At 45.6% G+C, this 57,671-nt stretch carries 59 protein-coding genes and 1 tRNA gene (1 of these 60 running past the window's edge); 34 read left to right on the forward strand and 26 right to left on the reverse strand.

Annotation, left to right across the window (positions count from 1 at the left end; all coding sequences use genetic code 11):
* Positions 1–133: 133 nt before the first annotated feature.
* Both ASN18_RS17730 and ASN18_RS00670 read left to right on the forward strand, forming a co-directional pair.
* A complete protein-coding gene (locus ASN18_RS17730) occupies positions 134–268 on the forward strand; it encodes a hypothetical protein (protein ID WP_306688465.1) in 135 nt (44 codons plus the stop codon).
* Positions 269–779: 511 nt separating this feature from the next.
* Positions 780–1,556 carry a hypothetical protein gene (locus ASN18_RS00670; protein WP_085050673.1) on the forward strand — a complete coding sequence of 259 codons (777 nt, stop codon included), beginning with the start codon at positions 780–782 and terminating at the stop codon, positions 1,554–1,556.
* 150 nt (positions 1,557–1,706) lie between these two features.
* On the opposite strand, the gene ASN18_RS00675 is transcribed toward ASN18_RS00670, so the two are convergent.
* The 4 genes from ASN18_RS00675 to ASN18_RS00685 all read right to left on the reverse strand — a co-directional run bounded on the left by ASN18_RS00675 (position 1,707) and on the right by ASN18_RS00685 (position 2,877).
* Positions 1,707–1,943: a DUF2442 domain-containing protein gene (locus tag ASN18_RS00675; RefSeq protein ID WP_085050674.1), complete on the reverse strand. Its 237-nt coding sequence runs from the start codon at positions 1,941–1,943 to the stop codon at positions 1,707–1,709.
* A 33-nt stretch (positions 1,944–1,976) separates the two neighbouring features.
* Complete coding sequence (locus ASN18_RS17870; RefSeq protein WP_353740357.1) at positions 1,977–2,120, reverse strand: hypothetical protein; 144 nt, start codon at positions 2,118–2,120, stop codon at positions 1,977–1,979.
* 66 nt (positions 2,121–2,186) lie between these two features.
* Entirely contained in the window at positions 2,187–2,387 is a 201-nt protein-coding gene (locus ASN18_RS00680) for a hypothetical protein (protein ID WP_085050675.1), read from the reverse strand.
* Complete coding sequence (locus tag ASN18_RS00685; RefSeq protein WP_085050676.1) at positions 2,365–2,877, reverse strand: Uma2 family endonuclease; 513 nt, start codon at positions 2,875–2,877, stop codon at positions 2,365–2,367. The genes ASN18_RS00680 and ASN18_RS00685 overlap by 23 nt, the downstream gene beginning before the upstream one ends.
* On the opposite strand from ASN18_RS00685, the gene ASN18_RS00690 reads away from it, so the two are divergent.
* From ASN18_RS00690 to ASN18_RS00720, 8 genes are all read left to right on the forward strand, one after another.
* Complete coding sequence (locus ASN18_RS00690; RefSeq protein WP_085050677.1) at positions 2,868–3,059, forward strand: hypothetical protein; 192 nt, start codon at positions 2,868–2,870, stop codon at positions 3,057–3,059. The genes ASN18_RS00685 and ASN18_RS00690 overlap by 10 nt on opposite strands.
* Positions 3,060–3,343: 284 nt before the next feature.
* The gene (locus ASN18_RS00695) at positions 3,344–3,649 is read left to right on the forward strand and encodes an AbrB/MazE/SpoVT family DNA-binding domain-containing protein (RefSeq protein ID WP_085050678.1); all 306 of its coding nucleotides are present in this window, start codon (positions 3,344–3,346) and stop codon (positions 3,647–3,649) included.
* Between the two features lie 9 nt (positions 3,650–3,658).
* Entirely contained in the window at positions 3,659–4,060 is a 402-nt protein-coding gene (locus ASN18_RS00700; protein WP_085050679.1) for a putative toxin-antitoxin system toxin component, PIN family, read from the forward strand.
* 320 nt (positions 4,061–4,380) lie between these two features.
* Entirely contained in the window at positions 4,381–4,821 is a 441-nt protein-coding gene (locus ASN18_RS00705) for a hypothetical protein (RefSeq protein WP_085050680.1), read from the forward strand.
* A gap of 137 nt (positions 4,822–4,958) precedes the next feature.
* Positions 4,959–6,488, forward strand: coding sequence for an ATP-binding protein (locus tag ASN18_RS00710; RefSeq protein WP_085050681.1), 1,530 nt, complete (start codon positions 4,959–4,961; stop codon positions 6,486–6,488).
* 263 nt (positions 6,489–6,751) lie between these two features.
* Positions 6,752–6,922, forward strand: a complete 171-nt coding sequence (locus ASN18_RS16965) for a hypothetical protein (RefSeq protein ID WP_157072751.1) — start codon at positions 6,752–6,754, stop codon at positions 6,920–6,922.
* A gap of 26 nt (positions 6,923–6,948) precedes the next feature.
* Positions 6,949–8,148, forward strand: coding sequence for a sulfite exporter TauE/SafE family protein (locus ASN18_RS00715; RefSeq protein WP_085050682.1), 1,200 nt, complete (start codon positions 6,949–6,951; stop codon positions 8,146–8,148).
* A gap of 51 nt (positions 8,149–8,199) precedes the next feature.
* Entirely contained in the window at positions 8,200–8,676 is a 477-nt protein-coding gene (locus ASN18_RS00720; RefSeq protein WP_085050683.1) for a hypothetical protein, read from the forward strand.
* Between the two features lie 85 nt (positions 8,677–8,761).
* Here the strand turns inward: ASN18_RS00720 and ASN18_RS00725 are convergent, their stop codons facing one another.
* The 7 genes from ASN18_RS00725 to rsxC form a co-directional block, all read right to left on the reverse strand.
* The gene (locus tag ASN18_RS00725) at positions 8,762–10,348 is read right to left on the reverse strand and encodes an ArnT family glycosyltransferase (protein ID WP_085050684.1); all 1,587 of its coding nucleotides are present in this window, start codon (positions 10,346–10,348) and stop codon (positions 8,762–8,764) included.
* A 178-nt stretch (positions 10,349–10,526) separates the two neighbouring features.
* Entirely contained in the window at positions 10,527–11,684 is a 1,158-nt protein-coding gene (locus tag ASN18_RS00730; protein WP_085050685.1) for a 4Fe-4S binding protein, read from the reverse strand.
* A gap of 30 nt (positions 11,685–11,714) precedes the next feature.
* Complete coding sequence (locus ASN18_RS00735; protein ID WP_236861404.1) at positions 11,715–12,308, reverse strand: electron transport complex protein RnfA; 594 nt, start codon at positions 12,306–12,308, stop codon at positions 11,715–11,717.
* 30 nt (positions 12,309–12,338) lie between these two features.
* The gene (gene rsxE / locus ASN18_RS00740) at positions 12,339–12,983 is read right to left on the reverse strand and encodes an electron transport complex subunit RsxE (RefSeq protein ID WP_085050686.1); all 645 of its coding nucleotides are present in this window, start codon (positions 12,981–12,983) and stop codon (positions 12,339–12,341) included.
* Positions 12,970–13,590, reverse strand: a complete 621-nt coding sequence (locus ASN18_RS00745) for an RnfABCDGE type electron transport complex subunit G (protein ID WP_085050687.1) — start codon at positions 13,588–13,590, stop codon at positions 12,970–12,972. The genes rsxE and ASN18_RS00745 overlap by 14 nt, the downstream gene beginning before the upstream one ends.
* Complete coding sequence (locus ASN18_RS00750; RefSeq protein ID WP_085050688.1) at positions 13,587–14,588, reverse strand: RnfABCDGE type electron transport complex subunit D; 1,002 nt, start codon at positions 14,586–14,588, stop codon at positions 13,587–13,589. The genes ASN18_RS00745 and ASN18_RS00750 overlap by 4 nt, the downstream gene beginning before the upstream one ends.
* A 33-nt stretch (positions 14,589–14,621) precedes the next feature.
* Complete coding sequence (gene rsxC, locus ASN18_RS00755) at positions 14,622–15,926, reverse strand: electron transport complex subunit RsxC (protein WP_236861405.1); 1,305 nt, start codon at positions 15,924–15,926, stop codon at positions 14,622–14,624.
* 203 nt (positions 15,927–16,129) lie between these two features.
* Between rsxC and ASN18_RS00760 the strand changes: the two genes are divergently transcribed.
* From ASN18_RS00760 to ASN18_RS16970, 16 genes are all read left to right on the forward strand, one after another.
* Positions 16,130–16,201, forward strand: a tRNA-Lys gene (locus ASN18_RS00760).
* 212 nt (positions 16,202–16,413) lie between these two features.
* The gene (locus tag ASN18_RS00765; protein ID WP_085050690.1) at positions 16,414–18,033 is read left to right on the forward strand and encodes a glycosyltransferase family 39 protein; all 1,620 of its coding nucleotides are present in this window, start codon (positions 16,414–16,416) and stop codon (positions 18,031–18,033) included.
* Positions 18,034–18,096: 63 nt separating this feature from the next.
* Positions 18,097–19,068: an ABC transporter permease gene (locus ASN18_RS00770; RefSeq protein ID WP_085050691.1), complete on the forward strand. Its 972-nt coding sequence runs from the start codon at positions 18,097–18,099 to the stop codon at positions 19,066–19,068.
* Positions 19,069–19,073: 5 nt separating this feature from the next.
* Complete coding sequence (locus ASN18_RS00775) at positions 19,074–19,919, forward strand: ABC transporter permease (RefSeq protein WP_157072752.1); 846 nt, start codon at positions 19,074–19,076, stop codon at positions 19,917–19,919.
* Positions 19,864–22,665, forward strand: coding sequence for a bifunctional [glutamate--ammonia ligase]-adenylyl-L-tyrosine phosphorylase/[glutamate--ammonia-ligase] adenylyltransferase (gene glnE, locus ASN18_RS00780; protein ID WP_157072753.1), 2,802 nt, complete (start codon positions 19,864–19,866; stop codon positions 22,663–22,665). Before ASN18_RS00775 ends, glnE begins: the two co-directional genes overlap by 56 nt.
* 88 nt (positions 22,666–22,753) lie before the next feature.
* Positions 22,754–24,334 (forward strand): precorrin-6A reductase, encoded by a 1,581-nt coding sequence (cobK, locus tag ASN18_RS00785; protein ID WP_085050694.1) that lies wholly within the window; start codon positions 22,754–22,756, stop codon positions 24,332–24,334.
* Positions 24,331–25,089: a precorrin-4 C(11)-methyltransferase gene (gene cobM, locus ASN18_RS00790; protein ID WP_085050695.1), complete on the forward strand. Its 759-nt coding sequence runs from the start codon at positions 24,331–24,333 to the stop codon at positions 25,087–25,089. The genes cobK and cobM overlap by 4 nt, the downstream gene beginning before the upstream one ends.
* On the forward strand, positions 25,073–25,909 hold the full coding sequence (gene cobJ / locus ASN18_RS00795) for a precorrin-3B C(17)-methyltransferase (protein ID WP_085050696.1): 837 nt from the start codon (positions 25,073–25,075) through the stop codon (positions 25,907–25,909). The genes cobM and cobJ overlap by 17 nt, the downstream gene beginning before the upstream one ends.
* 4 nt (positions 25,910–25,913) lie before the next feature.
* Complete coding sequence (gene cobU, locus ASN18_RS00800; RefSeq protein WP_085050697.1) at positions 25,914–26,462, forward strand: bifunctional adenosylcobinamide kinase/adenosylcobinamide-phosphate guanylyltransferase; 549 nt, start codon at positions 25,914–25,916, stop codon at positions 26,460–26,462.
* A 13-nt stretch (positions 26,463–26,475) separates the two neighbouring features.
* On the forward strand, positions 26,476–27,531 hold the full coding sequence (gene cobT / locus ASN18_RS00805; RefSeq protein ID WP_085050698.1) for a nicotinate-nucleotide--dimethylbenzimidazole phosphoribosyltransferase: 1,056 nt from the start codon (positions 26,476–26,478) through the stop codon (positions 27,529–27,531).
* Between the two features lie 56 nt (positions 27,532–27,587).
* The gene (locus ASN18_RS00810; protein WP_236861406.1) at positions 27,588–28,892 is read left to right on the forward strand and encodes a DNA methyltransferase; all 1,305 of its coding nucleotides are present in this window, start codon (positions 27,588–27,590) and stop codon (positions 28,890–28,892) included.
* A gap of 17 nt (positions 28,893–28,909) precedes the next feature.
* Positions 28,910–29,959 (forward strand): recombinase RecA, encoded by a 1,050-nt coding sequence (recA, locus tag ASN18_RS00815; RefSeq protein WP_085050699.1) that lies wholly within the window; start codon positions 28,910–28,912, stop codon positions 29,957–29,959.
* Between the two features lie 10 nt (positions 29,960–29,969).
* On the forward strand, positions 29,970–30,470 hold the full coding sequence (locus ASN18_RS00820) for a regulatory protein RecX (protein ID WP_236861407.1): 501 nt from the start codon (positions 29,970–29,972) through the stop codon (positions 30,468–30,470).
* Positions 30,467–33,109, forward strand: coding sequence for an alanine--tRNA ligase (gene alaS, locus ASN18_RS00825; RefSeq protein WP_085050701.1), 2,643 nt, complete (start codon positions 30,467–30,469; stop codon positions 33,107–33,109). Before ASN18_RS00820 ends, alaS begins: the two co-directional genes overlap by 4 nt.
* 116 nt (positions 33,110–33,225) lie before the next feature.
* Positions 33,226–34,077, forward strand: coding sequence for an RpnC/YadD family protein (locus ASN18_RS00830; protein WP_085050702.1), 852 nt, complete (start codon positions 33,226–33,228; stop codon positions 34,075–34,077).
* A gap of 147 nt (positions 34,078–34,224) precedes the next feature.
* Positions 34,225–34,863, forward strand: a complete 639-nt coding sequence (locus ASN18_RS16970) for a hypothetical protein (protein WP_157072754.1) — start codon at positions 34,225–34,227, stop codon at positions 34,861–34,863.
* Here ASN18_RS16970 and ASN18_RS00840 read toward each other — a convergent pair.
* The gene (locus tag ASN18_RS00840; protein ID WP_085050704.1) at positions 34,816–35,262 is read right to left on the reverse strand and encodes a hypothetical protein; all 447 of its coding nucleotides are present in this window, start codon (positions 35,260–35,262) and stop codon (positions 34,816–34,818) included. The two genes, ASN18_RS16970 and ASN18_RS00840, sit on opposite strands and share 48 nt — an antisense overlap.
* Before the next feature lie 2 nt (positions 35,263–35,264).
* On the reverse strand, positions 35,265–36,089 hold the full coding sequence (locus ASN18_RS00845; RefSeq protein WP_085050705.1) for a hypothetical protein: 825 nt from the start codon (positions 36,087–36,089) through the stop codon (positions 35,265–35,267).
* A gap of 155 nt (positions 36,090–36,244) precedes the next feature.
* Here ASN18_RS00845 and ASN18_RS00850 point away from each other — a divergent pair, with 155 nt between their 5' ends.
* Positions 36,245–36,760, forward strand: a complete 516-nt coding sequence (locus tag ASN18_RS00850) for a Uma2 family endonuclease (RefSeq protein ID WP_085050706.1) — start codon at positions 36,245–36,247, stop codon at positions 36,758–36,760.
* A gap of 86 nt (positions 36,761–36,846) precedes the next feature.
* On the opposite strand, the gene ASN18_RS00855 is transcribed toward ASN18_RS00850, so the two are convergent.
* The 7 genes from ASN18_RS00855 to ASN18_RS00880 form a co-directional block, all read right to left on the reverse strand.
* Positions 36,847–37,599: a hypothetical protein gene (locus ASN18_RS00855; protein ID WP_085050707.1), complete on the reverse strand. Its 753-nt coding sequence runs from the start codon at positions 37,597–37,599 to the stop codon at positions 36,847–36,849.
* A 90-nt stretch (positions 37,600–37,689) separates the two neighbouring features.
* On the reverse strand, positions 37,690–38,562 hold the full coding sequence (dapA, locus tag ASN18_RS00860; RefSeq protein ID WP_085050708.1) for a 4-hydroxy-tetrahydrodipicolinate synthase: 873 nt from the start codon (positions 38,560–38,562) through the stop codon (positions 37,690–37,692).
* Between the two features lie 23 nt (positions 38,563–38,585).
* The gene (gene dapF, locus ASN18_RS00865) at positions 38,586–39,422 is read right to left on the reverse strand and encodes a diaminopimelate epimerase (protein WP_236861408.1); all 837 of its coding nucleotides are present in this window, start codon (positions 39,420–39,422) and stop codon (positions 38,586–38,588) included.
* Positions 39,419–40,675, reverse strand: a complete 1,257-nt coding sequence (gene lysA, locus ASN18_RS00870) for a diaminopimelate decarboxylase (protein WP_085050709.1) — start codon at positions 40,673–40,675, stop codon at positions 39,419–39,421. The genes dapF and lysA overlap by 4 nt, the downstream gene beginning before the upstream one ends.
* A gap of 113 nt (positions 40,676–40,788) precedes the next feature.
* Positions 40,789–41,166, reverse strand: a complete 378-nt coding sequence (locus ASN18_RS17385) for an SxtJ family membrane protein (protein WP_085050710.1) — start codon at positions 41,164–41,166, stop codon at positions 40,789–40,791.
* Positions 41,167–41,180: 14 nt separating this feature from the next.
* Entirely contained in the window at positions 41,181–41,330 is a 150-nt protein-coding gene (locus tag ASN18_RS17390; RefSeq protein WP_236861410.1) for a DUF5989 family protein, read from the reverse strand.
* Between the two features lie 42 nt (positions 41,331–41,372).
* Positions 41,373–43,247: a carbamoyltransferase family protein gene (locus ASN18_RS00880; RefSeq protein WP_085050711.1), complete on the reverse strand. Its 1,875-nt coding sequence runs from the start codon at positions 43,245–43,247 to the stop codon at positions 41,373–41,375.
* Positions 43,248–43,379: 132 nt separating this feature from the next.
* Between ASN18_RS00880 and ASN18_RS00885 the strand changes: the two genes are divergently transcribed.
* Entirely contained in the window at positions 43,380–43,652 is a 273-nt protein-coding gene (locus ASN18_RS00885; RefSeq protein ID WP_157072757.1) for a DUF4258 domain-containing protein, read from the forward strand.
* Complete coding sequence (locus ASN18_RS00890) at positions 43,649–43,864, forward strand: DUF2283 domain-containing protein (protein ID WP_085050713.1); 216 nt, start codon at positions 43,649–43,651, stop codon at positions 43,862–43,864. The genes ASN18_RS00885 and ASN18_RS00890 overlap by 4 nt, the downstream gene beginning before the upstream one ends.
* 60 nt (positions 43,865–43,924) lie before the next feature.
* Here ASN18_RS00890 and ASN18_RS00895 read toward each other — a convergent pair whose 3' ends face one another.
* Together ASN18_RS00895 and ASN18_RS17395 are read right to left on the reverse strand one after the other, a co-directional pair.
* Positions 43,925–46,267 carry a S8 family serine peptidase gene (locus ASN18_RS00895; protein ID WP_085050714.1) on the reverse strand — a complete coding sequence of 781 codons (2,343 nt, stop codon included), beginning with the start codon at positions 46,265–46,267 and terminating at the stop codon, positions 43,925–43,927.
* A 214-nt stretch (positions 46,268–46,481) separates the two neighbouring features.
* Positions 46,482–46,970 carry a BrnT family toxin gene (locus ASN18_RS17395; RefSeq protein ID WP_085050715.1) on the reverse strand — a complete coding sequence of 163 codons (489 nt, stop codon included), beginning with the start codon at positions 46,968–46,970 and terminating at the stop codon, positions 46,482–46,484.
* Between the two features lie 174 nt (positions 46,971–47,144).
* Between ASN18_RS17395 and ASN18_RS00905 the strand changes: the two genes are divergently transcribed.
* From ASN18_RS00905 to ASN18_RS00925, 5 genes are all read left to right on the forward strand, one after another.
* On the forward strand, positions 47,145–48,842 hold the full coding sequence (locus ASN18_RS00905) for a chemotaxis protein CheA (RefSeq protein ID WP_085050716.1): 1,698 nt from the start codon (positions 47,145–47,147) through the stop codon (positions 48,840–48,842).
* A gap of 28 nt (positions 48,843–48,870) precedes the next feature.
* Positions 48,871–49,236: a response regulator transcription factor gene (locus ASN18_RS00910; protein ID WP_085050717.1), complete on the forward strand. Its 366-nt coding sequence runs from the start codon at positions 48,871–48,873 to the stop codon at positions 49,234–49,236.
* Between the two features lie 3 nt (positions 49,237–49,239).
* Positions 49,240–49,887, forward strand: a complete 648-nt coding sequence (locus tag ASN18_RS00915; RefSeq protein ID WP_085050718.1) for a chemotaxis protein CheC — start codon at positions 49,240–49,242, stop codon at positions 49,885–49,887.
* A 17-nt stretch (positions 49,888–49,904) separates the two neighbouring features.
* The gene (locus ASN18_RS00920) at positions 49,905–52,607 is read left to right on the forward strand and encodes a response regulator (protein ID WP_085050719.1); all 2,703 of its coding nucleotides are present in this window, start codon (positions 49,905–49,907) and stop codon (positions 52,605–52,607) included.
* 66 nt (positions 52,608–52,673) lie between these two features.
* On the forward strand, positions 52,674–52,871 hold the full coding sequence (locus tag ASN18_RS00925) for a hypothetical protein (RefSeq protein WP_085050720.1): 198 nt from the start codon (positions 52,674–52,676) through the stop codon (positions 52,869–52,871).
* A 98-nt stretch (positions 52,872–52,969) separates the two neighbouring features.
* Here the strand turns inward: ASN18_RS00925 and ASN18_RS00930 are convergent, their stop codons facing one another.
* The 4 genes in view from ASN18_RS00930 to ASN18_RS00945 are tightly spaced (at most 11 nt apart) and all read right to left on the reverse strand, a layout consistent with a single transcriptional unit that may run on beyond the window.
* Positions 52,970–54,859: a glycosyltransferase gene (locus tag ASN18_RS00930; RefSeq protein WP_085050721.1), complete on the reverse strand. Its 1,890-nt coding sequence runs from the start codon at positions 54,857–54,859 to the stop codon at positions 52,970–52,972.
* Between the two features lie 11 nt (positions 54,860–54,870).
* The gene (locus ASN18_RS00935; protein WP_085050722.1) at positions 54,871–56,127 is read right to left on the reverse strand and encodes a YcaO-like family protein; all 1,257 of its coding nucleotides are present in this window, start codon (positions 56,125–56,127) and stop codon (positions 54,871–54,873) included.
* Positions 56,120–57,514, reverse strand: coding sequence for a TfuA-like protein (locus ASN18_RS00940; RefSeq protein WP_085050723.1), 1,395 nt, complete (start codon positions 57,512–57,514; stop codon positions 56,120–56,122). Before ASN18_RS00940 ends, ASN18_RS00935 begins: the two co-directional genes overlap by 8 nt.
* Positions 57,511–57,671 carry the 3' portion of a YcaO-like family protein gene (locus ASN18_RS00945; RefSeq protein WP_085050724.1) on the reverse strand. Its footprint extends 1,111 nt past the window's final position, so only the last 161 of its 1,272 coding nucleotides appear in the window; its start codon lies beyond the right edge, outside the window; the stop codon is at positions 57,511–57,513. The genes ASN18_RS00940 and ASN18_RS00945 overlap by 4 nt, the downstream gene beginning before the upstream one ends.

The following is a 57,671-nucleotide window of genomic DNA, read 5'->3' on the forward strand; positions in this document are numbered from 1 at the left end:
AGACATCACCCGTTAGGTTACATTAAAATCTCGATATCCCTCATTGCCGCGTATTATTCCGCCAAGCAATTTCTATACCGGACAGTATTGTCGCTGTCCCTGTTTTTCCTGTTAAATGCCGTTTTATTTGTTATTGTACTCGCTTAATACTGGTATCAACCCGGCAGACCTCAACGGCGTATTCATCCAACTGGGGCGCACCTACATAGATGAAAAGGCAGAGATACCGCTGAAGAAGGCCAGAGATTTGAGCCGCTCCTCGATGTAATAAATGGCATACTCGACGAAATCCACGACCCTGATATACCGTTTAATCCGACGTCAAATTCAAAGGATACATGCCCGCTGTGTACGTATAAGTATATGTGCGGGACGTAAATTTTAGAGTTGGTTTAGCTGCACGCCCCAGTCTATTCCGAATAGCAATGAAGCTTTCAGCCGCAAACAGCATGGCATCTAAACTATAAGTTATGTCGGGGATACAACCCAAGAGATTTAATGGAATCCAATTCCATATAAATGGGTATAAATTCCTATCTACCATGTTACTCTGAAAATAAATATTGTGTATAAACAGGTACTTGCAGACAATAAATACTGGCATGAAAATTGCTTTAATAGCTGTACTATAGTTAGTTTATAACATGGAGGAGAAGCTAAATGGGTGGGCTGTCTGATGGACATGTACATCACCAAAACCTGCAAAGCAGCATGCCCCCTGTGTTGTACTCCCGGTGAACCGAGACACATATAGCAAATAAACTATAAGGGGAATATAGATGGAACAACACATGTCTTATACAGATTCGCTGGAGGCTGCTCTTCGCTTCACAATGTGGAATAAATGTAAATTTGATGTATTTGAAAAAGATGTTCGTGAGTTTGTATCCGTTCTTGGCCTAAACTGGGAACACATAACCACGCTCAACTCAGACGATATACATAAGCATGTAAATGAAGCATTAAAGTCATTTGGATCACAGGTATTTGCATGGTTTGAGCTGGGGTGCTATACAACCTTACTTTCAAATATGGTTGCTGATGGTCAAATAAGAAAAATACCTGGGGGTCTTAGGGGTGCAATAAACGGATATAAAAAATGCCTTATTAAAGCTAATTTTCATGATGGGACAACTCGTAGAATATTGGCTTCTCTTGTTAACGAATTGGATAATGCCTCGGCTACTACTATGAAAAATAACTTTGAACAGATTATTGATATACTGAGAGAGGAAGCACTACTTCAGGATACGCTATTAAAACAACATAATGAAATAGAGAAAATAATTAAAGATAAAATAGGCAACAATCCTTGGTTATCCGGGTCGTTTTATCTTTTTGCTTTCGTCATAATTTCAACTGTTATGCTGTCTTTTGCGAAATTCATATCGCCATTTATGGTTCCAGTAGTCATAATCGGCACCATCTTATCGATAACTATCGTCGGTGCATTACAGTTAAGGAATGATGAAAGACTCAAGGATGAGTCATTCACTAAGATTGTGGAACTGTTGCTCAAGCATCTGATGCGAATTCGTCGCAATAAAGATGACTGACACCAATTGGCCCCAAAAACTGGGACACTTCCAATGATGGTTTTCTTTGCATTACCGGCCTTCTCGTCCAGTATTGTAACGGATTCCACTCAATTAATTTGGACAATTCTATTTCTTATCTCACTTTACGAAGGTCATATTTAATCTAATCTATTGCTTTTTACTTTCTAAATATATTGTATCCGGGCAAAAATCCAAACCATTGGCCCATTGGACAGTTCCTAAAAAAACTTTAGCGGAATTGAATATACTACGGTCTCTCAACTGTGTGAAAATTCCTTTATCCAAATAAGGTGTGACGTCAAATATTCCCATCTCATCGTTGTCAAATATGATTATTAATGTATAATCATTATTTGAGTAAACTTCTTTGACTCTTGGATTCATATAAATTACCTTAAAGGCTCTATTTCGAATATTTCATGACCCGTAGAGGCAAGTTCCCAGTCTGCCAGTAGTTCCTCTTTGTGTATCTCTTATCCACGCCTGTACCAGACGCGTCTTACCTAACGGTAATTGCCCTTCCGTCAATGCTCCCAATGCCCCGTCCGATATTGAAAACACTGCTTCATACCCCTGATAGCGAACAGTTTGATTAATACTATAGCCAAAACAAACTTGAATGCTATCTTATATGCCTAACTTAGTTTTTAAATCCTTATGATTTACCCACTCCTTGTTCTTTAACTTAGTTTCAACTGCGGAATAATAGTCATCTCTGTCATCTTCGATTTCTTTATATTTTAGGTATTCATTATAGTCCATTATTACGGCAACAGGCTTACCGTCTTCTTCTATTACCTGTATTCTACGCGAATATATCACTGACATTGAGTTGAAACCCTTCTATCACTTTAGATGTAGCAGCTCCATCAAGTGTCGCAAAGGAATGCAGCTTGTACTTGTCGGCTTCGATGGTTAGAATCTCGACGGTCATAGATTCAGGCTTGATTATCCAATACTCCGGTACTCTGTATCTCTCATAGATTGCCCTCTTGACGGCAGTATCCATTTCATAAGTGCTTTGAGAAATTATCTCACACACCATGTCCGGCACACCCCTAATCCAGTCCTGCTCTATGTCTGCGTTGTCATTTCTCACAAAAAATATATCTGGTTGGAGCCTGTTTTCCCCCTCTTCAAATATAATATCAAGTGGAGAAAAATATGCAAATCCAAGTTGATTTTGTTCAACAAATCTATCTAATTGCCTGAAAATTTTCACCGCGATTCGCTGGTGTTTTCTAAATGGACTAGGCCCCATCACTTTCTCTCCATTGATGATCTCAGTTAAGTCAAAATCTCTTTCTAATGTTTCCATACTGTATAGTATATCATATCCTTAAAGGGCAAAAACAGGACACTTCCTATATATTATTCACGTTTGAAAAAGACCAGAGATTTGAGCCGCTCTTCGATGTAATAAATGGCATATTCGACGAAGTCCACGACCCTGACATGCCGTTCAATCCGGCGTCAAATTTCCCAAATGATTTTTTCTGACATACTGACGCATTATATCAACCAAGTTAGCTGCAGCGTCCTGCTGCCTTCCAAATGGACTTGGCCCCATAATTTCCTCTCCGTTAATGATTTCCGTTAAATCTAAATCAGTTATGGTAGTTTCCATGACTAAGTTGTATCACCATCCTTGTGTCAACATTGTGAGTTGCCCAATGTCACATAAGCAATTGTACATGGTGCTTTGATGTTCTTTGTCTTTTTAGTATACCATCTGCTATACTATTATTGTATTTTAAAATATTACTATAGAATAGGAGGTCTCCGTGCTACGGAAAGTAAACAGAAACTTCCAAATAACCCTGCCTGTAAAGTTTAGAAAGAGGTTTGATGTACACGAGGGAGATTTATTAGAGGTTGTTGAAAGCGAGGGAGGCTTTATCTTCCGGCCTGTAGAACTTAAAAGAAAACAAGTTCTTAAGGAGCTGTACGTAATTTATGAGAAGCTCTCCGATAATCCTTATGCTGATTTGCCGGAAGATGAAGTCATGGAAATCGTCAATAGAAAAATTAGAGAAGTCAGAGAAGAAAGAAGGAAAGAAGCTGAAGAAAAGATTCCATCCACTTCTTAAATATCTTCAATGAGGGTTATTCTTGATTGCAATATTCTTATTTCCGCTGGGCTTAACGCCGGTACTTGCCGTGATTTAATTGATGAGGTTCTTTTAAAACACAGTCTGTTTCTTTCTCATAAAATTATTACAGAATACTATAGAATAATTTCACGGTTTGAGCTAAATGTAAAAGCCACAGAGAAATTTAATGAAATTATTCCCATCTTTTTAAAAGTGGCTACTATAGTTGAACCACTGGAACAATCTTTTAATCTGATAGACATGGATGATGAAATTTACCTCGCCACAGCTCTGTCGGCTAAAGCCGATGTAATTATTACAGGAAATAAAAAACATTTTCCTTTCGATGAATACAAGGGGGTTAGGATTGTAAGCCCAAGAGAATTTTTAGACTTAATGGTTTTATAAAAAACAGGGACTTCCTGTATATTACTCACTTTCGTCAAATTCAAAAGATACATGCCCGCCTTCCCCATTCTTATCTGCAAGAAACCATTGCATGCAAGGAAAACAGCAAATATCGGGGAGTCTCCTAAAGACACGCCTGCTGTCGCGGGGTTTGTGGTCTCTGGTGCAATAAACGGCTACATAGAGCAATAAATCATTGCACCGCATTGCTCGGCCAGGTGGTCATGTTTTAAGGTTTTAAGCCGTTTAATCATTTGGCATGGTTTTTGATTTATATAAACCAAGAGATGAAAACAATCAATATCCACAGGGAGGACGTTATGAGTAAAGAAATAGCAGCTATCGTATATCCAGGACTCAACTACAAGGAATCTATCGCATACGCCAGTAAAAGGGCAAGCGAAACCGGCTCGACACTGTCATTAATTGGAATCATCCCCGAATTCAGTACATCTGAAATGACCGCCATCAGCATGTACGAATTCGGCCCGCTAAACAGCCTGACAGATAGCGTTGAAAGAGACTCGAGAAAGTTCTTCGATGTGGTAAAAGACTATTGCATAACTAAGGAAATCACCTCCGGATTCAGCGTTTACAGGGGCACCATCGAGGATGTCATCGACCATGTCAGGCAGAACAACCATAACGTAGAGCTTATAGTAGTGCCGACACCGTCAAAGACGCTCACAAAGGTAGTCTCATCGGGAAAGAAAGCCTTAGCTCCTGCCTCAGAGTGCGCGGTGGTGTTAGTGCTGGATTAATTCAGCAAGGATAGAGCGCTGCCGGACTTCTCTGCTTCTCTGCTTCTTTACCGGCAGCGCCGCCTCACCCCATTTTCACACACGGCTTTACTGCATTTGACATAATCGGCCAAAGTAAGTTATTTTGTACAATCGGTATGGGATTAAAACTTTGGCAGAGAATTATTATCAACATGATTTTCCCCATAGCCATCTCTTTGGCTCTGATTTATGTTGAGCTCAGAAACGTCAATAAGATATACCAACGGTTCAGTGTTATCGAGTGGGTCGATGACATAAACCTGCTCTTGCTTGAGCTTAGGCGATATGAAAAAAATATCCTCTTATTAATCGAAGAAAAAGAAAATCTTAAACTATTTCACGACACTATCAGTACTCTTAGGTCTAAAGTCAAATCCATAGAAAACGAAATCGTCCTTAGAACGAATACAGGCTACTATTTTAATCTTATGAAAAACATCGACCTCTATGAGGAAATTTTTGAAACGCTCGTCGCAGCGATAGACAAAAGACAACAGCTCATCGAGGAGATTCGGCCTTTTGGCAGAGCAATTGAAAATAAATCATCCAATAAATATATGGCGCTTATACTCAGGAAATACGAAAAAAACTATTTACTATACAAGGAAAAAAAGGCTATAGATGAAGTCTATGATATTTCTAAATTATTAATCGATTCAGCACCAGAGATTAAACAAGATGCCGGTTTATACATAGTGACTTTTAAAGAAATCGTCAATAATGACACCGTGTTAACCAATACGCTGCAACTAATGAGAAACTACGCCAGAGAAATTGAAAAATATACTATAGGGTTTTCTGTCAAAGAACGCTCCTACGTCAACACCATCATGATAAACGGCGAGAGGGCATTCCTCTACGCCGCCCTGTTTATCATCTTCAGCACTATTGCAATCGCCTACATGGTCTCACAGAACATGATACGGGTAATGAGGGAAATGGAACACGCCTTTGACAAGATAAGCGATAGCTCTTTCACCCATATCGTAAAGACCGATGCCCCAAATGAGGTTAAGTCCTTCATCGGCGCCTATAACCGTATTGTCTCCAAACTCAACTTTAACCTGAAGGAGAAGACCAAAAAAATCACACTTGCTGAGCAGACACTCTTGCAAAAACAATCTGAAATCACCGCGAAAAACTCCACCCTTCGGGCTATGTCAATAGAAATCCTCGACATGATAAAAAATAAGCCGTTAAATATAACACAAACCCCCATTAAGTATCTGATCCTGGAGTCGATAAGCTCTGCTGCATCGAATACCTCACCCGGTGTGTCTATCTCGTCAAACATTGTGGAGCTTCCAGATAAACTCCCTACTGACACCCTGCTTATCCGCCTTTCAATCATCAATGTCATTGTTAATGCCTTGCGCTTTACCCCTTATGGTGGAAAAGTTACAGTAACCGGCACTGTCGAGGACACTAACGCTGCCATATATATCTCTGACACCGGGCCAGGTATCTCTGAGGACATCATCGGGAAGATTTTCGACCCATTCTTTACAACAGTCGAAGAGGCAGCCGGACTTGGCCTTACTATCGCTATGACCGCAATAGAACGCCATAATGGTACAATCACCGTGGTGAGCGATTCCCGTCCTGAAGGGGGCACTACTGTGAAAATCCTTCTTCCAGTGCAGTAATTTATTGCATGCAATCAAACCGTTTCTTTCACTACTAAATAACCGCCAGCATCAGCCATTCCATAGTATATTGGTGATATGAATATAATTGTCACAGTTCTATCTGCAATAAATCATTGCACCTTATACGATGAGACTATGATAACTACGTGATATATATAGATATTATGGCTGGCATAGTTCTTGAGATATATACCTGCATAAAGCGATACGCTCAGTAGCATACAACAAATAAAACTGGAAAGACAAAAGGAGGTGACACAATGGAAAACTTATTTGCATGGATAACCGAGCTAAACAAGACAGACCACACAGCATTTGCAATCCTAACAGTAGTAACGATGTCAGGCATAGGCTTAGTGATAGGTTCAACAATCGAGTTATTTTTCAAGCTACTCGGCATTAAGACAAACAAGATAGAAATACACCACTAAACAGGGGCTGAAGGAGGAGTAAACAGATGGAGCTATACTTACCAATCGCAGGTGTAGAGATAATGGCATGGCAGTTGGTGCTGTTAGGGTTGACAGTAGGCGTTATAGGTGGTTTTTTTGGAGTAGGCGGGGCATTTATGGTAACACCGGCATTGAACGTATTCGGATTTCCAATGGCATATGCAATAGGCACGGACATGGCCCACATAGCAGGGAAGTCTATAGTGGCCACAATGAAGCACCGGAAGCTGGGTAATGTTGACCTTAAGCTGGGCTTGATTATGGTGGTATTTACGGCAATAGGGATAGAACTCGGGGCAACACTGATTATGTACCTGGAGAAAATCGGACGGGTTGGACCTATTGTCAGGATAACATATATGGTACTGCTGTTTGGTCTCGGTGCTTATATGTTGCAGGAGTATTTCAAACTTAACAGTAAAAGCAAATCTCAAGGCGGCGAAATAAAAGACGCCGGAGTGTCATCACTTGCTAAGAAGATGCACAGTCTTCAACTATGGCCGATGGTACATCTGAAGACGTCAGGCATAACCGTATCGTTATGGGTAATAGGCGGCGTGGCAGGGTTTACAGGATTTCTGGCCGGATTTTTAGGCGTAGGTGGTGGTTTCATCAGAATGCCTTCGTTGATATATCTTATCGGCTGCTCAACAACAGTGGCGGTTGGCACAGACCTTTTTGAGGTAATGATCTCAGGTGCATACGGCGCATTCACCTATGCAATGAAGGCAAGAGTAGAGCTGGTAGCGGCGGTTGTAATGCTCGTCGGAGCGGCAGTTGGCGCACAGTTTGGAACAACGGCAACCAAATACGTAAAGGGTCTTATAATCAGGCTGTACTTCTCAGTAACAATGCTGCTTGCCGGTGTGTCAGTTATTTTCAAGCATGTTGCCGCCAGCTATAAGAACGACTATGAGCCTATGCTCATGAAATGGGTAAGTTCAACGACTGGTTTACAGGCGAAAGTCGAGATAAAAGACTGGATAGTGTTAAACAAGGCAGCAGTAAAGACATGGATAGCTACACAGTCTGATGCGATGCAGGCGGCATTTGCCCTTGAGAGGTCATGGAACAGCTACTCAGGATACCTGATGCTGGGTTCAGCATGTGCGTTAAGCCTGATAATCATAGTTCAGATGGTACAAGGTATAGCTATGGAAAGGAAACTTGCCCAAGAGAGCAAGGCAATCGGGCAGGAAGTATAAGGCTGCTCAGAGATTAATGTGAAACCTGAGAGATTGAATGAGGATTATGAAATGAGCGAAAATCAGAGCAAAGGCAAGGTAACAGTGATAGTATATCCGGGTTTCACTTACAAAGAGTCAATAACATATGGAAGTGACGCAGCAAAGATGCTGGACTCAGTTCTCAACATAAAGGCGGTAGTGCCAGAGTTCGGCATCTCTGAAAGGACAGCCCTCTCTATGTATGAATTCGGCGTACACGGCAAAATACAGGCACAGGCAGAGAGAGAAGCGGAGGCATTTTTCGATAGTGTAAAAGGGTTTTGTAAAACCAGTGCAATAGAGGCAGTGTTTGACAAAGGCATCGGAGCAATAGATGACGTCATAGAGGAAATAAAGGCTGAAGCACATGGCATTAATACGATAATAGTGGTACCGATGCCAACTAATAACATGACCCATATTGCATATAACGATGAAAATGACTATAGAATCGAAAAGACCAACAACAACCCACTCAAAAGCTGTAACGTGGTGCTGGTAATATAAGTCAAGCCGCCAGAATATCTGCTTAACGGGCCGCCGATGAGAATAGACAGATTCTTAGTCGGCGGCCCGTTTATTAATAAGAAGATCAACTGCCTGCAGAGCTGCCATCATCAACCCCAAGCCGCGATTGACAGGCAACCCCGTAGAGCCACGAGACAACACTGAAGACTGCCTGCATTGCCATCAGGATAAATATAAAATCTATGACCTTGACATGTCTTGGATGTCCGTAGAAGATTATAGTTATCAGGAAGAAATTCAGAAACAATATTGCAAATGACGCAGGGACCTCGATGTTTACACTTTTGGTAAATGCGTAAGACACGCAGAAATATACGATAAAAATATATATAAGAAGTGTGGCACTAGGCATGAGTTTAATAATGTTCGCAAACACCATTGCTGCCACTGGGGGTAAATTCAACTTAAACACTACCACGCAGACAGTAAACACCGTCCATACCAGATAGAGTGCCATGATAACTGATAAAATATATTTAACAAGATTAAGTTTGTTTTCACTGTCAAAGAAATTAAGGGTATTAATAGTCATCGTATAAAGGAGAAACAGCACGGCAGTTTTGAAAAATAAGAAGCCGTTAAAGCCAGCGTTTATCTTATTGATAAATATTGATGGCAGGAGTTCCCTGTGGTTCAGATAATACATGATAACTTTAACCGGTCCTGATAATTGTTTAATTTCCGGCCTTTCATAAAACGTGTCAAGGGGCTTGGCGTGCCATGTGCCGTCCTTTGAGACAGCGCTGTTGGACTCAAGCAGGAGCTGCCCGCCTTCGGTGGAGATAAAGATTGGCCTTCCCTCTTTTACGCTGGCAAATATCGACCACGAGAGTATAACAAACGCCACACCCAATACGAAGGCCACAACCCGGGAAGGGTCGATCCGTTTACGCATAGTCAAGTACAAGAAATAAAGACCTGTCAAAAACGGCGTGAAAATAAGGGAACCCTTAACCAGAATTCCTGCCCCCATAACAACGCCAAGTGTGGCAGAGGCAGCAGCAGTCTTTTTCCTTTCCCATAAAATAAACATAAGTACGCAGAGAAAGGCTGAGAACATAATAAGCGGTTCAGTTAAAAGCTCGTCCTGCATATTGTGAATATACACATACGTACTCATCAAGATACTACCTGAGACGACCCCTGCGGCAAAACCTTTGAGCCGCCAGTAGACAAATCCAACATAAGGCAAAAATGCAGCAATCACAATCACAAGAAATACCTGTGAAACCCTTGCAACCTTGGGCGATACACCAAATATCTTATACAGTATGCCGAGGAATACCGGATAACCCGGTGTCCTGTAGAAATTATAACTACCGCCGCGGCTTCCGAGTTCAAGAAAACTTTCATAGCCCTTTAATCCGGCATCGCCAAAGACCTGATCCCCAGTCTGAGTGAATTTATAAAAACCAAACTCCTCAATACCACCGAATTTCAGGCCATGTCCGGCGGCAAAATTAGCGGCCATCGACTGGTATTCCCATGTATCCCAGCCAAATCGTGCGCTATCGCTTAACTCAATCCCTGCCGTCTTAAAATAAATATAGCTGCCTAAAGAATAAGCACCCGTCAAAAGCACACAAAGCAACAACACAACTGTGCCTTCTTTGAGTTTAGCTAACCCTGATGGTTTAATTGAACCTGTCATATCAGAGAATCCTGGTAGTTCAGCCACGAATAAATATTATGACTTTGTTGGTGGTTTTGTCAAATTCTCAGGCTAAAGCATTAGGGCATAACTTGTGGTGAACGGAGAGACAGGGTAGCATTTGATGTGTACAGGTTTACCTTAACTTACTTGTTGTGACAATTGCACAGGTGTGAGATCAGGCTGACTGCTTTTTCTGCGCGGCTTTCTCGAATACTTCCTGGGCGTTGAATGTACCGTCTATGGCCTGTTTGGGGCATTTTGCTACACAGATTCCACAGCCTATACACCTTGCTGCATCTATGGTGTGCGGCTTTTTCAGCTCCCCTGATGCTGCATTTACAGGGCACACCTTCATGCACATATTACAGCCTATACACTTACTCTCTGTTATGACGGCCTTCCCCCTTGGAAGGAGCATGTCAACTATGGCGTGTGTCGGGCACTTCGTCGCACATAGTCCACACATACGGCATTTGTCGAGGTTTATTTTTGATACGTTATCAGTAATTGACGGGGCCTCAAACGGGCATACCTTGACGCACATTCCGCAGGCTATGCACCCTACCTGACAGTTCTTTCGTGTTGCAGCTCCCTTATCCTTAGAATGACATGCAACAAGCACACCCTTTGAGCCTGGCAATATCTCTATCACCTTCTTCGGACACGCCTCTGCACACTTCCTGCACCCTGTGCATTTCTTTATATCCACCACCGGAAGGTCAAACTCGTTCATATGAATGGCATCAAATGGACATACTGATGCGCATGTCCCATACCCCAGACACCCATACGCACAGGATTTGTCCCCGCCACCGGCCAGCACCGCAGCGCGGCAGTCTCTTACGCCTTCGTATTTAAACTTCTTTATTGATTTTTTACAGTCCCCCTGACACATTATCCTTGAGTATACTGGTTCCATCGCCACAGCCTTCTTACCGGTTAGCGCAGATATGATTTCAGCGGCGTGTTTCCCTGCCGGTGTGCAAAGTGAGGGTTTCACCTCTGCATTAGCCACCACCGCCTCGGCATACTGCTGACATCCTGCAAATCCACATGCACCGCACTGCGCCCCTGCCAGAACATCTCGCACCTGCTCTATACGTGGGTCCATCTGTACAGAAAACTTCTTCGCCGCAAACGCCAGCCCAAATCCAAATATCGCCCCTACACCTGCGATAAACACCAGCGTGAACTTTATTGTCGCAGCTATATCAACTGACTCTTTTGCCTCTATCCCGCCCCCTACGCCTGCTAGTGGCAGCGGTATATGACCAACTAAGCCTATTAGCCAGTTTAATATCTCGTGCGCTATGTTTATATCTAAGTTATACATTATTATTACTATATCCTTATGACGTTATTATCATGATGTTATTATTCCGGCAAATCCCGTAAAGGCAAGCGCTATAAGCCCCGTTGTAACAAAGGATATTGGAAGCCCTTTGAATGGCAGCGGCACGTCTGCAATCTCTATCTTCTCTCTTATACTTGCCATTATCACCAGTGCCAGCGCAAACCCAAGCCCCGAACCCAGTCCCAGTGTAATTCCCTCAAGAAACGTATAGTGCTCACCGGCGTTTATAAGCGGCACGGCCAGTATTATGCAGTTTGTCGATATCAGGGCCAAATACACCCCTAACTTATAGTAAAGCCCTGGGCTTACCTTTCTCATTATCGTATCCGAACTCTGCACAAACGCTGCTATTACACCTATGAATATCACTATCTTCAGAAACGTCAGGTCAAGCGGTACCATTATAAAATTAAATATCACCCAGCTCAGGGCAGCAGATATCATCATAACCGCCGTAAAAGTTATGCTCATCCCAACAGCAGTCTCAACCTTCTTTGTAACACCGAAAAATATGCAAAGCCCCAAAAACCTGGTAAATACAAAATTATTTATCAGCGAAGACGCAATAAAAATCTCAAATAGTTTTGTCAGCTCTTTTTCCATATCATCTCCTCCTTAACATAAGGCCACACGTTAATGACCAGATGCCCCGCCAGCACCTTTGCCGCCGTAAAATCTTATGTCTATCCAGTTAAAGAATCCCATCAATATGCCGGTTGCTATAAATCCACCGGTTGGCAGAAGCATTATCAAAAGCGGCTTCGCCCCTATTATGGAAACACCCCATAACGCACCCTTTCCCAGTAGCTCCCTAAAGAAACTAATCACTATAAGGGCAAACATAAACCCTACGCCCATCCCTATGCCGTCAAAAAACGACGGTACTATCTTATTTTTACTTGCAAATATCTCAGCCCTTGTAAATATCGACGCAAACGCCACTATCAGTTGTATATAGAGGCCCATCTGCTTATATGCCTCTCGCGCAAATGCCGCCATCGATAAATCAGCAACAGTCACCCAGCCGGATATTATCAGCATAAATATCGGCATCCTTATTCTCGGATGTATGAACGCCCTTATTGCCGACACAGTTATGTTTACCATCACATTTACAAACACGACAGCAACACCCATCAACACACCCGTTCTCAGACCAGTCGTTACGGCTATAGCAGGACACAAACTGATGGCCAGGCGGAATATTGCGTTTTCCTTGAATATACCGCTTAGGGTAACTTTCCAGTAATCTATTTTTTGTGGATTATCGGCTTCCATGCGGTTTCTCTCCTTCTTGTTTCTCCCCATTATTCGAGGGTGAACTGCCCCCTTTGAGGGCCTTATCTAAGAATATAATGCCGTTTTTTATCCCGTCCTCTGTAACTGCCCTCGAGGATATAGTTGCACCGGTTATTGACTGTACATACTCCTTTGTCTCCTCTTTCTTTACCTTCAGGTGTTCGGTGTCCTTGCCCACAAACTGCCCGGTAAACGACGGTGCGGTTATCTCATCACCAAGCCCAGGGGTCTCGGCCTGGCTTAATATATCAACCTTCTGTACAATCAGTTCCTTATTTACGGCAAACAGTATATTTATGTAACTGGAGTAGCCCTTGCCAAAGACCTGCACTATATAGCCCAGAACCTGACCGTCTTTTTTTGCTGCAAAGTACTCAGCATGTTTTTCATGTGGGTGCCAGTCACCAAGTTTCTCTATTTTATCAGCCTCTGGTATCATTTTCTGCAACGCCTCTTTCTTTTCCTTTTCGCTCTCCTTGAATATTATTGGAGACGTATAGGCGTATATGGATGCAAGCAACACCCCGCCAGCTACATATATCACGAGTAGATTGACAGTTATCTTTATGATTTCTTTTGTAGTCATTTCTTCTCTTTCTTAGCCCCAAAGACCGATGTCCTGCAGTTTCTGTCGATAAGCGGTGCGAAACAGTTCATTATTAATATAGCAAACATCACGCCTTCCGGGTAACCAGCTTTTAATCTTATTAGTATAGTTAAAAACCCGCACCCAATTCCAAACAATATCTGACCTGACTTCACTGTTGGGCAAGTTACATAATCCGTCGCCATGTAAAACGCCCCAAGCATCAGACCGCCGCTCAGGAGGTGTATAATAGGGTCCCCTGTGAAGTACCCTGTCTTACCGCCAAAAATCCATGCGCCCACTGCCACAGTTGCAAGAAATGACAGAGGAATCCGCAGAGATATGTACCGGCGATATACCAAAAACGCCGCCCCTATCAGTATGGCTATCATGGAAGTCTCACCAAGTGAGCCTGCCCTGTGCCCTATGAGAAGTTCCTTATATAAACTTAACTTATCTCCAAATACCTCAAGCAGTTTCCCCATACCTTCTTCTTTGAGAATTCCAAGAGGTGTCGCTGTTGTCTTTGCATTTATTGCCACAAACGCCGCATCAGGAACCGCCCATGTAGTCATGGCACGAGTCCATGTTATCAGGGCAAAGGCGCGCCCAATCAAGGCCGGATTAAATATATTATAACCAAGACCGCCAAAGAGCTGCTTCGTTATTCCTACAGCTACAAACGCCGACACCAGAGGTATATAAAAAGGCACTGTCGAAGGCATGTTAAGTCCCAGCAGGATGCCTGTGAGAAACGCGCTTCCATCGGCTAAGGTTATCTCCTTCCCAGCAAGTTTCTGCACAAACCACTCGCTTGCCATCGAGCCGATTATACACAGGGCGGTAACATAAACTGCCTTTGGGCCGAAATAATATATCCCCATCACAAGGGCAGGCAGCAGGCTGATACTCACCGTCCACATTATCCTCGGTACAGTCTCCTCACTGCTTATGTGAGGGCTTACCGAAACTATTAATCCCTGCTTGTTCTGTTCCATTATATTTTCTCTTATATCTCTCTTAATATTTTTCTAGGGTTTTACCATTGTCTTAGCCAGCCTTATCTGCTGGACTATCGGTCTCTTTGACGGACATACATATGTGCAGGAGCCGCACTCAAAGCAATCGAACAGGTGATAGTCTTTTGCATCAGTATATAGGCCCTTCTCCGAATAAACACTGAGCATAAGAGGCATCAGCCCCATCGGACACGCCTCAACACATCGACCACACCTGATGCAGTGGTTGAACTTTGTGCGATGTACAATATCTTTATCTTCCAGGGCTACGATTCCTGATGTACCTTTCGTTACTGGTGTGTCGAGGTCATAGATGGCAAAGCCCATCATTGGGCCACCTGAGATTACCTTAACAGCACCGCTTTTCAGACCACCGCACGTCTCTATAAGCTGTGAGACAGGTGTGCCGATTCTCGCCCTCAGATTCTTCGGAGACGTTATCCCCGGGCCGGTCACGCTGACTACCCGTTCCATGAGCGGCTTACCCAGACAGCACGCCTCGTATATGGCATACGCCGTGCCGCAGTTTTGAACTACCACGCCGACATCCATGGGCAGTCCCCCGGCTGGAACTTCACGATTGAGGATAGATTTAATCAGCATCTTCTCTGCGCCCTGCGGGTATTTTGTGACCAACGTCCATACTTCAATATTTTTATCGCCTGATGCGGCATCTTTCATTTTCTCTATGGCGTCAGGTTTGTTCTCTTCAATTCCGATATAGCCCTTGTTCAGCTCAAGCACCTTCATCAGGATTTTAAGGCCCTCGACTATCTCTTTGGGGTTTTCAAGCATGAGCCTGTGGTCTGCCGTCAGGTATGGCTCGCACTCTGCGCCGTTGATTATGACGGCGTCAATCTTCTTCTCTTTTGGTGGGGATAGTTTTACAACGGTTGGGAACGTTGCCCCGCCCATGCCCACAATACCGCTGGCCTTAATACGGCCTTTAAGTACATCGGCAGAGCGCTCCATATAGTTTGGGTCGCCCTCAAGAGGTGTCCATTCGTCTGATTTGTCGTTTTCTATAACTATAGAAGGGACCATTCTACCCATAGGGGAAGGAAATGCCTCAATACCGGTTACCTTTCCAGCGATGCTGGCATGTACGGGGGCTGAGATAAACCCTTCGGGGTTTCCGATTAACTGCCCGGCAAGTACCCGCTGACCGACCTCAATCAGCGATTTACACGGCGCACCGATATGCTGGCTTAAAGGGACCACAGCCCTCTGAGGTAATTTACACACCTCAATTGCCGCATTGCAAGCCAACTCTTTATGCTCAGGCGGATGTATGCCACCAAGTGTAAACGTACTCACCTTACCCTCCAATCGATGCCATATGTGATAACATGAAACTACAGCCTATGTCAATAGGGGGGTAATCCTAAATCAGAAATACTTTATAAACAGAGAAGAAATTGCTGGAGTGTCCTTGCAGCTTGCAATAAGGTCAGAATAAATTTATCATGCGTAGCTGACAGGTTGACAAACGTATGCTTAAACTTATAATATGTACCGTTGCGCCACTAGCTCAACGGTAGAGCAGCGGACTCTTAATCCGTTGGTTGAAGGTTCAAATCCTTCGTGGCGCACTTAATAATATAACTTACAAGCATTTGATAATCTTAAGATTTCTACAAGGGTGCCTGAAAAGGTAAGGGTGGAGTTGGCACTCGAAATATAACTACCTGTCCTCTGTATACCTATAAAAACTAATGCAAAGGAGGGCTATAGATAGATGGCGTTGCGGCAAGTGTGTTGACATGGAATAAGTGGTTTTCTAATTAAGAGAGTGTAGGCATAAATGGCAATAGACAGAAAAACAGTAATTATTTTATGTTTAAGCATAATAGTTTGTGCGTTTTTTTATTTGTATAAACTAGATAACAGGATATTATGGGAGGATGAGTGCGTAACAGCTAATCTTGCAGTAAATATTCTTAAATATGGAATACCGCTGGGTTACGACGGTAAAAATCGGCTGATATTTACTACTAATAATGACCTCAATAAAAATAATGTATGGATATTCTCACCATGGCTTAATGAATATATAACGGCTATATCATTCGCAATATTGGGAAAGAATGAGTTTTCTGCACGATTACCGTTTGCCGTGTTAGGTTTTTTATCAGTAATATTTTTAACTTACCTGGCATGGGATATTTTCAAAGACAAACAGATTGCACTAATGACTCTATTATTGGTCATGACATCCGAAGTATTGATTCTACACTCACGGCAATGCAGATACTATGCAACTGTCACGTTTATGCAGATATTATTTATATATGCCTTTTACCTGTTATTACACAGAAGAAGGCGTCCCGGCATTGTCCTGATGGTTATAGCCCTTACGTGCCAGTTTTACAGCAATTATCTTTTTATCCCCGGCAACATTATATTGTTACTGTGTGCCGGATTTGCTTTCAGGAAAAAATATCATGGGATATTCCGTGATTCGATAATTACCACAGGAATAGTTTCTATACTTGCCATTATATGGGTAATATATGCGCAATTATGGATGCAGTCAATGTATGTCAGGAGTGGTTCATATTATACATCGTTTATTTTTTATCTTCTTGAAATCAACATGTCCATGTTTCCCCTATTAATGCTTCTGCTAATTATTTTTTTTCATACAAGTGATTATAGATTTAGCAATGGTATCTCTAAAGACATGATTTTCTTTATTCTTGGTATGATACCGCTCCAATTAGTATTTGCATTAAGTTATAGTTCAACTTTCCTGCGATACATCATCGTACTTGCTCCTGTATTCATAATACTGCAGGCACTAATTCTTAGAAAAACTCCCGGACTTATACGATATGCTGTTCTGACCATACTTTGTTTTACAAACTTTGCCGGATATTTTGGATTACCATTGTTTAATCCAGTCAGGGCAACAACGCCATACTTTCAAATCCAGAAGCCAAGACTTACCCTAAAAGAAATGTTTCTTGAGAGAATCACTCCATATGTCAACCGGTCAAAGGATTTGATTGATTTTCTGAGTGAAAATACAAAACCGGGGCAAACTTTATTTCTGCCCACTGCAGGAGCCGATTTCCCTGTAATATTTTACACGCAATTAAAGGTTGTTAATGGGGCATATGATAATCCGATGTCGATGGAAAAGCCGGATTGGATTTTTCCCCTGAGTGTCTCCGGTATTGACGACCCTTTTCTTAAATCAAAGAAGTATAGCAATACCGACAAGTCTATTATCTCAGACACAAAGACATTTAGTATGGATATGCCGGGCTTGGCAGACTTCCTGAAGCAAAATTATGATATGGTTGAGATAGAAGTACATGATACACGGGGAATAGGAAGCGTCCCTCAGCCGGACTTATATGAATATTTTACTGCTTCAGGTAAGATGTTATTTACTGCGTACAGAAAAAAGCTGCTATGATGCGGCGTGGTGTACAGCCGTCAACCTTGAAACTCCTTTGCGTTTAATTGTAAACTTACCAGTATGTTTACATATCTGACAAAGAAAACCCTTGAGATGCTTATCACCTTCGTGGGGATAACTGTTATAAGTTTTGCAATCATTCACCTGGCCCCCGGCAAACCCACCGATGTTTTAACTGATCTCAATCCTAAGATTACACCGGAGGCGCGCGCTAAACTGGAGAAATACTACGGGCTTGATAAACCCGTCACCACTCAGTATGCCCTGTGGATTAAGCGGGTTGTTATGCTGGATTTTGGTGAGTCCTTCTCCAGCGACCATCGGCCTGTCTGGACTAAGATAAAAGAGCGGCTCCCTATAACTCTATACATAAATATCGCATCGCTGCTTATTATACTTGTCATTGCTATACCTGTGGGGATTTCCTCGGCTGTGCGCCGCCATTCGCTGTATGACAAGGTTACCACTGTAGGGGTTTTTATAGGGTTTGCGATGCCGGGGTTTTGGCTTGCCCTTCTTCTTATGATGTTCTTTGGCGTACATCTTCACATCCTGCCGGTTGCCGGACTGAAGTCTGCCGGTTTTGCTGACTTTACGTTCTCTCAAAAGGTGATTGATATATTGCGGCACCTCATTCTTCCCATATTTGTTTCGGCGTTTGGCGGTGTTGCCGGGCTTTCGCGTTATATGCGGGGGTCTATGCTTGAAGTAATCAGGCAGGACTATATGACTACGGCAAGGTCAAAGGGCTTGACATCGAACAGAATTATCTATGTACATGGGCTTAGAAATGCCCTGCTTCCAATTGTTACAATACTGGGGCTTTCCATCCCAGGGCTGATTGGGGGCAGCGTAATATTTGAACAGGTATTTTCAATCCCCGGCATGGGGCAGCTCTTTTATATGTCGGTTATGTCACGCGATTACCCGCTCGTTATGGGAATCCTGACTATCGGGGCGGTGCTGACGCTTGCGGGGAATCTGCTTGCCGACTTAGGCTATGCTGCCGTTGACCCGCGTACCAGAAGATGACTGATATGAAAACATACGCAATCATAAGCAGACTTAAGGCAAACAAGATGACCGTCACGGGCGGGATAATCGTCCTGTGTCTGTTTCTTGCCGCGGCACTGGCACCGCTTATCGCCCCATACGACCCTGAGGCTGTCAACAGGCACAGCGTTCTCTCAGCGCCAAGCCGCGCTCACCTGCTTGGCACTGATGACCTCGGCAGGGATGTCTTAAGCCGAATGCTCTACGGGGCAGGGATTTCCCTTTCTGTGGGGTTTGTCTCAGTCGGTATAGCAACGGCCGTTGGAATTGCTATCGGGGCAGCGGCAGGCTACTACGGCAGGGCAGTTGATGCGGCAGTTATGAGATTTGTTGATATTATGCTGTCGATTCCTACGTTTTTTCTGATACTTGCCGTTATTGCATTTCTCGATTCCAGCATCTGGAATATCATGGCCGTCATAGGGTTGACTTCGTGGATGGGGGTATCGCGCCTTGTGAGGGCGGAGTTTCTGTCGCTTAAAAACAGGGAATATGTCCTTGCAGCAAAGGCCTCCGGCGCCTCTGACCTGAGAATAATCCTCTTACACATGCTGCCAAACAGTCTTGCGCCTGTGATAATCTCTGCCGTCCTTGGAATTGCGGCGGCAGTACTTGTTGAATCGGCGCTGAGTTTTCTGGGCATTGGGGTTCAGCCGCCAACGCCAAGCTGGGGCAATATACTTTCAGCCGGTAAGGACAATCTTGAGATAGCATGGTGGCTTTCAGTATTTCCCGGACTAGCAATACTTATAACCGTTATGGGATATAATTTGCTTGGCGAGGGGCTTCGGGATATTTTTGACCCGCGTCTGTGGGATGAGCGCTCCTAAGAAACTAATCAAAGACTATGCTGCAGACACCCCTGACCCTGCACGCTCTGTCAATAGTCTTGATGCGTTTGCCAGGTCATGCCCGGGGCATTTTAGCGCCCTCACACACAAAGAACTCCAAGGTGCGGCCTTCCTGTTTGCCTACACGCAGTTTCTTCTGGCATATGTAATTAAGCATCCGGACGTGTTCCTTGAAATCCTGAAAAACGTGGACTCACCTATGAATAAGTCACTCTTAAGAGATGAGCTTAACGTCAGCGCCAGTGATTCCATTGGTGCATATCTGCGTAAGTTCAAGAAAAAATACCTGTTAAAAATAAGCCTGCGCTTTGCTGAGGGCAGGGCTGACATTAAAGAAAGCATGTCGCAACTCAGTCTGCTTGCCGATGTGATATCTGAGGCAGCCCTGAGGCATACCGTCACCGGCTTATGCGCCATATATGGCAGCCCCCAAAGCGATAAACTCTCGGTCATTGCCCTTGGGAAACTAGGCGCCTCTGAACTGAATTACAGCTCCGACATTGACCTGATGTTTGTCTATGATTGCCCTGAAGGGCAGACCACCGGTGTGGTAAGCCCAAACGGTATGAGGATTAACCGTATTACAAACCATGAGTTTTACTGCAAGGTGGCAGAATCGATGAGTAAGCTGCTCAGTGAAAATACCGCCGAGGGGTTTGTCTATCGCGTTGATTTGCGGCTCCGGCCACAGGGAGGAAAGGGTGAGCTTGCCCTGCCCCTCAGCGGCTATGAACAGTACTATGAGTCATGGGGGCGTGAGTGGGAGCGTCTGGCGTTGATTCGTGCCCGCCTCATAGCGGGGGATGAGCGGCTTGGCAGGGATTTTCTTGATATGATTCGTCCATTTGTCTATAGAAAGTACATCGACATACGCTCAATCGGGGAGATTAAGCAGTTAAAAAGAAAAATCGACACCACATTTAACAAACACGATATAAAAAAGGGCTACGGCGGTATCAGAGAGATAGAGTTTTTTGCACAGGCGTTGCAACTGGTCTATGGCGGGCAGGAGCCGCTCTTAAGGGAAAAAGACCTCGTCCTGGCGCTGCACAGATTAAGCCAGAAAAATCTTATAGGCTGTGACGATTTCTCTGTTTTGTCTGAACACTATCTCTACCTGCGACGGCTTGAGCAGTGTATTCAGATGGTCAACGACATCCAGACGCACACGTTGTCAACCGAACAGGGCGCCCTTGAGTCGATGGCAAAAAAGATGGGTACACCAAATTCAAAACGATTCTTGGACGGCCTTCACATCAGACGCACCGCAGTCAACAGGATATATAACTCACTCTTTGAGCACTCAAAGGAAGAGAGGGGCGACTCCCTGCTTGATACATATAGCGAGGACACACTGACGGCAGAATTAATGGAAAGACAAGTAAAGAATCCCGGCAAGGTGCTCTATTATCTGCGAAAAATCAAAGAATCAGCGAATTCGTTTCAAACGCTGGCGATGAGGCGCCTTCAGGGGGCGATAATCCCGGAGTTTGCGGCGCAGGCACTGAACTCCTCTGACCCGGAGATGGCGCTTGGTAATCTGCAGCGATTTACAGAGATAGTAGCCACAGCGGGCAGTGCATCGTATCTGGAGCTTTTCAGTGCCAATAGGGGGTTGATTGGGGCGCTTAACAGCGTGTTTTCAAAAAGTCCATATTTATCGTCTATACTGATGGGCAGTATCAGGTACATAGACATGCTTGCCGGTGGAACGCCGATAAGAAAGACCCTGCGGGCAATGGCCGATGAGTCGGGGTTGGTGTTGAAATCAAAAGACTCATGTGCGGAACTCTTGTCACGGTTTAGAAAGATGGAGGAGCTGAGGCTGGGGATTTTATATCTCAACAGGCGCATCGGGATAATAAATCTGATGAAGGGGTTGTCCAAGGTGGCCGAGGCGGTGCTGATGACAGCGTTAAGCGGTGAGCAGGGAATCTATATTGCAGCCTTCGGGAAGTTAGGCGGTCGGGAGATGACGATAAACTCTGACCTTGACATAATATTTATAGGAGAAGACGAGACATCAGTCCCGCTGTCGGCAGAGCGGGTACTTCGGCTCTTGTCGTCATACACGAAGGAGGGATATACATACAAGATTGACATGCGTCTGAGGACAGACGGCTCAAAGGGGATGCTGGTAAACTCGCTTGATGGCATACGGGACTATTACCTGAACAATGCCAGAATATGGGAGGTGCAGGCACTCTTAAAGGCAAGGCCGGTGGCGGCGCCAGTGCAGGCAAGGCGTCGGTTTATGGCTATGGCAAAGGAAGTATTTCGAGAGCGGGGGCAGCACATAACCCCTGATGATATAATCACAATGCGCGGCAGGATAAAAAAGGAACGGCTTACAGCGGCAAACACACCTGACATTAAACTGTCGCCCGGCGGTGTGGAGGACATTGAGTTTCTGGTGCAATATTTACAGTTGAAACACGCGCGCACACACCCAAGCGTGCTGGTACAAAACACAGCGGCGGCACTAGGCAGGCTGATAAAAAGCGGCATAATAGAAAGGCCAGATGGCAAAAAATTACTAAACGACTACCTGCTATATCGCGTAATCGAGACATTCCTGCGCCTGCGCGGGGAAAAGACCATTACAGCGGGCAGCGGCATATTTGAACTGATAGCGGCGGACTTCACAGACAAGCAATATGTCAAATCCACGCTGGAGCAGTCGATGCAGGAGACGGCGTCAATGGTGGCGCGGCTGTTGAGATAAGTTAGATTGAGTGCGTTAAGCGTCGGGCGCATGGACAAATTCGCCCCTATGCAGTTCGCTCCGGGTAATGTTACAATAGCCGCGCCACATGAGAATGATAGATACCATGGACATTGCCGTATTTTGCATTACGCAAAACGGTGCTGCGTTAGCTCAGAAAATCGCCGCTGAGACTGCGGCAGACCTGTTCGTAAAGTCCGGCGTATTACCATGCGAATTAATTGATTTGAAGGGCCGCTCGAAGGTGCATACCTTTGATTCCATCTCCGCCCACACTGCCAAAGTGTTTAACCAGTACGGCGGCCTCGTATTTGTCATGTCCCTGGGGATTGTAAACCGCCTGATAGCTCCACTAATGAAGAATAAACTCGAAGACCCTGCCGTTGTCACCCTCGATGAGGCCGGTAGATTTGCCGTTAGTACCCTCTCCGGTCACGAAGGCGGCGCAAATGCCCTGACATATCTGATAAGCTCAATCACAGGGGCACAGCCCGTCGTCACCACGGCAACCGACTCTCTCAGGATTTATACCTGCGGGGTTGGGTGCGTTAAAGGTGCAAAAAAAGAAGCGCTCACCGCCGCCATCACAGAAGGCTGCAAAAAGGCAGGCATTACCACTGATAACCTGCGCTGCCTGGCCTCGGCATGGGTAAAGAAAGACGAACAGGGACTGCTTGACGCTGCAACTGCCCTGCATCTTTATATCAGATTCATCCCAAAGTGGATGATTGACATGTACTATGAACGAAACACAGCCGCCGTGAAGTCTGACATGGTCTTTAAGTCCATCGGCGTATATGGGGTCTCAGAACCTGCCGCTGCCCTCTCTGGAAGCAGCTCACGGCTGGTGCTTCCTAAGACTATATTTGACGGTGTAACTGTGGCCATCGCTCGTGAGACGCTTTTCCCCGGCCCGCCTGAGATGCCAGTGACTCCAGTTGCCCATGACAATGGCAGCGCCCGTATTCTCATACTTGGCGGTACGACTGAGGGCGTCAACATGGGACATGAACTGTCACAAAATGGCATGGACTTCCTTGTCAGCTGCGTCACTGAGTATGGCTTTAATCTGTTTAAAGAGAAATTTGGCGATAAGGCGGTTTTAGAAACGTTTAATTCGCCTGACGCCCTGAAGAGATTTATTAAAAAACACGCCATCACAAAGATTATTGACTGCACTCATCCATATGCAGAGCTTATCACGCCGCTGGCGAAGTCTGTTGCAGGCGATTTAACAATCACCTATGAGTCAAAGGTACGGGATACCGGATTTGACAACGAATTTAATTACGAAAAACTCTGCTATGTGTCATCGCTCTCTCAGGTAATTGATAAAATCCTTGCCCTCAAGGTTAAGCGCCCGCTGTTTACAACAGGCTCAAAGGAGCTTGGCTTTGTCAGGCCGCTTGCTGAGAAGGGCGGCGTAGAGGTCTTTGTACGGGTGCTGCCGTTTGAACACTCAATACAAGGCGCACTTGAGGCAGACGTAAAAGCTGCCAATATCATAGCCATGCAGGGGCCGTTTACTACACAACTCAACGCAGCCACAATAAGGCAGTATGCTATAGACTGTCTTGTCACTAAAAAAACCGGCAAAGAGGGTGGTTTTTATGAAAAGGTGAATGCCGCCATAGACTGCGGAGTCCACCTGATTGTGGTTGACCGATGACGAATAAGGTATTCTTTGTTGGGGCAGGCCCAGGTGACCCGGAGTTAATAACAATAAAAGGCAGAAGATTATTAGACAGCGCCGACGTAATAATATACGCAGGCAGCCTTGTAAATCCCGCCCTTCTCACCGGCACACAGGCAGAGATATATGACTCCGCTGGCATGACGCTCCAGGAAATGACAGACTTAATGGCACACGGTATCAGAGAAGGCAAGACCGTGGTAAGGCTCCACACAGGGGATACATCGTTTTATAGCGCTATATCCGAACAGATTGAAAAGCTGCGGGAAAATCACATAGACTACGAGGTCGTACCAGGGGTCTCATCTGCGGCAGCAGCGGCGGCAGCCCTCAAGATGGAGTTGACCATACCAGAGGTCAACCAAACAGTGATATTTACCCGCTTAGAGGGCAACACCCCTGTTCCCAGCTCACAAGACCTCGGCGCGATGTCACGGCATGGGGCAGTGATGGTGATATTTTTAAGTATCTCGATGATAGACAAGGTAGTAGAAAAACTCAAAGAGGGCTGCCCACCGGAGACGCCGGTCGCTGTCATAGAGCGGGTTTCATGGCCGCAGGAGAGAATCATTCGCGGGACAATTGACGATATATCAGAAAAGGTAAAGACAGCGGGTATTAAGAAAACGGCATTAATCTTAGTGGGCGAGGCGCTTAATGCGTCGGAACTTTCAACCGGCAGGCAGTCAAAACTATATGACAAGGATTTTAAACATGGTTACAGAAAATAACGCTTCACATCAAAAAAGCCGCGGCGCCATATACGTTGTAGGCATAGGGCCGGGAGCGGCTGAACATATCACGCCGCGGGCGACATCCGCAATTGCGGCCTCTACAGTGATAGTTGGCTATTCGACATATCTGGAGTTAATCCCAGCGCTCATAAAAGATAAAACCGTCATCGGCACGGGGATGACACAAGAGGTGAAACGCTGCAGCGCCGCCTTAGAGGAGGCCGCCCGCGGGCAGGTTGTCTCTGTGATAAGCAGCGGTGACCCGGGGGTGTATGCGATGGCCGGTCTAGTACTTGAATTAATCAAGGAGCGGGCTGAGGCCGGGGTATACCCCTGGACTAATGCGGCTGCACGCCCAGTTGTTGAGATAATACCGGGTGTACCGGCGCTTGCTGCCTGCAGTGCAGCGCTTGGGGCGCCGCTCATGCACGATTTTGCCGCTATCAGTCTGTCTGACAGGCTGACGCCGTGGGAGCTGATAGAACGCCGTCTCCATGCCGCAGCAAGCTCTGATTTCGTCATCGTCATCTATAACCCAAAGAGCAAGGGCAGGCCGTCTCATATAAATACGGCAAGGGATATACTGCTGAACTATAAAAGCGGCGAGACCCCTGTCGGTATTGTAAAAGGCGCTGCAAGGGTGGACGAGACCATAACCATAACTACTATCTCAGCAATGCTCAACTACGAAATCGACATGCAGACAACTATTGTCATAGGCAACTCACAATCCTTCAGCTACGGCAGTTGGATAATAACCCCTCGGGGATATAGATTCGCCGCGCCTGAAAAGACTTCACAAGCGGACAAAGACTAATCCCATGAAAATAATATTCATAACCGGAGGCTCAAGAAGCGGCAAGAGTTCCTATGCGATAACTCTGTCCGAAGGACACGGCGGCAGGAAGGCATTCATAGCAACCGCAGAGCCGCTTGACGATGAGATGCACCTGCGCATAGACGCGCATAAAAGGCAGCGCCCGGACGTCTGGGAGACCTTTGAAGAACCCGTGCACCTTGCTGAGACAATTGCCGGACTTATGACCCAGTACGAGGTGATTTTAATCGACTGCCTCACGCTCTGGCTTACTAATATTTTCATGAGAGAGCCGTTTCCCGAAAGCGGGACTATTACATCTGCAATCGATGATTTTATATCGAAAATAAAGAAACTCCAGGCCGCAGAATCAGCAGAGTTAAAAGACACACATCTGTACCTCGTCTCAAACGAAGTCGGCATGTCAATAGTGCCGGAAAATAAACTGGCACGGGTCTTCAGGGACGCTGCCGGAGTGCTTAATCAGCAGGCGGCCGCCATCGCCGACGAGGTATACTTCGTAGTCAGCGGCCTGCCCCTAAAATTAAAATAAGGGAGGATATAACATGGAAACAATCAAAGGCGTGTGCGGCAATATTGTTCCATTAAAGAATGAGTACTTTATAAAGGCCCAGAGCAGGCTTGACATATTAACCAAACCACAGGGCAGCCTTGGGCAGCTGGAACAGTTTGCCGCTCGTCTTGTGACCATATACGAAGATGAGATGCCTTCGATACCAAAGAAGGCAGTCTTTGTATTTGCCGGTGACCACGGTGTGGCAGAGGAAGGCGTATCGGCATTTCCGGCTGAGGTAACGCCGCAGATGGTGCTTAACTTTTTGCGCGGCGGCGCTGGAATAAATGTCCTTGCCAGACACGCCGGGGCAGACGTGCTGGTTATCGATGCCGGTGTGAATTATGATTTTAAGGATTGTCCCGGCCTGATACAAAAAAAGGTGGTCTATGGGACAAAGAATATCACCAAAGGCCCGGCGATGAGCCGCGATGAGGCAATAAAATGTGTAAATGTTGGCATTGCCCTTGCCCGCGAATATGCCCAGAAGGGTATTAAGATGTTTGCAACCGGTGAAATGGGCATAGCCAACACTACACCGTCATCGGCAATTGCCGCCGTAGTAACCGGAAGGCCGGTTAAAGAGGTGACAGGAAAGGGCACGGGGATTGGAGACGCAGACTTATCAAAGAAAATCGCCGTGATAGAGCGTGCCATAGCCGTTAACGCCCCAGATGCAGCTGACCCCATCGATGTGCTGGCAAAGATAGGCGGGGCGGAGATAGGTGCGATTGCCGGACTGTGCCTGGGGGCGGCGCAACTCAGGCTTCCCGTTGTGATAGACGGCTTTATCTCCACGGCAGGGGCAGTGATTGCCTATGGCCTCAATGCAATGGTAAAAGAGTACATGTTCAGCGCCCACCGCTCATATGAAATCGGGCACAGGGCGATTTTAGAGCACATGGGACTGACGCCGATGCTGGAGCTTGACATGCGGTTAGGTGAGGGCACAGGGGCGGCCATAGCGATGACCATACTGGATGCCTCACTGAAGATTTACAGGGAGATGGCAACGTTTCAGGATGCCGGAGTCTCAGATAAATCCTAAAGTTTACACAGATATAATTTGAAAGCGCTTATCAATGAGGTGTATAATACGCTATTATGTCAACAGCAAACTCAGACAGCAGCACAACACATAGGATAGTCATAGGCGACAGCAGACAAATGGACGCTATCCCGGATGAGAGCGTTCAACTGGTAGTCACCTCGCCGCCCTATTGGCAGCTTAAAGACTACGGCACTGCCAATCAGGTTGGTTATAACGATACATACGAAGAGTACATCAACAACCTGAGTATAGTCTGGGGCGACTGCGCGCGCGTCCTGCATGAGGGCTGCCGCTTGTGCATTAACATAGGAGACCAGTTCGCACGGGCTGCGTACTACGGCAGATACAAGGTGATACCCATAAGGACAGAGATAATAAAGTTCTGCGAATGCGCCTCTATGGATTATATGGGGGCAATAATATGGCAGAAAGTTACCACCTGCAACACCAGCGGCGGGGCAACAATAATGGGCTCATTTCCATATCCAAGGAACGGGATAATAAAGCTGGACTATGAGTTCATCCTTATTTTCAAAAAGCATGGCGATGCCCCTCCAGTCTCAAAAGAAATTAAAGAGCAGTCAGCCCTGACGAAGGAACAGTGGAATGAGTATTTCAGCGGACACTGGCATTTCCCCGGCGATAAGCAGACTAAGCATATTGCCACATTTCCGCAGGAGCTGCCCGCACGCCTGATAAAAATGTTTACATTTGTTGGAGAGACAGTCCTTGACCCATTTCTTGGCAGCGGCACTACCTCACTGGCCGCCCAAAATCTCAACCGTAACTCTGCAGGATATGAAATCAATGCAGAGTATATACCCTTAATAAAAGATAAACTGACAATCGGCCAGGACTTGTACAGTAATGCCACATACACGATAGAGAATTCCTCACAAACTGAGATTAACACCGGGGAGAAAATTGCAGCGCTGCCATATATATTCAGAGACCCGCTGAGGATTAATTTAAAAATAAACCCCAAGCGCATGAAATTTGGCTCAACCGTAGACGGCGAAAGGCACAAGCGCGAGACCTACTACAGGGTTAAGGAAGTCCACTCCCCTGAGCGCCTTATTTTAAGTAGCGGCGCGTTAATCACATTGATAGGCGTAAAGACCATCGAGGCAGTGAGGGCAGAGGCCATTGCATTATTAGAGACATTAATAAAAGGACAGCGCGTATTTGTAAAATATGATAAACTCATACCGGATGAGACAATGTGTTATTTATTTTTAAGCAACAAGACATTTATCAACGCCCGTCTGATAAAGTCCGGCCTTGCCGGAGCTGACACAAGCACGGTGTATAAACACAAAGAGAGGTTTTTGAGATACTCAAGCGAAAGAGCCATATAACAACAGGAGGTATTGAGATGTCGAAAGACAAAGAAAAAGACAAAGACAAGGAAAAGAACAAAGAAAAGGCGATAGAAGCGGCCATCGCACAAATAGAGAAGAGTTTCGGCAAAGGCTCCATAATGAAACTGGGCGAAGACGCCATAGCCGAAGGCATAAAGGTAATCCCCACTGGTTCACTCACCCTGGACCTGGCAACCGGCGTAGGAGGCATCCCGCGTGGAAGGGTAACAGAGATATACGGCCCTGAGTCCTCGGGCAAGACCACCCTGTCACTTAGTACCATAGCACAGGCACAGAAGACGGGCGGGATAGCTGCCTTCATAGATGCAGAACACGCCCTTGACGTCAGCTATGCTACGCGCATAGGGGTAAAGGTTGCAGACTTGCTGATTTCTCAGCCTGACAGCGGCGAACAGGCCCTTGAGGTGTGCGAAACACTTGTAAGGAGCAATGCCCTCGATATTATAGTCATTGACTCAGTAGCAGCCCTTGTGCCGCGGGCAGAGATAGAGGGCGACATGGGCGACCAGCTGCCGGGACTTCAGGCTAGGCTTATGAGTCAGGCGCTAAGGAAACTTACATCTGCCATATCCAAAAGCAGCACCGCCGTGATTTTTATAAATCAGATACGCCACAAGATTGGCGTCATGTATGGAAGCCCTGAGACCACCACAGGGGGGAATGCGCTGAAATTTTACTCGTCACTTCGCCTTGACATAAGAAAAATAGACAGCATTAAGGTAAATCAGGAGATTCTTGGCGGGCGCGTAAGGGTAAAGGTACAGAAAAACAAGGTAGCCCCGCCGTTTCGTCAGGCCGAATTCGACATTTTCTACAACGAGGGTATATCAAAGGCCGGAGAACTGGTTGACATAGGCGCTGACAAGGGAATAATTGAACGCGCTGGCACATGGTACAGCTACGGCAGCATTAAACTTGGTCAGGGCCGTGACAATGCAAAGAAATATCTGCTTGAAAACGAGACCGTTATGTCTGAGATAGAGGCTAAGATTCGTGACCAGGGGCACATTTCAATTGCCGATGGAACCCCTGAGGAAGAATGAAAGGGGAAGAGTGAAGCCGCTGCCCGATATAAAAAGTTATGCGCTTAGATTATTGGGCATCAGAGACAGGAGCGAATACGAACTAAGAATAAAACTCCAGGACAAGGGCTACGACCCTGAAATGATTTCCGGGACGATTGACCAGCTAAAAGACGCCGGTTTCATAGATGACAGAAAGACTGCCGAATCTATCATTCGCTACTGCAAGGAAGGGAAGCTGCTTGGTGAAAACGGCACAAAGCACTACCTCAAAAAACGCGGCATCCCGGAAGAGATAATCGCCCAGATGACTACATCTGCCGGTGAGCAAATAGAAAATGCAAAAATTCTTATCAGCAAGAGAGAAAAGTATTTGAAAAAACTGCCGTTAAAAGTTAAAATTAACAGACTCTACGGTCAGCTTCAGAGAAAGGGCTACGGCTATGAGATAATCAACAGGGTCATAAGAGAATATGAAGATTTATGCAAACGCGGCGCAGCGGCAGAATCAGAAAGGGCTGAGATGAGATGAAAGGAAAAGAGATAAGACAGCGGTTTTTAGAATATTTTTATGAGCGAGGCCATGAGCGTGTGAAGAGTTCTTCTCTTATACCGAAAAACGACCCATCGCTCCTGTTTACAAGCGCTGGGATGGTTCAGTTTAAGGGTGCTTTTTTAGGGACTGACTCACCGGGGTACAGCCGTGCTGCGACGTGCCAGAAGTGTATGCGTGCCGGAGGCAAGCAAAGCGACATAGAAAACGTAGGATTCACCGCGCGTCATCACACCTTTTTTGAGATGCTGGGGAATTTTTCATTTGGGGATTATTTTAAAAAAGACGCCATAGTGTTCGCATGGGAACTCCTGACGCACTGGTATAAACTGCCAAAGGACAAGCTCTGGGTATCAGTATTTGAAGATGATGACGAGGCAATAGACCTGTGGACTCAGCACACTGAGTTGAAAAATGACAAAATCGTGCGGCTTGGTGCGAAGGATAATTTTTGGCAGATGGGAGACACAGGCCCCTGCGGCCCGTGTTCGGAGATAATCATAGACCAGGGTGAGGCAATGGGCTGCGGACGCCCTGAGTGCGCCGTAGGATGTGACTGTGACAGGTATCTGGAGCTATGGAATCTGGTATTTATGCAGTATGACAGGTCAGCAGACGGCACGCTTAATCCACTCCCCAAACCCAGCATAGACACGGGCATGGGGCTTGAGCGTATTACCAGTGTGCTGCAAAATAAGCAGAACAACTTCGATACAGATTTATTTGCGCCAATTATAGATGCAATCACTGCAAAGGCCCATATCTCATATGGAAAGGACAAGAAGCTGGACGTCTCAACACGGGTGATAGCAGACCATATCAGGTCAGTTACGTTTTTGCTGTCTGAGGGGTTGATGCCGTCAAACGAAGGGCGCGGCTACGTGGCAAGACGAATAATTCGCCGCGCGTCCAGACACGCACGGAAGCTAGGCGTAGGAAAACCCTTCCTGCACAAATTAATACGAGCAGTTGCTGAGGCATCAGGGGATATATATCCCGAATTGTCAAAAGAGAGAGAGCGCTCTGAGGAGATATTAAAGTTTGAAGAGGAGAGATTTTTCAGGACACTTGATCAGGGGTCAGAGCTGCTTGATGAGATAATCGCCTCTGTAAAGGCCGCAGGGTTGAGCGTCATACCCGGGGCAGAGGCATTCCGGCTTTATGACACGTATGGCTTTCCGATGGATTTAACAATGGAAGCGGCAAAGGAAAACAGCCTGAGGGTCGATGAGGAAGGCTTCGACGAGGAAATGAAAAAGCAGAGGACAAGGGGAAAACTCTCTTGGGCTGAAGACCAGGCGGGAATCTCCGGTGTTGTTAATTCCATATATAATAACGCCGTGAGGATAAGCGGCGAGACATATTTTCTTGGCTATGAGCTGTTAGAGACAGACGCTATAGTAACGCTGATGCTAAAAAACGGCGAACAGACAGACATCCTGCACAAGGGCGACGAGGCGGAGATAATCCTTGATAAATCACCATTTTATGGTGAATCAGGCGGTCAGTCCGGTGACAGGGGCATTATTCAAACCGAAAAGGCAGTGATTGAAGTAAGAGACACAAAGAAGACGCCCAATAGTTTAATCATACACAGGGTTTATGTAAAAAGCGGCACGCTAAAACAGTCTGAGACTGTCTCATGCAGGGTTGACAAAAGGCTCAGAACGGCAGCCGCACGCAACCACACGGCAACGCATCTGCTTCATGCAGCGCTCAGGGACCTGATAGGCGACCATATCAAGCAGGCCGGTTCACTTGTCACCCCAGACAGGCTGCGATTTGACTTCACTCATTTTTATCCGATTACGGACGAAGAGAAGCAGAAACTTGAGGACATGATAAACGCTAAAATCATGGAAGACCTGCCCGTAGCAACACACACAATGGGCATAAACGAGGCCATTGACTACGGGGCAACGGCACTGTTTGATGAGAAATACGGCGCCGAAGTACGCGTTGTAGAGATAGAGGGTTTTAGCAAGGAACTCTGCGGCGGCACACACTGCCGAATGACGGGGCAAATAGGCCCGTTTATGATACTCTCAGAAGGCAGTATCGCCTCAGGCGTCAGGCGGGTAGAGGCCATCACGGGTACGGCAAGCCTTGCCCTAGTAAGACATAAAATCGGCGAACTCAAGACAGTCTCTGAGTTATTAAAGACAGAGACGCCGCTGGAGAGGCTTCCCGCGCTCATAAAAAAGAACAAAGAACTCGAAAAAGAACTCCAGTCGCTGAAGACAAAGGACATGGGGCGCGATATATCGTCGTTTTTGGGCGCTGTAAAAGAAATAGACGGCGTGAAGGTGTTAATTTCAAGGCGTGACGGCCTGAATCAAAAGGATTTAAGGGATTTTGCTGATAAATTGAAGGAAAAGTTAGGCTCAGGCATAATCATAGCTGCCTCAACAATGGACGAGCAATCGTCGTTCATTGCAATGGTAACAAAAGACCTGACGGGGAAATACCACGCGGGCAAGATTTTAAAAGTGGCAGCGGAATTGGCCGGAGGCAAAGGCGGCGGCAGGGCAGACATGGCCCAGGGCGGCACCAAAGAGCTTGACAAACTGGACGCAGCCCTAAACGGCATCTACGATATTATCAGGGCTAATCATTAATACTTTAGGAAAATAAAATTACCACCATGAGGCTGATTATGATAAAATAAGTTATGGCTTCTCTTATGTTGATGGAGAGGCTTTATTGTTGGTAGAAACCCTATAGACGAGGGAATATGCATCAAAAATATGACATTACGTTAAAAGATCTTTTGAAAGACGTACCTAAGGTCTTCCTCAAACTCATTACCGGATATGAAACCGGCAAATTTATTGACGTACAATTCCCTGATATCCAATTAAGAGAAGCGGATTTGGTGCTTGAGGTAGCGGATGGAAAGTTAGTCCATGTAGAAATTCAATCCCAAAATGAGAATAATATGATGGGACGTATGTTTCTATATGATGGATTGATTTTCAATCAATATAAAAGATTACCTATACAGATAGTGCTTTACGTTGGTAATGAACATATGAACATGGAAAATTATATGGAAGGTGAAGGAGTAAAGTACTCATATAAATTAATAGATATAAGAGAGATTGATTGCCACCAACTCCTTGAAAGTGATATTCCTGAAGATATAGTGTTGGCAATACTATGTAAGACCGAGGATGTGGATGTGACAATAAGAAAAATCCTTGATAAACTGTCTGTATTGCCGCTGAAAGAGAGGAAAGGCTATATCAGAAAATTGCTATATCTTTCTGATTTGAGGAGATTATACCCTAAAGTTAAACGGGAGGTAAGTAAGATGCCTATAACAATTGATGTAAAAAATAGCGATATTTATCAGGAAGGATTGGTTGAGGGGAAGCAGGAAGGGAAGCAGGAAGGATTGATTGAAGGGGAACGGTTAGGGATAATAGAAGGAATGCTTGAACTCAAATTTGGCTTAGCCGGACTTGAGTTGATGAATATGGTTCGTGTTATCCCTACTGTAGACAAATTGGAGGAGTTCAAAAATCTTATCAAGAAAGCCGATTCGGTGGATGGCTTGAGGGGATTTTGGGGGAGAAGCATATAAACCCTGAAAATCAGTCACATCGTTATACAGTATTGGGACAGCGACCGTTATTTGCATACTTAAAAGTCGCTGCCTCTATTATCGACCTATAATAACTGGTGAACGGTTACTAAAAGATTATCTTGACTTATAGGGAGGATTACAACAATGACCCAAGAAGTAATGTTAATTCTGTTCATAGGAGCAATAATTGCATTGCTTATCTTTTTGGTGCGAAGAAAACAAAAAAACATATCTCCATCAGGAAATTCAATGAGTAACTCAACTGCTTCTAAAAGCAATGGTTCATATAAGGAACCTCTAATCCTGCCTGCAACAGTACTACAGAGCAAAACAACTACGACATTTTTGAAAGATAACATTTCTAATGATATTATTAAATTGCAAAAGAAACAAAATATTTCTGAAACAGAGGCTGCAATGATAGCTCCAGTAATTGGCGAATTGAGAAAATGGTACTGGAATCGAGCTCGATCTTACGATGATTCATTTAGTGGTATATGTGATGACTGCAATGCTTCAATAGGGAAAAACGACTTTTTTCTAACTGCTTCCAATTATGGCATATGTGAGAGTTGTTTAGACCGACGTTTATTTGTATATATTAAATGGGATAAAGACATTTTAAATTTACAATCTTCTATTGGAACAAATAGTGTAAAGGTACCCAGCAGTATCTTAACTGCTGCTATTTGCATACTTAAAAGTCACTGTCCCTATTATCGACCACAGACTGACTTATTTCATTTTTATTTCACTCAAAGCCTTTTTGAAAGCCCCGTTTAATTCAGCCCCCGTTTCTATTGTGGACAATTCCTGCTCCAAAGTTAAAACTATGCTTTTTGCTGATAAATAGTCAATTGCTCCAATATTTTTTGCCGCGTCGTAATCACAAAAGTTTCGTAATTGTCTTAACTTAATTAACTCACCGGCTGCGGTTGTTTTATTAATATATGTCATAATATCTGAAATCAGCTTGTGAATGCGGTGTGACCTTATCGTCAGCAGTTCATTCTTAGCTGGCACAGTGAGCAAATTGTATATTGTATTTTTATATTTATGAAATATGTAATAGTAATATCTACTAATTGAAGTCCTTATGCTGGCATCAGCAGCAGGATCACTGTTCTTATAAAACCCATGAATATCTTCTGCAATTATTTTGTAATAATCAAAATTAAACATATTTATTTACGGGCTATAACGTCAACCAATACTAATATGAACGGGAAATTAGATTCAATTAATCTGGCAATTTGAATTTCTAAGTTGTGGCTCTCTTCGACAGACATAGGTTTTGTGATTAGTTTCAAGGAAAAGTATTTTTCATCCGGGAACTCAATATCAACCTCCTCATATGGGATTATATCTTCTATCAGCCGATTATCATTTGTGTATTCTTTAACATATCTATATATCTCTGAATATGTTTCATTGTTTTTTAATTGTTCTTTTCCTTTTAAGTATGACTTAAGTTTATCCACTACCCCGATTAATGACCGAGGGTCTATATACTGTGATACCTTTGAATAAAATGAATCCTCTTCAAAATCGATTTCTGAGTTATGGTTTATTATATTCCATAATTCTAACACATATTTATATACTTCTTCAAAATTTGCCAAATTAGTATTAACTATCATAAGATATATAAGCGCTATTACTCTCTCACGTTCATCCAATTTCTGATACTTAAGCAGCGTCCTTACTATCGCAAACGCTTCCTTGTTGTTGCCCTTTGCATTTTCAATATTAGCCTTGTACATCGCTAAATCAAAAGGGACGTTTCTCTTAACAAGTTTATAACATTTATTAACTATCAGTTCTGCATTTTCTATATCGTTTAAATTCATGTAACATGCTATCAAAATAATCATTGGTGTTACAGAATCTTCAGGATTGCTCTCCAAATAGCTTAAAATATCGAATTCTAAAGAACGTAAATCTCCTATAGAGGCACTTTGATTTAGTCTCTCAGCAAAGTCATTGCTTCTCATTAAAGCAAACGCCATTATCGCAGCCGACTCATATTAGTCCCATATTCATCTATCTTCCGAAACACCTGCTTTAGTATAACACGCATGTCTGATGGCTTGTCAATTGAATCTCAGTTTGATTTTTGAGTATGCTATCGACAAACCCACATGCTTAAGAGTATGATATAATTATGGAAACGCTTGTAAGAGACTTTGACTTAACAGAAATAATCAATGGAGAGGAAATCATGGGGCCTAGTCCATTTAGAAAACATCAGGCAGTTAGTGCCAACCTATTTGATATTATACGCAGCCACGTCAAAAGAAACAATTTAGGCAAAGTGTATGATTCCCCGCTTGACGTAATCCTTGAAGAAGGAATCAATCGTCTTCAACCCGACATATTGTTTATCAAAAAGGAAAACTCTGACATTGAGCAGGACTGGATTAGAGGCGTCCCGGATATGGTATGTGAGATTATATCACAAGGGACATACAAGATGGATATGGTACTGAAGAGGGCAGTCTACGAAAAATACAAGGTGCCGGAGTACTGGATAGTCTTACCGGAGTTGCAGGCAATTGAGGTCTTGACTATTGAGGGTGATAGATATAAGACATACTCCATTGCTGAGATTGAAGGAATGGTTCAATCAAAAGTCATCGAGGGGCTGCAAGTAAATATCAAAGACGCCTTCGAGGACTAAATTATCCTAAGCCGATACTAAAGCAAAGGCAGCCTGTAGTCATCGCAAATTATGCTGCCGCTTCAGGAGTTAGCACCTTTGTCATTTTACACGCTCTTTACTCCTTGGGCTGCCAACATCTCTATGACACAATCAAGCGTGTCTTGAACTATTTTAGGGGTTATATCCTTAAGCTCTAAGCCATAGATGGTGGTCTCTATATATTTGCTGCCAAAGGACAGGTCTCCGATTTCAAGCAATGGCACTGGTTCAGGATTCCCGGCATTTGCCCTGCCGTATGAAAAGAGCCGCTTAATCAGACCGCGAAATTGGCTGTTTGACAAGACTGTGCGGTTGACTTCGCTGTCCTGCCCCATGAGCTTGAATCTTGTGTCAAACTCATCGTCTCCTGTTCTTAACTTATTGGATATGTTAACCGCTTTACATGCACTGTCGTTGCATTCCTGTATCTCCATACACAATCTAACGGCTGTTTGGGCCATGAGACGTATTATAAACTGCGGTGGGGTTTTTTCTTTTCCATGGGGTTTGCCTCCCGTAGGGGCAACATACCGGCAGTAGAAGCCATAATCGTTGTACTTTCCCGTTATAATCGATTCTGTCACAAAAAAACCCTGTCTGGGCGCTGCTCCCAGCCCTTTGGCCAATCTCTCAAGCGGTTCTTTGTAAGCCTTTGCGTTTATTTTTTTAGCAATAAATAAGAATGCCGCAATCATCACACCAAATATGACCATCAACACAAATATGGTCATTGTATAGCCGGTCACTCCAGTCGATGAACTCAGAACTGTAGATACGGCCAGTAACACGACAATCAAAACAGAAAGCCATACTCTCATGACTACCCTCCCCAGAAACCATCCCGGGTTGACTCCGGGACGGGGCAGGCGCCGCCTAAGCACCCATTCACTGCCTGCGCATGTATTTACCTATATCAATTTGTACGAACTCAGCACATCTTTTAGTTTGCCCTTGTTTGCTTCAGACATCTCACATAGCGGCAGACGAAACTCCTCTTTAATCCTGCCCATCATGGCAAGGGCACTCTTCACCGGTATAGGATTTGTCTCAATAAACATGGCCGCGTTAAGAGGGTCGAGATAGTAGTGGAGCTTTCTGGCCTCATCTATCTTCCCCTGTTCGACAAGTGTACACATCTGCGCCGATTCCTTTGGCATTACGTTTGCCGTTACGCTGATACCACCCTTGCCGCCCAGCATCATCAGTGGAAATGTGGTGAAATCATCCCCTGAGAGTACAGTTATCGCATCCCCGCAGAGCCTTATTATCTCACTTGCCTGCTTCATGTCGCCGGTGGCCTCTTTTATCGCTACGATTGACTTGATAGTTGAGAGGCGGGCAACCGTTGAGGGCAGTATGTTGAGCGCCGTGCGCCCCGGCACGTTATACAGCACTATTGGTATATCAACGGCCTCGGCCACTGCCTTATAATGCCGGTATATGCCCTCCTGCGTGGGTTTATTATAGTACGGGCAGACCAGCAGTGAGGCATCTGCCCCAAGTTTCTTTGCCTCTTTGGTCATCTTTATAGTCTCTTCTGTCGAGTTTGCCCCAGTGCCAGCGATTACAGGTACCCTGCCGCCAACAATCTTCACGGCGGCTTCTATGACCCTGTAGTGTTCGTCATACTCCAGCGTGGCCGACTCGCCCGTAGTGCCGCATGGGACAATTGCGCTTGTCCCCGACTGGATATGCCACTCTATCAGCTCAGAATAGGTCTTTTCGTCGAAACGCCCGTTACTAAATGGTGTTACTATGGCCACGATTGAGCCTTTGAACATGTCGATATTCCTCCTAATATATGTTATATTTCAACAGCACCTGTAAAGACATATGCCGCAGGGCCTGTCATATATACGTTACCGTCTTTTGACCACTCTATTTCAAGGTCGCCACCTCTTAGGTGAACCGTCACGCGTGAATTTGAAAACCCCTTCAAGTGTGTTGCAACCATTGAGGCACATGCCCCTGTCCCACAGGCAAGCGTCTCACCGGCACCACGTTCCCATACGCGCATCTTTATCTCATCACCTTTTATTATCTGAACGAACTCCACGTTTGTCCTCTCTGGGAAAAACTGATCTGTCTCAAGTAAGGGGCCGTCCACAGCAACCGGATAGTTGTCCACATCTGACACAAAGACAACGGCGTGTGGGTTGCCCATAGACACACATGTTACTTTTATCTTTTTATTTCCAATTTCAATAGGATAATCAATTATCTGCCCGTCGGCATTTACTGGGATTTCCCGTCCAGAAAGCTGCGGGGCTCCCATGTTCACACACACCATATTATTTACCCTGGTAATCGATTTTATTCCAGCCGGGGTTTCCACATCTAAGACAGTCTCTTTGGCGATGCCCTTGTCCCAGGCATATACGGCGAGACATCGAATCCCGTTTCCACACATCTGGACTTCAGAGCCGTCGGCATTGAAAATCCTCATGCCAACATCAGCCGTTTTCGACGGCACGAGAAGGAGTAACTGGTCTGCCCCAACCCCAAAGCGGCGGTCACAGAGCGTTCTTGCATACAGGCTCCACGTCTCATAAGAAACGCCCTGAAGGCTGCCATCGGTTATGAAATCGACAACAATGAAATCATTGCCTATGCCGTGCATCTTTGTGAACGCGATGTTCATTTTATGAATTCTGGAATGAGTTCATCTCTTACCAGGTCTTCGTACGTCTGTCTTTTGCGAATCAGGTAGTGTTCAGAGCCATTTACAAGTACCTCAGCCGTGCGCGGTCTGCTGTTGTAGTTAGAGCTCATAGAAAATCCATAGGCACCAGCGCTCATAACAACGGCATATTCCCCCTGCAGCATGGAAGGCAGCTCTCTGTCCTTGCCAAGGAAATCACCGGATTCACATATCGGGCCGACTATATCAGCAAACACGTCCTTCCTTTTCTTTTTATGTACGGGCATAATGTGGTGATAGGCGTCATACATGGCCGGTCTTATCATATCATTCATCCCGGCATCGACTATTATAAAATCCCTGTCGTGCCCCTTTTTAGTATAGAGGACTTTTGTGACCAGAAGCCCGGCATTGCCGACCAGTGTCCGACCTGGCTCCATGACAATAGTCAGATTTCTGCCCTGAAGGATAGGCTTAATCTTCTCGGCCAGCTCTGAAGGATGAGGCGGGATTTCATCTAGGTATTGGATTCCCAACCCACCACCGATGTCCAGATATTTGATTTCGATTCCCTCGGCCTTCAGTTCGTCAATGAGCGATACAAGGCGCTGCAGCGCAACGAGAAACGGCTTCAGACTGATGATTTGAGAGCCGATATGTTCGTGAATACCGACAATCTTTACGTGTTTGAGTTTATGGGCGATTTTATAAAACTCAAGGGCACCCTCGATTGGTATCCCGAATTTGTTTTTTTTGTGACCAGTGGTTATTTTTGCATGAGTGGCAGGGTCAACGTCCGGGTTTATGCGCAGCGCTATCGGGGCTGATTTGCCAAGTTTTGCGGCTGCCTTATCAATAGCCATCAGCTCCTGTTCTGACTCTACGTTAAACATCAGGATATTTTCGCGCAGTGCATAGATTATCTCGTCCTCTTTTTTGCCGACTCCGGCGTAGACAATTTTCTCTGGCGGGATACCGGCCCTTAATGCCCTGAAAAGTTCGCCGCCTGAGACAATGTCCGCCCCGCCGCCCTCCGAAGCGAATGTCCTCAATATGGCAGCATTCGAGTTTGCCTTCAGCGCGTAGCAGATAATATGCGGGAAATCCTTAAAGGAATCGTCATAGGACTTAAAATGCCGCAGCAGCGTCTTATAGCTGTAAACATACAAAGGTGTGCCATACGCCTCGACAAGGGTTTCCATTGAAACATCCTCTGCGTGAAACACACTGTTCTTATAATCGAAATAATGCAATACAGGCCCTCACTTTCAAACATAAGCTAAAACCAATGGTTAATGCGTAATGATATAATTATTCACATCTTTTACGCAAGCCGCGTGCTAAAAAATCTGACTGCTGAGTTAAGCTACCATTGCCTTTCAAATGTCTTTTTCGAGTACGGCTCCTTTACATCCTCAAAGAGCGTTTCACGGCCCTTGGCCTTAAAGTGCAGGACTAGTTCCTTGTTAAATACACGATACAGGACACTAAGCGGCGTCAGCACAAAATAAAAGGCTATTGCAAGCAGGATTTTTGAGTTTACCGTACCCAGTACCTCGGCAAACTTCAACCACGCCGCAGCTATTGGCCGTACCAAAGGCTCTGCAAACACGTTCAGCGCCATAAGCACAAAGGCCGTCCACAGGAGCCACCCCCTGCCGAAAATAATAAACCCCGCCATGGCTGCCAGCACCAGCACATTTATTGTCTTCTGAGTATCAATATTAGGCTTCATCGTCACCATTATCAGCCCTCAGCCTAAAAAAGTGTATAAATAAACGGCGCTACCGCTGAACCGCCTGCAAACACTATTAACAGGCCCATTAGAAGCAGCACTATTATCATTGGCAGAAGCCACCACTTTTTCCTGACCCTTAAAAAATCCCACAACTCCTTTAAAATACCCATTTAATGTAAATCCTCCTGCTTCTAACTCCTAACTCCTAACTCCTAATCTAGCCCGAACTCCTCTTTCCAATCCCTTTCCTCGTGCCAGGGCCTTTGGGCCTTCTTGTCAAATATAAAATTGCCCATCACCAGGCAATCCATCTCAGTTCTCATAAAACACCTGTAGGCGTCCTCAGGGGTGCAGACAATCGGCTCTCCCCGCACGTTAAAGCTCGTATTTACGATTACCCCATAGCTGGTCTTTTCTTTGAACTTGCTGATTAGTCTGTGATACCGCGGGTTGGTCTCCTTATGTACAGATTGAATCCTTGCCGAGTAATCCAGGTGTGTTATCGCCGGCAAATCGGAACGAACATGATAGAGTTTCTCTTTTATTGTCAGTTGGTTATAGTTATTTGGGCGTGGATTAGTCCTCGAACTTACCACATCGGCTATGAAGAGCATATAGGGGGATGCAGTATTTGTCGTGAAATACTCTGGTAAGTCCTCAAACAATACAGACGGGGCAAAGGGCCTGAAACTCTCTCTGAACTTGATTTTCAGATTGAGCCTCTTTTGCATCTCTGTGTCACGGGCGTCGCCGATGATGCTCCTGTTGCCAAGTGAGCGCGGCCCCCACTCCATTTTCCCCTGAAACCAGCCGATTACGTTGCCAAGTGAAAGCAGTTCTGCCGTTTTTTCGGCGACTGTGTCGAAGTCTTCATAGTACGTATATGGGGCATTATATCTTCTTGCCGTCCTCTCGATGTCAAGGCTGCTGAACTCAGGGCCAAGATATGCCCCCTGCATTGCGTCATCAGCGACATTGACGAAAGCACCTCTTGTCCTTTGGCCTTCGCCGTACATATAATACGCAGCGTATGCCGCGCCCAGGGCGCCGCCCGCGTCTCCTGCCGCCGGTTGTACCCAAATATTGTCAAACACGCCCGATAGGGCAAGCTTAGTGTTTGCCACACAGTTTAGCGCTACTCCACCGGCCATTGTAAGATTCTTTGAGCCGGTCAGGGTTGCCGCTGTCTTTCCCATCTTAATAACTACATCCTCTGTTATCTGCTGAATCGCCAGCGCAAGGTCGCAGTGGCACTGTTGCAGCTCTCCCTCCGGCAGCCTTCGCGGGAAACCAAACAATCCCTCCCACATCCGGTCATCAACCATTGTAAGGGCTGTTGCATAACAAAAATAATCCTGATTAAGCCAAACCGAACCGTCGTCTTTGACCTCTATAATATTAGTGTAGATACTGTCCATGTATTTTTTCACTTCTTGTGAGCCGTGCCTTCCGTATGGGGCCAGACCCATGAGTTTATATTCGCCGGAGTTTACCTTAAAGCCAAGATAATATGTAAAGGCGGAATAGAGAAGCCCCAGCGAATGGGGGAATCTCATCTCCTTAAGCATCGTAATGCCGCTGCCCTTGCCGTGACTGATTGAGGCGGTTGCCCACTCACCAACTCCATCAACAGTAAGTATCGCGGCCTCGTCAAATGGCGACGGGAAAAAGGCGCTTGCCGCGTGCGACAGGTGATGCTCTGAAAACAGGAGTTTTAGTTTATCCTTATCAAAGGCTTCTATTTGTGCCAGCTCATCGCCGATTAATTTCCTAAGAAAGAGCTTCTCTTTAACCCACACAGGGATTGCCGAGAGAAATGACTTAAACCCCTTCGGCGCATAGGCATAGTATGTCTCAAGCAGACGCTCGAACTTCAATATGGGCTTGTCGTAGAAGATTACGCAGTCCAGCCTTGAAAGCGTAAGGCCGCTGCTGCCAAGACAAAATTCAACTGCGTTAACGGGAAAAGACGAATCGTGCTTTTTGCGTGTAAAGCGTTCCTCGTGTGCCGCTGCCGCTATTTTACCGTCAACCAACAACGCAGCGGCTGAGTCATGATAATATGCCGAAATCCCTAATATATTCATGCACGCTATTTTAGCATATAACGATTATTATTTGTGCACAATAGCAGCGGCTTTTCTGGGCAAGCGCATTTCAACATCTGATAAAGAAAATTAGTTCTAACAAAAATTTTAGCTTCTGATTATAATAAGACTATGAGGCCGATTAGATTATCAGTACATGCGAAGGAACAATTGCCTTATAGAGGCATAGAAGAAGACGAAGTATTTGATGCTATTAGAACATCGACATGGGAGACGGCTAAAAAAGAAAGACTTCAGGCAACTAAGAATTATCTTTACGGAAATGAGTGGAATAATAAATTTTACTCGTATAAGCAGGTAAAACCGGTGTTTGTTGAAGAAGAGTCTGAAATCGTTGTTATAACCGTCTATGCTTATTATTTTAATAAAGAGGTGAAGGCATGAGAATAACTTATGATTCGGAAGTAGATGCCCTATATATACGTTTCATAGAGACTACTGTAACAACTGAACATGTGGCTGAGGGTATTGCAGTAGATTATGATTCGGAAGGACGAATTGCAGGGATTGAGATTTTGGACGCCATAATGCGTGTTGGAAGTAAAGATGTGTTCAAGAAAATAACCTTAGAGGACTTAGCACTTCAGGGCAAATGATATGCGTTTGCCCTAGGCGGCCTTTTGCTGAGGCCGCCACTACCGTATCGTTTCAACAAGTTATTTCCAGGTATACCCAAGGTTGTATGTTGCGCTGCCGTCCCAGTACCACATATACCCATCAGTCCATGCTATAATTGCCCTGCCATTGATAAACCACTGGATATAGTATGTGCCCGATGAGTTTGTTCCTGATATTATACCACCTGATTTTGTCCCAAAGTACGAGGCGTGTTTATTATATATCCAGTTGATCCACGCACTTGCAGATATTGCCGGGTTCCAAACTGAATACGATGTCCATGAGCTTCCATCCCACCAGTATAGATAGCCATCAGTCCATGCTATTATTGCCCTGCCATTGGTGAACCATTGGATATAGTATGTGCCGCTTGCGTCAGAACCTGTCGTTATCCCTCCTGATTTTGTCCCAAAGTACGATGGGTACTGATTATAAAATGCGTTAATCGCATCGCTTGCCAGATTAAAATCAGATGTGCCTGACGATGTAAACGCCGCTGTTACGCTTTTTGCCGATGACATAGACAGGTAACAGCCGTTGCTGTTTGCCGTATCGCACCCCGTAAAGCCCGTAAAAGTTGAACCGGCATCTGCCGCCGCTGTCAGATATACGCCTGAGCCTGATGTAAATGACGATGAACAGGTTGAACCGCAGCTTATACCGGCGGGTTTGCTTGTTATTGTGCCCGTGCCCGTGCCGGATTTGGTGACGCTGACTGCATAGGTCGTTGATTTCGTAAATGTTGCAGTTACGTTCTTAGCTGATGACATCAGCAGGTAACAGCCGTTGCCGTATGATGTGTCGCATCCTGTAAAGCCTGAAAATGTTGAGCCGGAGTCTGCTGCCGCTATCAGATATACGCCTGCTCCAGATGAAAACGTCGATGAACAGGTTGAGCCGCAGCTTATACCGGCGGGTTTGCTTGTTATTGTACCTGTGCCTGTGCCGGATTTTGTGACAGTTATGCTATAGCCGCTTGTTAGTGAGTTTAGCGCTGCGTCCACCTGAATTCTGGGCTTCGTTATGCCGTTACGCGAGTCTGTTATTGAGACGCCGGTGCTTATCAGGGCATTGAGAAGGTCAGCAACCGATGCTGACGGCTTTGCCTGTTTCAGCACTGCCCATGCGCCAGCCACATGCGGGGTAGCCATCGATGTCCCATTCCACGTGCCATACCCACCGTTAGGGATGGACGATAAAATCGAAGAACCCGGCGCCAGTAAATTTAAAAAACTCGCGCTGTTTGAATAGGAGGCAACCGCGTCCGAACTGTCTGTTGCACCGACGCTGACAGCCGTAGAAATACACCCGGGGCTGTTTAACCCATCGGTATATTTATCGTTACCAGCGGCAATAACCGTTGCGATACCGGAAGAACGAAGGTTGTCTATTGCTGCTTTCATGCCGCTGTTTTGGCTGTCGCAATTAGAGGTATACTTACCACTGCCAATACTCAGATTTGCTGCGGCTATTGAATATGTACCCTTTAGAGCATAAACCCGTTCCAGCCCCTTAATTTGGTCGGAGTCCCAGGTTAGTACACAGGGAGTTGTAGTACAGTAGCTGGAGCTGTTAAATAGTGAAAATATCTGAATTGCTATGATATTTGCACCTTTTGCAACACCTGATGATTGCCCCGTGTTTTGCCCTGCCGCTGAACCCGCCACATGTGTGCCGTGGTCGCACTTTCCTGATGGACAACTCCCCGCATATGGCATCGCACAACCGCTTGACGTTGAGCTTGTTACACCACCGGGACATAGAGAACTGGAAGAAGATGACGAATCAGTGGTCGAGTAACAGGCCTCAGAGACAACCTTACCCGTAAGAATAGGATGTGTGTTATCGACTCCAGTGTCAAGGATTGCCACCACATAACCCGTACCGTCATACCCGCTTGACCATGCAGCAGGTGCGCCAACCTTAGAGATATCCCAGTTTACCTGTGTGGGGCTTGCCAGTTTATCTTCCTCAACAGAGATTACTTCGGTTATGGCAAGCACGGCGTCAAGCGCATTCCTGTCAACAGTCATCGCAATATGAGGGATATACTGATACTTGTAATGAGAAAAGACATTTACCGATGTGAGCTGCCCCATTACCTGGTCCTGCGCCCGTGAAATCGAGCGCGCCTGCTCTTCGGCCTCTGCAACAGATAAGCTGCCTACTGGTTGAAATGCGGCCTCAACTTTTACAATAATCCTGATTGAACCGCTACTGTCTGCCTGTAAGACCAGGCTTTCATATCCACCATCAGTGGCTATCTTGTTCTTATACTGGGCAGACAGTTCACCGGCAGATACGCTTAATGGCGCTAATGCACTGAGGCAAAAGACCATTAATAATAAGATTCCCCGGCTGCATTGTTTCCATGTTTTCATAAAGAACCCTCCTTGATCAGGCTGCCATCACTCAATGCTTAGTTTTATTATATACTGACTGGAAAACAAATATCAAATCCTCGAATTGCCCTTGATTCACCATCAATATAAGCCATGTCTCCACCTCGCCAGAATAACTGCTTTGTTTTATTTTCAGACACAATCTTATCTATCCAGTGTCAGATTACATTGTTAGCAGCACAACATGCATAGATCACTTATGATCAGTATGTGAAGTGACATAGCTTCTCAGTACTTCGTTAACCATGCTTTGATATGCTACCTTCTGTTGGGTTGCCAACTTCTTAAAGAACATTACAATGTCATTATCAAGACGTATGGTTGTAGGTATTTTCTTAGGTTTATAAAAACGTCCCCTTATTCCTTTTGAAAAGTCATACTCGTCTTTTATTTCAAAGTTATCTTCAGTCTTCCTCATAAGACCTCCTTTCATTGGCTGGGCTGATATTATTCTGATTTTTTCATTACCTTCAGAGGTAACACTATATAAATGCGCTACTACAAGCAACTCTCCAGTTTTTGTTACCCCTAATGTTATCCAGCGTTCTTCAAAGTAATCAAATCTTCTATCTAACAGCGATTTGTGAAATGCATCTTCAAAAACTTCCCTTGCATCTTCAAATGAAACGTTGTGCTTTTTTACATTTTCATTATTCTTCTCATCACTCCAATCAAAGAGCATATTTTATTTTAACTGATATGTACATACTATGTAAATACATTGTTTTGTGGTTGAGGGTTAACTTGACGCTGATAAAGGCACTCTACTGGTTTTTTCATGAGGCAATTCTGGCATTTGACAAAATCCAGATAATAAAATACAATAAGCCCAGAGCAACAAATATCACAGGAACTAATGTACGACGAAGAGAGCTGGGGCAGATTAATACAGGAGTTTTTGCTGGAGTGTACCGACTCTATAAACCTTATCGAGCGGGGGCTTCTGGGGCTTGAGACCAATCCAAAAAATAAGGCTCTGATAGACGACATATTCCGCCACACACATACTGTAAAAGGCAGCTGCCTGATGCTTGGCTTTACCAGGCTTGAGGAACTTACACACTCTGCTGAAAACGTCATAGAGTTGCTGCGTGACGGCATAATTACCATGGACGGAGCTATCAGCTCAATCCTGCTTACAGTGGTTGACTGTGTTCGCGGGGCACTTAAAACTATTGAGAAAACCGGCGCAGAAGGAGATGTTGATTTCACAGAACAGATGGGGAAACTCCAACATATCCAGACAGTATCATCTGTCACGCCGGGCTCTGCGCCTTATTGTAAGTTGGACTTATCTGACTCTGACTCCGGTGCCGGTTCAACATTTAATGCCGGCAATATCGGCAATGCAGGGGAGTCATCATTAAACCTTGAGACTGTAACCCTGCCTATTTCGCGCCTCAGCACTCTGATGAACATCTCCGGCATAGCACTTGTGACGTTTAATCAACTGCGCTACTCACTTATGCAAAATCGTGGAGACCACCAGCAGCTCCTTGACACTATGGAGATGCAAATACAGGATTTGCAGGAGGAAGTCCTCAAATACCGCCTCCAGCCGGTTGGTCATATTTGGAGTACGTACCATCGTCTGGTGCGTGAGCTGTCAGTTGACTCCGGCAAGAAGGTCTATTTGCAAATGAAGGGAGAAGATACAGAGATTGACCGCTCTGTACTGATATCACTCAAAAATATACTTGGTCATCTGATTCGCAATGCCATTGACCATGGAATAGAACCCCCTGATGTGAGGGTTTCCCTTGGAAAATCCCCTGCGGGCAAGATAGAGTTGTCAGCGCAACAAAGACACGGCAATATATATATGGAAATCTCCGACGACGGGGCAGGCATTGATGTAAGCCGTGTCAGGGAAAAGGCTGTGGAACTGGGGCTGCTTACCACTCAGCAGGCAGCCTCCATAGATGAAAACGCAGCGTTTAACCTGATTATGGAGCCTGGGTTTTCCACCGCCGGGACACTAAGCAAAATATCCGGGCGCGGCATTGGCATGGACGTGGTGAAAAAGACAGTGGAAAAGGCAGGCGGTGTACTCACAGTCTCAAGCGCTGCCGGTAAGGGGACGCGGTTTTCTATACGCATACCCCAGGCGATGGCAGTTGTCCCTGTGCTGGTGGTTCGGTCGATGGAGGAGCGATTCGCCCTCCCGCAGGTCAATGTGATTGAACTGGTCTCATTTTATGGCGATGAGGTACGAGAAAACGTGGAGATAAAGATGCAGTCACCGTGGGTCAGGTCGCGGCAGCGGCTTGTGCCCCTGATACGATTAAGCCGACTGCTGCGCAAAAATGAATGCAGTGAACTGCTGAAGGGGCAGTGCCATGTGGTGATGCTGCGCTGCGATGAAGGTGAGTTTGGCCTTGAGGTCGATGGGGCAGAGGAGCTTGCCAATATAGTTGTCAAGCCGTTGGCACGTATATTTTCACATATTACCATGCTCTCTGGCAGCGCTGTTATGCCTGATGGTACGGTGTCCTTCCTCTTAAACATAGAGGAGGTCAGAAGAGAAGGTCTTCGTTTAGAACTGAAAGATTAAAATAATGCTTAACACAAGGAGGATTATTATGCAAGCAATACTAATCGTAGATGACAGCGCTCTGGCACGCATGATGGTAAAGAACATTGTCTCTCAGGCATTTCCACAGTGGGAGATTGTCGAGGCTGGAAACGCTCAGGATGGACTGGAGAAGGTAAAAAATCAACAGATACCAATAGCCCTTATAGATTTTAACATGCCGGGAATGAACGGGGTTGACCTTGCTGCAAAGTTAATGGAACTATACCCGAAGATAAGCATTCACTTAGTAACGGCCAATATTCAGGAGACAATGCGTCTGCGTGCCGATGCTATGGGAATTGGATTTATTAAAAAACCAGTAACCAGGGACGACATTGTGAGGATAATTGGCGGCAGCGATGGAGGGGTGTAGCCGATGGAATTAAGTGAACTGGAACAGGACGCGCTCAAGGAGTTTTTCAACATGGGGTTAGGGATGGCCGCAGATTCGTTAAGCAAGATGGTCAAAAAGGAGATATTGTTGTCGCTGCCGCAGCTTGCGGTGGTCAGCCATCGGGAAGCGGTTGCTTTGGTTGAGCATAAGGAGGATGAAAAACTTGTCGCAGTAAGACAAATCTTTCTTGGTGAACTTTGCGGTACGGCTCTGTTAATATTTCCAGGCGGCAAGAGCCTGGAGCTTGTAAGAACCCTGCTTGGTGACGATGTTCCGCTTGAGACACTTACTGAGCTTGAACAGGAAACCCTGCTTGATGTAGGCAATGTTATCTTAAATGCCTTTCTCTCCAGCTTTACACAGATGATGACCATTGAATTCGAATTTGAGGCGGCTGAATTCCTGAAGGCCAGTTGTGAGGCGCTGCTTGATATTGCCTCTCACAGATTGTCATGTTCGAGTGCCAGCGATGACAACAGCAACCAGGCATTCTTTCTGATGATGGACTTTAAGACAGCTGAGGACGAGTTAAAGCATAACTCCCTGAGGGGATACGTAGTGCTACTTTTTTCTAAAGAGGCTATGGCAAATTTAAAACAAGAAATCGCAAGAATTATATCAGGGCTTTAAGAGAGCAGGGAGCGCCTATGGTTGAATTTGAATCTGATCTATTGCTGTCAATACTGGACAAGAACCAGGATGGGATTATAGTTATCGACAAGGCAATGCGTGTCGTATTCTGGAACCGCTGGATGGAGAAGACCTCCCGTATCAGAAGGACCGATGTAATAGGCAAGATTTTAACTGAGGCATTTCCAGAGCTTGTCAATACCCGTGTTATGCAGGGGATAGACAGCGCGCTTTCACGCGGGCTGCCTACCACGCTGTCTCACAGATTGACCAACAGGCCGTTTCCCTTGTTTCAACCGGCGTTAGACCCTAAAGTAAGCGAGAGGATGTGTCAGGTTGTCTATATAAGCGGCATACGCCAAAAGGACAAGACATTTATGTGTGTGCTGCAAATCCAGGACGTAACCACTGTGGTATCAAGAGAACAACTGCTGCGCCATCAGACAGAACTCCTTGAGGCTGCAAGAGAAGCGGCCTTCAGCGCGAACAAGGCAAAGGGGGATTTCCTTGCCAATATGAGCCATGAGATACGCACCCCGATGAATGCCATTATTGGGATGACATATCTTCTCTTAAAGACTACTCTGGATGAAAAGCAACTGGACTATTTATTAAAGGTACAGTCTGCGGCAAAGTCACTGTTAGGGATAATAAACGATATTCTGGATTTTTCTAAAATTGAGGCAGGCAGGCTTGAAATAGAGTATATTCCTTTTCACCTTGATGAGGTACTCAATAACATATCTAATTTAATTACCATTAAGACAGACGAGAAGAACCTTGAGTTCTGTTTTTCTATAGCTAAAAATGTCCCATTGGTGTTGATAGGAGACCCGCTGCGTCTTGGTCAGATACTTACAAATCTCGCTAACAATGCCGTTAAATTCACCTCTAAGGGAGAGATAATCATACATATTGAGGCCGAGCAGTTGACCGATGAAACTGTTTACCTCCATTTTTCGGTAAATGACACGGGGATTGGATTGACGCAGGAGCAAATAGGCAACCTGTTTCAGGCATTTAGTCAGGCAGATACATCAACTACAAGGCAGTATGGAGGTACGGGGCTTGGACTAAGCATATGCAAGCGGCTGGTTGAGATGATGGGCGGCAGTATATGGGTGGAAAGTGAGCCGGGCGTTGGGTCATCTTTTCATTTCACAGCCGGTTTTGCAAGGCAAAACGCCGAGAGGAGGCGCTTTCGTCTGCCCAAGGATGAGTACGTTGGGCTGCGTGTCCTGCTTGCCGATGATAACCCTGCCTCGCGTGATATTTTAAAAGACACGCTGGAGTCATTCTCTTTTAAGGTAACGCCGGTTGCCTCTGGCAAAGAGGCCCTGGCAGAGATAAAACAATCAGGGGATAATCCATTCGACCTGGCATTTATTGACTGGAAGATGCCTGAGATGAACGGCATAGACACTATCGAGGAGATTAACAGGCTCCTTCCACAAACTAAAATTCCAAAGATTATCATGGTTACAGCATATGGCAGAGAGGAGGTACTTCATGCAATAAAAGGCGTACACATGGACTCGTTTCTTATTAAGCCCGTAAGCCTGTCCGTTATGTATGATACAATTCTATCTGTCTTTGGTGAGGATACACAGAGGTCAAGCCTTGCATCACCCTCGGCTGACAAGGAAATCGCGGGGCTGAAGCGGCTAGCCGGTGCGCATATACTTCTGGTAGAGGACAACGACATAAACCGCCAGGTAGCAACCGAGCTTTTGGAGATAAAAAGCTTTAGGGTAGATACTGCCGTAAACGGCATAGAGGCAGTCGCCGCTGTTACAAAACACACATATGACGCCGTGCTGATGGATATTCAGATGCCAGATATGGACGGCTATGAGGCAGCCCGCACAATCCGTGCAAAGGAGAAATGCAGAGACCTTCCCATTATAGCGATGACAGCCAATGTCCTCTCAGGTGACAGCGAGAAATGTATCGCTGCCGGAATGAACGCCCATGTGGGAAAACCCTTCGAGCCTGCCGCACTCTATGGCACACTTGTACGGTGGATAAAACCCAGGGAATTTGCAGAGGTGATACCGGCACAGAAAACCCCGTTATCAAGTTCAAAGGGAATGCTGCCATCAGACTTTCAGAAAATTGATACAAAAACGGGCATAAGAAGAATGGGTGGTAATACAGCCCTCTATATAAAAATGCTCAACGAGTTCAGGGAAAAATACAGGGATTTTATGGGCATATTGAAAGATGGATTATCAGGGGGCTGCCCTGACATTTACAGAATAGTTCATACAATGTCCGGAGTTGCTGGCACCATAGGGGCATTCGAGCTCCACCGTGCCTCACAGGGGCTTGAGCACGCACTCAAGGACGGTCATACTGATACGACAGAGTTGGAACCGCTGGTAGCAGCGTTTCAGCTCAAACTCGACGAGGTGATGGAGGACCTGTCACGGCTTGGCAGCGCTAAGCCAGCAGAAGCCGCAAGACTGACTGCCCCCTCAAGAGACATAAAGATTAACGAGGCACTGAGCGCCCAACTGCAGAGATTGGCAGCAACACTTGAAAAAGGCGACGCAGACGCCGCCACTGAGCTTGACGCCTTAAAAGCTATGCTGAGAGATTTGCCGGAAATCGAAGACCTTGCTGAAATCAAGCGCCAAATAGACAACTACGACTATGACAAGGCCTCCGAAACCCTTGCAAAGTTCGCAGGGGTATTAAAACAGGATGTGTCCCTATAAAAAATGAGTGGAAAGAGTTTGTAGTTAATAGTTATAATCATGTAGTACATGCAGCAGGAGGTGACTATGTCTGTTAAAGATATGATTAAAAGTGAGATAGATAAGCTGCCTGAGAATCTTCTTGCAGATGTCCTTGATTATATTCAATTTATTGAAATGAAAAAGGAAAAAGCTCTTCTTATTAAAGCTTGCCAAAATTTATCAGGTCCTGCGTTTGAAACAGTTTGGAATAATGATGAGGATGCTGTTTATGACAACCTGTGAAAAGGGAGATATTGTTCTTGTTCCTTTTCCATTTAGCAGCCATAACGCGCTTAAGAAACGGCCTGCCGTAATCATAATTGGGATGTGTCCCTGCCTCTCTAAAATAAGTAGCCCTTTTCTATCTTATCCAGCACATCTGAGCTGCCCAGAAGTCTGCGGGCGGTATTAAATGAGCTTTTTGCCTCTTTTTTGTATCCCTTGCCGGTCATTGCTGCGTTTATACATCGGTCAAGCCATATTTCGGCAGAGTGGACAGACCAGGGATAACAACTAAGCCACTGCCTTATGGTTGGCAGCGCACGCTCCGGCTGTTTCATTATACGGCAGACCTTTGCCAGTTGTCTTACCCTGAAATGATCGCCTTCTCTGAATGAGATATCCTCAATACACATGCTATATGCCTTTTCATAATTGCCCTTTAGTATCTCTCCTTCTATGGTGAGATATGTCAGGCCGGAGGTCATTTGCCCGTTTAATTCTCTGAGACCGTTAAGAAAAAGAGCCTCTTTGCCATCCATAAGCAGCCGGTTGAGGCATATCTGTTTTGATGTCTGGGTGGCGGGGGATTTTACAGCATTATATATATTCTGATAAAAATCTCCGCCGGATGGTTCACCGAGTGGTTCATTGTGGCCTTTTTCATATCTGTCTGCAGCGTTAAAGGAAAGGAATTTCTCAAGTTGTCTCTGCGTCCCGGACAATAACATGCTCCTTAAGTTCAATCCAGCTGAAGCATTGATGACTTTATTATCCATCCAGTACCTTCTTATGCAGGTTATTTCATCTAAGTTGATTGAGAAGAGCTCGTGCCACGAAAGATTAAGCAGTGGGGCCGTTGCACAGAGTACCCCGCCCTCCGGCGCTGCGCAGATGTCCTTACCGGCATATATATCATCAAAGCCGCTGCTGATACCCTTAGCTTTATGCTGCGCTAAGACTTCCCTGTAGAGTGGTCTTATCCTCTGAGGCGAAAACCTCTGCGCCTGTTCTTTACACTGGTCGGCAGACGGCATATCGTCCATGAGCATATCTATGGCCTCGGCAATCTTATCCGGGGCAGCATCGACACCGCCGCTGACATCATTAACTATATCTATCAGCCTGCCGCAGCCGCCGACAACCTCTGGCAGCCCGTCCCATCGCGTACCTATTACCGGCAGCCCCAGGCCCAGTGCCTCAATTGCAGATTTTGGATACGCCTCCTCTATGGTTACAGATAAGCAGAGCAGCGCCTGTGCCCGTGAAAGAAAGCGTGACTTATTGTCATCTCCTGATATGGTATCATGCAGCCTGACAGTGCGTTTTAGCCTGAGATTGATGAGTTTTTCCCTTAGCAGCAACGCATATTGATGGTAATCCCCTGTTTGGGTATCTCTAAGCGGTCCGGCAATGTCCATCTTTAGCGAGGTCTTTAATAACGGCATTGCCTCAACCTGTCGGTGTATTAGTTTGCCCGGGTCGATTCTCGACAGGGTTGCCAGGCCGCCATTGCGTTTTCTGCTGGTAGTTGGCAGCATATGTATAGGGTGTGGCAGAGCCACTGGGGAGAGTCCCTGACACAGGAATTCTATTGTCTTTTTTCCGCTTTCACTTGGGGCGATTATAATATCGCCGTCAACCAGCAGTAACCGCATCAGCACATATTCCATCGAATAGCAGCCTGGTGCATGGGCCGTAAACATCAGCCTTATATCAGCACGGGACATGTTTCTCAAATACAGTATATATGGAATAAACGGTGTGAGTTCATAGCTGGGATTGAAATAATCATATCCCCTGGTCAATTCCTCAAATCTCTTCGACGCGGTTTCTGCACTATAGGGGTCTTTTATGTCACCCATTACACTGTCGCACCAGGCGGTTAATGGGACATAATCGATTCTGATATCAGGCAGGAGATTCCTTGCATAATCATTTGTAAAAAACCCTGCGCTTACAAGACCAGTCTGCCTGTCAGGTCTAAGCACGGTAATTGGTGCGGCAGCCATGCCCCGTTATCTCAACTTATGACCATGCGTTGGTCGGCAAAGTTAAGCGCCCTTCTTCCGGGACTATAATACTTATATGTATAACCCTCAAGCCCCGGCACCACTACCCTGACGACATTTACCTTATACCCTTCCGGGGTAAGGTCAAAGACAATGACCTGGTTAAGCCCAACCCTCTTCAATCTCTCAAGACATATCAGTATGTCTTCCTCAAATGTGTCCGTTGACTCAGACTTGACCCCAGACATATCTATCGTTGGTGTGACAGACTCAAGCAGCGCAATCTGCCGGTCGTTGTCTGAGAGCTTAAGGCCTGTCAGATTATTCCTGAAAAAATCGTCGCGTGAGCCTGATATATACACAAGTCTCCCCTGAACAGCCTCAGTTATCGCCCTTATCAGGGCTATCTCAGGGTCAAGATGCGCCCCATAACCCTTAAATACGCCAATATTTCTGTTGTGGTCATATAGGTACGCAAGATAAACCGGTATCGCCGTATCGACTGTGCAATCATAGACAATAACATTCACCTGCGCCTCTCGTATCCTCTCAAGCAGATTCAGCACAAGAGGGAACCTTATCGTATTTATATCTGCACGCGGTGGATGATACTTTTGGTATGCCTTGGCAACACTGTGGCTTGTTACCGCGTCACGCTCAATCGTCTCTAAAAGGCCCATGTACACGGCCTCTAAAAAAGTATTACCGGAGGCAAGCCCGTTTGAGCCAAACATAAACGTATGAAGGTCGTCCTTTATGCCATGAGGCCCGCGCATACTCACAGACACGTATGGCACTGCCACCTCCTGCCTGTTAATAATATCATAGCCGGTAGTCCATCTCTCAGTCCTGTTTTCACTGAACATTAACTTGTTGGTAAATGGGAGGTTCTCAACAGGTATGACGCCATACAATGAGCTAATCTCTTTATATGAAAGCAATATTTCCCTGAGCGGCGCCTGCTCACCTACGCAGCGTTCAATGCACTCCATTGCCGCTGATACCTCTGCGGCCTCAAGCGTGAATCCCTTGCCAGCGTCTACAGAAAGGTAGTAGCTGTTTGGGCGAATGGCAAGCACAGTATGAATCCCTATGCGGTCAAGCCCTGTGATGTTTGCAAGGCGGGTCAGACCAATCTCTTTAAAATATGGTTTTATGGTCTCATAGGTCTCTTTTGGGCTTATTGAGCGTTGGGTGCCGTACCAGTAATGTTTTTGTTCCCTGAAGTGCTGGCCGCAGAAAACTATAGATGGAGACAGGCTATCCATTTCCCTTGTCTTTGAGGAAGGCGCTTAGAAGGCCGTTAATGTGGTCACGCTGAAGCTTTGCCCTCAAAAGCTCAAGGTGCAGGTGCTGAAGCCCGGCAAACCCTGCCTCCTCAGCCCACTTCATAGCGTCGGTGTCACTCTTCCAACCCGTGTGTCTTATATGATCAATAAGGAGTTCCCTTACGTCGAGGCGGTCGATTTCCTTAAAGTCAGGATAGTGGGTTTGTATTATCTGCTCCTGATTGACCGCCCTACTGAGCCATTCACCGTAGATGTTACGCATACGAAGCTCATCGAGGACTATCTTTACATTTTTCACAAGGTACTGGCGTGTCATAAACCATTTCTGCATCTTTCTGCACCTAGCGCTGTCATTGATTAGTGTGTTGAACTCCTCCGGCGTCAGGTGGTTGTCCCCTATCCATTTATTTAACTCATCCTTGTCCTGAATGCCTAGTTTCTTTTGAAAGCGCCCCTTTTCTTCTTCTATGTCTTCCTCTGATGCCGTTATATCAAAATAATCTGCCATAAAGACAACAAGCGCCTTGTTTATGGCATTGAAGTTGAAATCGTCAAACCCCGGCATATGCAGGGCTACGTAACTGGCAAAGTTGTCCTGGCAGACATCTGTACCCTCGTATTGCACTGTCCTGTCCCTGTGATAGAGCGCCTTAAACAGGTGAGAATTGACCATAGTGAAGTTACTATTCCCTGTGGCAGCGCTGCCGTCTCCGGGGATGTCTCTGATAGACTCCAGCAGTTTAACGGCGTCCTGTTTCTTTAAATCACAATAGTCTGATTTGACAAATAGTTTTAACTTGTTGATAGTCTCATCTGATAAAATCCCTTTGGTTAATGCAATGGAAAAGATGTTTTGAAATACACGCTCAGGATAGTATAATCTCTTTGCTATGTCAATAAGTACCGCGCATGTGTCGCTGTCTATGAGCTGCCGTGTTAGTGCGTGTTGAAACGTCTTTCTTATGTTTACCATTGGTTCGGAGAGGCAGCGGTATCCATCCTCTTTCGACGAATGTATAATGGCGACCTCGTCGTCGTCATTTATCTGCCCGCTGGCGTACATTTCATAGATTTCACCAACACCAATCATGCCGAATTCTGAAGTTTCAGCGGCTCGCAATGCCCCCATGCTGCTTGAGCCATACACCAGTATGCCGCGCTCCAGCGCATAGAGTATCTCCTTATGCCACACAGACAAGGACTGTCCGAACAGGCCGTCAATAATGCCTATGGCATCTGGTTTATATGTAGTGACGGCACTAAGAAGGCTTGCCTGTTCTACTGGTGGCAGATATACCGCATCAGGCAAAATAGCCCTGGCCTCTTCTACCGGCATGGTTGGACCAAGAAATATTATGGATTTCACTGCCAGACCTCTCTGGCAGCAAAACTGGCAGCAAACTTTTTTGCCCTGGTGCCCGGCGTATAGTGCTTAAACATATATCCCTCTGCGCCAGGCACAATGACCCTCAACACAGGTATACCTATGTCCGGCTTCGTCAGGTCATAAACGATAACCCTGT

This window comes from Candidatus Magnetominusculus xianensis, assembly GCA_001541255.1.
GTDB classification, from domain to species: Bacteria; Nitrospirota; Thermodesulfovibrionia; order Thermodesulfovibrionales; family Magnetobacteriaceae; genus Magnetominusculus; species Magnetominusculus xianensis.

Excerpts from the sequence above, each read along its gene's own strand:
- ASN18_RS00770 (WP_085050691.1), top strand. The coding sequence starts at position 18,097 with ATGTTTACATATCTGACAAAGAAAACCCTTGAGATGCTTATCACCTTC.
- ASN18_RS00715 (WP_085050682.1), top strand. The coding sequence starts at position 6,949 with ATGGAGCTATACTTACCAATCGCAGGTGTAGAGATAATGGCATGGCAG.
- ASN18_RS00895 (WP_085050714.1), bottom strand. The coding sequence starts at position 46,267 with ATGAAAACATGGAAACAATGCAGCCGGGGAATCTTATTATTAATGGTC.
- cobJ (WP_085050696.1), top strand. The coding sequence starts at position 25,073 with ATGGTTACAGAAAATAACGCTTCACATCAAAAAAGCCGCGGCGCCATA.
- ASN18_RS00670 (WP_085050673.1), top strand. The coding sequence starts at position 780 with ATGGAACAACACATGTCTTATACAGATTCGCTGGAGGCTGCTCTTCGC.
- ASN18_RS00720 (WP_085050683.1), top strand. The coding sequence starts at position 8,200 with ATGAGCGAAAATCAGAGCAAAGGCAAGGTAACAGTGATAGTATATCCG.
- ASN18_RS00735 (WP_236861404.1), bottom strand. The coding sequence starts at position 12,308 with ATGGAAAAAGAGCTGACAAAACTATTTGAGATTTTTATTGCGTCTTCG.
- alaS (WP_085050701.1), top strand. The coding sequence starts at position 30,467 with ATGAAAGGAAAAGAGATAAGACAGCGGTTTTTAGAATATTTTTATGAG.
- ASN18_RS00810 (WP_236861406.1), top strand. The coding sequence starts at position 27,588 with ATGTCAACAGCAAACTCAGACAGCAGCACAACACATAGGATAGTCATA.
- ASN18_RS00935 (WP_085050722.1), bottom strand. The coding sequence starts at position 56,127 with ATGGATAGCCTGTCTCCATCTATAGTTTTCTGCGGCCAGCACTTCAGG.
- ASN18_RS00710 (WP_085050681.1), top strand. The coding sequence starts at position 4,959 with ATGGGATTAAAACTTTGGCAGAGAATTATTATCAACATGATTTTCCCC.
- ASN18_RS16970 (WP_157072754.1), top strand. The coding sequence starts at position 34,225 with ATGACCCAAGAAGTAATGTTAATTCTGTTCATAGGAGCAATAATTGCA.
- ASN18_RS00840 (WP_085050704.1), bottom strand. The coding sequence starts at position 35,262 with ATGTTTAATTTTGATTATTACAAAATAATTGCAGAAGATATTCATGGG.
- ASN18_RS00915 (WP_085050718.1), top strand. The coding sequence starts at position 49,240 with ATGGAATTAAGTGAACTGGAACAGGACGCGCTCAAGGAGTTTTTCAAC.
- ASN18_RS00700 (WP_085050679.1), top strand. The coding sequence starts at position 3,659 with ATGAGGGTTATTCTTGATTGCAATATTCTTATTTCCGCTGGGCTTAAC.
- ASN18_RS00750 (WP_085050688.1), bottom strand. The coding sequence starts at position 14,588 with ATGGAACAGAACAAGCAGGGATTAATAGTTTCGGTAAGCCCTCACATA.
- ASN18_RS00850 (WP_085050706.1), top strand. The coding sequence starts at position 36,245 with ATGGAAACGCTTGTAAGAGACTTTGACTTAACAGAAATAATCAATGGA.
- rsxE (WP_085050686.1), bottom strand. The coding sequence starts at position 12,983 with ATGGAAGCCGATAATCCACAAAAAATAGATTACTGGAAAGTTACCCTA.
- cobT (WP_085050698.1), top strand. The coding sequence starts at position 26,476 with ATGGAAACAATCAAAGGCGTGTGCGGCAATATTGTTCCATTAAAGAAT.
- ASN18_RS00910 (WP_085050717.1), top strand. The coding sequence starts at position 48,871 with ATGCAAGCAATACTAATCGTAGATGACAGCGCTCTGGCACGCATGATG.
- ASN18_RS17395 (WP_085050715.1), bottom strand. The coding sequence starts at position 46,970 with ATGCTCTTTGATTGGAGTGATGAGAAGAATAATGAAAATGTAAAAAAG.
- ASN18_RS00920 (WP_085050719.1), top strand. The coding sequence starts at position 49,905 with ATGGTTGAATTTGAATCTGATCTATTGCTGTCAATACTGGACAAGAAC.
- ASN18_RS16965 (WP_157072751.1), top strand. The coding sequence starts at position 6,752 with ATGGAAAACTTATTTGCATGGATAACCGAGCTAAACAAGACAGACCAC.
- ASN18_RS00775 (WP_157072752.1), top strand. The coding sequence starts at position 19,074 with ATGAAAACATACGCAATCATAAGCAGACTTAAGGCAAACAAGATGACC.
- cobM (WP_085050695.1), top strand. The coding sequence starts at position 24,331 with ATGACGAATAAGGTATTCTTTGTTGGGGCAGGCCCAGGTGACCCGGAG.
- ASN18_RS00925 (WP_085050720.1), top strand. The coding sequence starts at position 52,674 with ATGTCTGTTAAAGATATGATTAAAAGTGAGATAGATAAGCTGCCTGAG.
- ASN18_RS00725 (WP_085050684.1), bottom strand. The coding sequence starts at position 10,348 with ATGACAGGTTCAATTAAACCATCAGGGTTAGCTAAACTCAAAGAAGGC.
- ASN18_RS00830 (WP_085050702.1), top strand. The coding sequence starts at position 33,226 with ATGCATCAAAAATATGACATTACGTTAAAAGATCTTTTGAAAGACGTA.
- ASN18_RS00905 (WP_085050716.1), top strand. The coding sequence starts at position 47,145 with ATGTACGACGAAGAGAGCTGGGGCAGATTAATACAGGAGTTTTTGCTG.
- ASN18_RS00880 (WP_085050711.1), bottom strand. The coding sequence starts at position 43,247 with ATGAATATATTAGGGATTTCGGCATATTATCATGACTCAGCCGCTGCG.
- ASN18_RS00930 (WP_085050721.1), bottom strand. The coding sequence starts at position 54,859 with ATGGCTGCCGCACCAATTACCGTGCTTAGACCTGACAGGCAGACTGGT.
- ASN18_RS00680 (WP_085050675.1), bottom strand. The coding sequence starts at position 2,387 with ATGTCAGTGATATATTCGCGTAGAATACAGGTAATAGAAGAAGACGGT.
- ASN18_RS00845 (WP_085050705.1), bottom strand. The coding sequence starts at position 36,089 with ATGGCGTTTGCTTTAATGAGAAGCAATGACTTTGCTGAGAGACTAAAT.
- ASN18_RS00885 (WP_157072757.1), top strand. The coding sequence starts at position 43,380 with ATGAGGCCGATTAGATTATCAGTACATGCGAAGGAACAATTGCCTTAT.
- cobU (WP_085050697.1), top strand. The coding sequence starts at position 25,914 with ATGAAAATAATATTCATAACCGGAGGCTCAAGAAGCGGCAAGAGTTCC.
- ASN18_RS00765 (WP_085050690.1), top strand. The coding sequence starts at position 16,414 with ATGGCAATAGACAGAAAAACAGTAATTATTTTATGTTTAAGCATAATA.
- cobK (WP_085050694.1), top strand. The coding sequence starts at position 22,754 with ATGAGAATGATAGATACCATGGACATTGCCGTATTTTGCATTACGCAA.
- dapF (WP_236861408.1), bottom strand. The coding sequence starts at position 39,422 with ATGAACATCGCGTTCACAAAGATGCACGGCATAGGCAATGATTTCATT.
- ASN18_RS00705 (WP_085050680.1), top strand. The coding sequence starts at position 4,381 with ATGAGTAAAGAAATAGCAGCTATCGTATATCCAGGACTCAACTACAAG.
- ASN18_RS00685 (WP_085050676.1), bottom strand. The coding sequence starts at position 2,877 with ATGGAAACATTAGAAAGAGATTTTGACTTAACTGAGATCATCAATGGA.
- ASN18_RS00745 (WP_085050687.1), bottom strand. The coding sequence starts at position 13,590 with ATGACTACAAAAGAAATCATAAAGATAACTGTCAATCTACTCGTGATA.
- dapA (WP_085050708.1), bottom strand. The coding sequence starts at position 38,562 with ATGTTCAAAGGCTCAATCGTGGCCATAGTAACACCATTTAGTAACGGG.
- ASN18_RS00855 (WP_085050707.1), bottom strand. The coding sequence starts at position 37,599 with ATGAGAGTATGGCTTTCTGTTTTGATTGTCGTGTTACTGGCCGTATCT.
- ASN18_RS00730 (WP_085050685.1), bottom strand. The coding sequence starts at position 11,684 with ATGTATAACTTAGATATAAACATAGCGCACGAGATATTAAACTGGCTA.
- ASN18_RS00675 (WP_085050674.1), bottom strand. The coding sequence starts at position 1,943 with ATGAATCCAAGAGTCAAAGAAGTTTACTCAAATAATGATTATACATTA.
- ASN18_RS17385 (WP_085050710.1), bottom strand. The coding sequence starts at position 41,166 with ATGGTGACGATGAAGCCTAATATTGATACTCAGAAGACAATAAATGTG.
- ASN18_RS00690 (WP_085050677.1), top strand. The coding sequence starts at position 2,868 with ATGTTTCCATACTGTATAGTATATCATATCCTTAAAGGGCAAAAACAG.
- recA (WP_085050699.1), top strand. The coding sequence starts at position 28,910 with ATGTCGAAAGACAAAGAAAAAGACAAAGACAAGGAAAAGAACAAAGAA.
- ASN18_RS00890 (WP_085050713.1), top strand. The coding sequence starts at position 43,649 with ATGAGAATAACTTATGATTCGGAAGTAGATGCCCTATATATACGTTTC.
- ASN18_RS17390 (WP_236861410.1), bottom strand. The coding sequence starts at position 41,330 with ATGGGTATTTTAAAGGAGTTGTGGGATTTTTTAAGGGTCAGGAAAAAG.